Origin of the sequence: Halococcus sp. PRR34, assembly GCF_028617175.1 — an archaeon.
Lineage (GTDB): Archaea > Halobacteriota > Halobacteria > Halobacteriales > Halococcaceae > Halococcus > Halococcus salifodinae.
In genome coordinates this window covers 1-57,671 of record NZ_JAQJDA010000011.1, presented here as the reverse complement: position 1 = coordinate 57,671, position 57,671 = coordinate 1, and the positions used below count along the sequence as shown (strand labels likewise).

The window sequence follows — 57,671 nt, the reverse complement described above, 5'->3', positions numbered from 1 at the left end:
TCCGTCATCGCGTCGTCGCTCACCGGAACGTCCTCACCGCGCAACAACCGAAAGTAATCGAGTGAGGAGAGATAGGGTAGCACCTCACGAATCGAGCGGCGTAATTCCTCGTCCCACTCATGTTTGTAGACCGGTGGCATCTGGCGATGGTCGCCTGAGATGAGGAGCTGGCCGTCATCCCGGACGAATGCTCCTGCCGCGGCGAGACCGGGCACCCGCAACATCGATGCTTCGTCAGCGCCGAAGAAATCGAAGTAGCGTTCTCCGGCCCGGAGACGCGACTCCGCCGTGTCCTCCGCTTCGCCTGCATATTGCGTCTCAACGCGGTGCGGTGCCGCTACCGCCGGTGGAAGTTTATCGAACAGCGTCCACAGACGGTAGGGTGTCCCGAAGATGATGAGGTTGGTCGGTACGCCGTCGGTGAATTCGGCGAGGCCCGCCTCACGCGTCTCGGTTATTGCATCCACCGTAAGACGCGTGACGAGGTCGCCGAAGCCGTCATCGTCGGCACTGTTGGCGGCTTTGAGGTCGACATAATCCACGCGGTCGTGCGGTCGCTCGTGATTCCCACCAGTTAATCGGACGAGACGTAGATTCTCGGGTTCGAATCTCGCTCCGATAGCACCCTCTTCGGCGTTCGAGGCGACCGTATTGGCGAGCGAAGCCACATCGGCGGCCAGCTCATCGACGGCAGTATTCGAGGCCGCCGAGACAGCGATACGAGTCGGCGTGGGGGTGTTGCCGTCGGTCTCGCGAGCCTCGTCCGCATCGCATGCGGTGGTGCGAGCGAGGAGGCCGGGTGCGAGTGCGCCGCTCGTTTTGCCGGTGCCAGGCGGTCCCTGTAAGAGACTCACCCGACTGTCCGTCTCCGTGACGAACGAGCGTTGCTCGTCGTTGAGCGGGAACACGTCCTTGTTCTCGGGGTTGGCACCGAGTGCATCGAGTCTGTCGCAGAAGCGTTCGACGCTCTCATTTGCCGCATCGGTGGCAACGCGAGGTGCTGACACCGGTCGTCCTTCCCGGTAGTCATCGAGCAGCGAACATACTGGGTTCGTATCACCGGTGGCGAGAGCTTCGTCGCGCTTGCTTGCAGGGTAGTCATCGGCGAGCGGGTCAATGATGAAGCAAGCACCCTCCTGGAAGAACTGCTTGTACTCATCATTGGCCTCGCTGGCGTCGGCCGTCGCGCCAAGGTGACGTGTCGTGAACCGGCCGCTTGGCGTGTACGTCTGCGCCTCCAGTTCGATCGTCCGTGTCCCGGGTGGATCGGTTGTGTCGATAGCCGTGACGGTCACTGCCGTCCCTCGCTCGACTTCATCGGGGCGCGAGACGGCGGAGTGAGTAACGTCATCCGTCCCCCACCGAATCTGGTTCGCTACCATTCGGTCACTGGACTTGATCTTGCACTCGCTCGCCACGCGTTCGGCCCCCGAATCGCCTATCCCCGGATCGCGGTCGTACAGCAGGTCTCCTTCGACTCGGAGGAAGCCGCTTCGATCCTCAACATCGGTCACAAGGAAGTAGGTGGACTCACCGCTTCGCACCCGTTCGCGGACTGGACGGGTGTAGCCATCGCGCGCTTCCTCGACCCCCGCCTCGTATTCGAGTCGCAACACCTCGCGGCCCGCCTCGGCGATGCGTGAACCGTTATGACCGCCATCCAACGAAAAGGATTCGAGCATATCGAGCGGCAGATCTCGTTTTTCGATTGTGATGTTGCGTCTCTCAATGCCGCGCTCGACATGTGCGAGGGCGTGAGCAAGCGTTTCCCCGAGTGCGAGGATATCTTCCTCAGAGATCCGGAGGCCGTCTTCGCCGCTGTGATACATGTACGAGCGAAGCAACTGTCGCGCTCGACCATCCTCAATCTCATCGAACCAACTCTCGTTGATTTGATCGAGTGCCGCCCACACGTACGCTGTGGGGATCTGAATACGGTGACGGGCACGCGTTGGTCGCCATTCGTCGACCTCATCGGACGGTGTCTCCGGTGGGAGTTTGACAAGCGAATCGTTCGCCTCTCGCTGGAATTTTCCCGAATAGCCGGTGAATCGCTCCCGGAATGCGTCCCGTAGGTTGACGTCGGTGCCGTCGGATCGGGTGTAGTGACCGTCGGTCCCCCAGAAGAAATCCGAACCGTCATTGGCGAAGTTCCCGACTTGATCGATGACCGCCAGCAGCCCAGTGTTCGACGTACGAGCTGCGAACCGGTTGTCGATCTCCGGTTCGATGGCCGAAATCATCGACTGTTCGGTGGTGACGGCTTGACTCCCCTGTTCGAAACGGCGGTCTGTCGGAATGTCCTCATCGTCATTATGACGTTCACCCAACGCACTCCGAAGCCCGAGCAGGTCGCGCACCGCGGGTAGGGGGGAGGCGTCATGGCGCGCGAGCGCCTCGGCGAGTGAGTTGATGCCGTAGGTGGAGTAAGTGTAGAAGTGCATCGCTGCCCGGTCGGGATGTCCGGTTTCGGCGGCCACCTCACGAATCCCGTCGAAGATGTCTTCGAAGAACTCTACCAACATCTCCCCTTCGAGTCGGTCGGCTTCGCCGTGTGCATCGCCGATGCGAGGTACCATATGCGAGATGCGAATTGGGTCGTTACCCACCTCACCGTATTGCGTCGAGGTGATGAACGCACTCGCTACCGTCATCCGATCGCGACGGTGGTCGATATGTGTATGGAGATAGACGCGAATGAGTGAATCCGGCTCGATCTCGGGTGTATACCCCGAAAACGAAGCGTCCTCCGGAAGACTCCCGGAACCAGTGCCGACGAGCCACGACATCCCGCGGCTGTCATCAAGGTGGAACGCATCGGAGTTCGCGGCGAGATCACCCGCGATGGTCTGGGCGCGCTGGATGACCTCCGAAAGATCGGAACCGATGGCCTGATCCTTGATAAGCGCACGAAGCGTGTCCTCGGACTCGCGGGCGAACGAGAGCAACTGATACTCGTGCGGCGTGCGGTCCTCAGGTACATCCGCGAGAGCGGCTACCTGCTCAACCGTCGTGATGCCCTGTTCGGCGAAGGCGCGCTGTGCGCCCGTGCTGATGCCGAGCAGAGCCGTACTTTCGTTCTCAACCGCTTCGGTACGGCATGCTTCCTGATTCTTACATCCCTGGCATCGAGACCGGAATTCGCGGCGTGTATTCTCATCTGCGGTATCTGAAAGGCGGTTCAATGCGCCATCCTCGGCAGTGAGACGGCGAATGTCTCCCTCGCGCGGGGAGAGAGCAAACGACGGGTAGGCGTCCGGGCTGCGGCCATCGATCTCCGACTCGTGGTGGAGCACGCCGCCCGTCACGGTGATACTTTCCAGGTCAAGGGCGGTGTCGGGATGGTCGGCGTGCGCCGCTGCGAGCATCTGCTTCAACAGGAGTGCATACTGGGCCACCTGCAATTGCTGGTGGGTTTTTTCTTCGAATGCCGCCTTGATATCGACGATGTGGATGCGAAGACCGTCATCAGTGGGGAAACACAACAGTACGTCCGCATCCCCCGCGATGTTCCACGTGCCGATGCGCCCGGCGAGGCGCAGTTGCTCGATGGAGGTGATCGAGCCGTCGTCGTCCCATGCGGGCCGCTGCGCCATCTCAGGGAGCGTTTTGAGCACCCACTGGCGTGTCTCGGCCAGGCGAGCCGAGTCCTCGCCCCCGGCACGATCCATGTGTTCGTCCGTCAGCCGCTCAAGTTCGGCAGTTACCTCATCCTCAAACTTGTCACCGTCGTGCGAAAGCAACGGACTCAGTGGATCGAACGCCTCAGCGAAGTCACGGTCACGTCGCCACTCCTCTCGGTAGTCGTTGAATTCGTAGGCGAACGCACGCTCGCACATCCCCAGCTTGACCGTATTGGCGATCGCCGTCGGGCTAATGTAGCCTTCCTCGGCGGGTTCGCTGTCACCCGTGGAATCCGTCGTGACGCCCGCTTCCGCCCTGACGGTTTCATGGTCCTCGCCGTCGGCGGCCTCGAATGAAGAGAGCGTTCCTTGCTCGGACGGATCGCTACCCATTTGGCCTCCATCGACACGACAGGGCTATATACATTTGCGTTGGGAGCTGGGAACGGTACTCAGTGTTCGCGGGCTATCGGGCGACTAACTGAGGACCGTGATACTCTTAGTGCACGAATCATTTTCTGGTGGCCCTACCCAATTGATGAAGTTCGGGGGTTCTGGACCGGGGGTCAGAAAGGAGTACCTTCTGGATGCCAAAGGATTGGATCGGGGAACCAATGGGATTTGCCAAGGCTATAAATGAGGATGGGTCGAAGAACGATCAAGCAAAGATGTCTGTTCACAATCCTATTGAAAGTCTCGCTTCTATTGAAACCGGTAGCGATCTAATCAATTACCTGCTTGACTCAGACGGGTTGAACTATAGCTCCTTTGTGGAAGTACCGAGCGGCATTAATCGGAACCAGGGTCGAAACGACTGGTATGAAGCACACCTCATTGATGCGGATAGCAAAGGCATCATTCGATACATCGAGTTAGGAGCATCTGGAGACAGTCCTTCGTTTAGCGAACTGAAACGACAGCTGAAACGCCATGGTAGCCCTATTGACGAACTCTTTACCGTTATCGCATATCGGAACTCCGACGAAGGGCCGCTAACAAGTCCATTACACGACGAGCTCACGTTCCTCTATATTGAAGAACAGTTCTCTTCGGAAGACGTAGAGGTCACATTCGATCTCAAATACTTTACTATCGAAGGGTTTGATGTCGAGCCAGCCTATATCGACTTTGTTGAGGATATTGCTGTAGGATCCGGACAAGGCAGAACAAGTCTTGAACGGCGTATCGAGGATGTCTTCTCAATCCGGGAAATCGCTCGAAGTTTCTATGAGGAGTTCGGCCAGCTCTTTCGAGAAACACTACAGGACGCTATCCATGGGTTAGAAGCGCCAGAAGAAAATCTCAATGCGTACACACGAACGGTTGTTAACCGGGTTCTTTTCCTTTTGTTCATTGAGGAGAAAAAATGGCTTAACGATGACACTGATTATATCGAGAACAAGTACGAGGCCGCAAAGGAAGACGAGACTATGCATGTCTACGACGATTTTTTCGAACCACTATTTTTCGAAGCACTCTCGGATACAGCGGCGACTGATTACGGATTCTTGGGGCAGATTCCGTTCTTGAATGGTGGGCTATTCGAGCGACGCGGTATAGAAACGAATGTTCGTATCAGCGAGGAGTTTTTCGATGAGCTTCTGAGTCCTGAAGAGGACGAATCAGGCGATCCGAAGGGGTTCCTTCGCCGGTACAAGATCTCGCTTCGTGAGTCGAACCCCAGCGAACAGGAACTCGTCGTCGACCCGGAATTCATCGGGCGTATCTTCGAGATGTTCATGCAGGAGGACGAGCGTTCAGAGGTGGGCGCGTTCTACACCCCGAAGCCTATCACCGCCTACATGACGAAGAACGCGCTCAAACAGCACCTGCTGGGACAAACCGGCATCTCCCACGAAGAGGCTGTGTCACTGGTTAGTGACCACACCGCCCCCGACTCGCTCAGCGAGGACCTGATCGAGGACGTCGACAACGCTCTTCGGTCTGCGACCGTACTGGATCCGGCAGTGGGCAGTGGCGCGTTCATCATCGCCATGTTGGAGGAGCTCGTCGCGGTCTCGGAAGCACTTGATGATAGTACTGACGACGACCGAAGCCGATTCCAGTTGAAAGAAGAATTCATCGCGGACACGCTCTACGGTGTCGACATCGACGCTGGCGGTATCGAACTGTGTAAGTTCCGTGTCTGGCTCCACCTAATGCAGGATCTCGACGTGGACCACGACGAGTTCCTTGATTCTAACGAAGAGTTCGCACTGCCCAATCTCGGATTCAAGTTCTTTGTCGGAAACAGCCTTGTCGGAGAGCATGACCCAACAAACGTCGACGCCCAGCAAGCCACCCTAACGGGGGGTCTCGACGGCACACTCGAAGAGATTCACGAGGTTAGGACCCAATACCAGACCGCACACGGTGGTGAAAAGGATCGACTTGCCGAGCGCCTCGAAGAACTCACAGACGAGTTGAATACCCAATTAGCTGTCGAGCAGAGTAGCTGGATGGCCGATGTTGCCGAAGAGACGGACGAAACCTTTGCGTGGACGTTAAACATTCCAGAGGTCATTCTTGACGGTGGGTTCGATATCGTAATCGGCAATCCACCGTACGAGGGGCAATCTCAGCAGGACTATATTGGAGAGCTGGCACGCTTCTACGACGAGAAGTATGACTTCTACAAGACCATTCCACGGATGCGGCATGACCTGTATCAGAAGTTCAATATCCGGGGGTGGGAACTGACACGGGAAGGTGGAGTACTGTCATACATCACCAGTAATACGTTTTACACCATCGGGTCCAAGCAGACGACGCGGCAATTGCTCCAGCGGAACCAATTACTCGATTTACTAAGAGCGAATCCTGACACATTCGATGCAACGGTCGAACCTGCGATTTTCGCATTGCAAAAACGGGACCCAGAATTATCACATAAATTCAATTATATCGACGCCTCAGAAACAGAGATTCAGGAGTATCGGTCGTTTGTTCGGGAATTAGACGCCTTCGAGTCAGACACTGAGAGAGTCAAACCGCTCGACCTCCGCGATTCATCTCGCGGGTACCGTGTCCGACTCCAGATCTACAAAGACACGCTTCGGAGCGCATTCTTCGAGCCGACAGAAATGAACCTGAGACTCCATGATCAATTTATGTCCAGGATTAAGGGCCTTGCTGAGGAGTGGGAGTCTGAGTTACAGGACGTGACGACATTGAAAAATAATGCGGGGAAAATAACTCGAAATCATATCTCAGAATTAGACGAAGGTGATGTCTCTATAATTGGGCTACTAACTCTCGGAGGACAAGGGCTGACAACTGATAAAAATGCCAAGTACATGTCATTTTTAGAAGGGACTGAGGAGGCCGAAGAGTTAGCCAATCGAAATCCCGATTTCGAACTAAACGAACGGAATGAAAATGAGTATAAATACCTCGACAGGGTTATCACCAAAGACCGGGTTGCGGATCCCAGTAACCTTACTTCGCATGAACAATTAAACGGAATCGATAGTTCGGAGAAAGCTACGTGGGTTCCCCTTGAAAAGGGATTCCGTCAGTCAGATCTATACTACAAGTCCAAAGTCCAATACATAAACTGGTCAAAAGAGTCACTTCAGGAGATTCAAAGTCACAGGAACGGAATTCTGAAAAATATTGACTACTACTTCGAACCCGGTGTCTTCATTTCTAGAGGTGGGTTTGCGAACCTCCGGGCACGATACACGGATAATCGGGCTATAGACGCTACTGGAAGTATTTTAGCACCAACTGACCGACAAAAGCTGTCCGAAAAGTATCTTACTGGAATCCTCAACTCAGAGGTACCCATCCACATCACCGAGAATTTCATCAATTCGACCGGAATGGAGACCGCCGACCTCCGTCTAATTCCCATCCTCATCCCGACTGAGGAACAACGGGAGAGCGTCGAGACGCTGGTCGATAGAGCGATTGAGTCCCAGCGAGGGAACCGATCGGAGTCCCTTGAATCAATTCAGACAGAGGTTGAAGAGATTGTAGAGCAAATTTATCAGGTGGACCTGGATGAGTGACCTAGACTGGTCCAGCTATTCAGACGTCCTCGACAACCGCGAATATGACGTCGCCGCGCGAGCGAACGCCATTGCGCCTGAAGCCGAGACCGTCCGAATCGCCGTTGGCTACTTCTATCTCGGCGGTTTCGATCTTCTGAAGGAGAATCTACGAAGGGCCGAACGCGTTGAGATCCTCATCGGAACCGATACCGATCAGCGTACCATCGATGAACTGGAACGTGGGTTCGCTGACGACCTAGATGAGTACGACCGCACTGAGGCCCAAGAGGGAATCAATCGACTTTATGAACTCATTCAGCAGGACAAGGTGGATGTACGGGTGTACGACGACAGTCGTTTCCACCCTAAGCTCTATCTCTTCGAACACCCGGCGGGTTCTCCGGACCTCGGACGGGCGATTATCGGCTCTTCAAACCTCTCTGCTAGCGGCCTCCGAGGTAACGTTGAGCTGAACGTCGAAAAGAAGGACAACAACACCATCCGGTATCTCGGCGAATGGTTCGGGGAGATTTGGGAGGAGGCCAGCGAATTCGACAAGGACCTGATGACTGCCGCGATAGAGAAGTCGCAGTTCGAAGACGACCTGCCGGACATCTCTATAGGAGAAGGCGAAACATCGGTCGCCGAGGTGGAGACTATCTCTCCGTACGAAGCAACGAAACGGTTTATCGTTGAGCAATTCTCCCGAGACGTCCGAGAGGGAACCCTACTCCAAGACATTACTGGCGATTACGAAGAACAGCTCGCGGCGTTCCAGCAGGACGCGTTCAGAGCAGCTCGTCGCCCGCTCGAAAAATACAATGGCGTCGTTTTAGCAGACAGCGTCGGACTCGGCAAGTCATATATTGGAGCTCCTCTTGTACAGGAATACACGAGTTCCCGTGACGACGTTCTCATCATCGCGCCCAAACGGCTGGAGCAGATGTGGATGCGGGAGCTCCTTGATGCGGACACAGGAGAGTTCCCGACAACTGCCGAGAAAACGTTCATCAGCTTTAACAAACTCTCCCGACTGTCTGAGAAGGAAATCCAGCGGCTCCGTGGAGTTGATCTAATTCTCGTCGACGAAGCTCACAACCTTCGAAATACTGGAACACAGCGCTACGACAAGCTCCAGTCAATCGGTCGAAAGGGCAAGAAGTTCGTGATGCTCACTGCGACGCCGATCCACAACTCCGTCCGAGATGTAGACAATTTGATCAAGGTGTTTGCCGACGATGACGACTTCGATATTGAACTGAAGGGTCTGTCACCGAGCGAGATTTTCAAACAGTACGACCGGATCTCCAGCGAAGAAGACAGATCTTCAAGCACTCAGAATCGGATTTCGAAGCTTGAAGAGCTCATCGAGTCGATGATGAGGGAGGTGATTATTTCGAGGGATCGCAAGTATATCCTCGACAACTACGAAGATATCACCATCGGAGACCGGGCCATTAGTGTTCCTAAGCGAGAGCCCCGTCTCGTCACACCCGATGACCCTCGCCTTGACGAACTCTATAGCGACATCGTCGATACAGTTATCGGGCCAGATGACTCCGAGAACTCCGGACTGAACATTCCTTACGTTAGCGCTGATCGGTATGACGCTGACGGAGACGAAGAAGAGGAGCTAATCATTGAGTACCAGAATGCGAGCATTCTGATGCTCATCAATCTCCTCAAACGTCTTGAGAGCAGCCTTGCCGCATTCGAGAGCTCTGTTGAACGACTTATGAAACGAGAGCGCATCACACGCCACATCGCTACTGGTGACTTGGATGATGCGCAAAACCGGAGTGACGCCGTCGAGCAGATACGAGATACATTCGAGGACGATTTCGCCAAAGATGTTGATTTTGAGGATGTCGCAGAAGCCCTCAATAGGGTCAGCCCATCGAAAAGGGACGAAATTGTAGCAGACATTGACGAAGACCTTCGAGAATTGGATCGTATAAGACGACAAGCACAGAATGCACTTCAGACCAAGGAAGACGGGCGCACTAAAGACGCTAAGGCGGAACGCCTGCGTGGATTAATAGACCGAGAGCTCTCGGAAGAGAAGGTTCTCATATTCAGCCAGTACGTACCCACAATTACGCATCTCTTCGAGCAACTGACCGGCGAGAATCCAGCGTACACCAACGTTGCTACGCTCGGTCAAGATCCGAGTAATCCAACCGTCGGATACGTCCACGGGGGCGGTGGGTTCGATGAGCGAGTGGTTGAACGGTTTGCTCCAGAGGCTCAAGAGACCGATGTTTCTCCTAATGAAGAGATTGACATCCTGTTCGCTACCGACGTACTTGGGGTCGGACAGAATCTCCAGGATGCACGAGTCATCGTGAACTACGACCTCCACTGGAACCCGATGAAGATGGAGCAGAGAATTGGGCGTATAGACCGCATCACAACGCGGCATGACGAACTGTGGATATACAACTTTGCTCCGACGGGCGATCTACGGAAGCAGCTCGGACTTGTCGAGCAGATTCAAAAGAAAATCGAACGTATCGCTAATACGTTCGGAAAAACTGCTCCCATCTTGGATACTGCTGAAGAGCAGGTACACAAGACGCTCTTCACCCTTGAGCGACTTGATGAAGGCGGTGCAGAGTTTGGAGATGAGGGGTTAGAGGGTATTGGGTCGAAGTACGACGACCTCAGAAACGTCGTTCGGGAATTCTGTGAGGAGAATAACGTCGATATCGAGGAGCTCCGGGAAACCTACGATGCCGTCGAAGATAGGTCGAAGCCGCAGTATTTTGTCCCCCCTGGTGAAGAAGGATATGTCTCACTCGCACACCTAGAACACAGCAGTGGGCGCACGGAATGGCGAACCACTATCTTCGATTCGGATCGAGTACAAAGCACCACAATCGGGGAACAAACGGTCTTCACCCAATTCCCACGGCTGGAGACAGATGAAGTTCGAGTGTTCAAGACGATTTCTTCTCCCGATACTACTCGCCACACGATCCCCGAAGATGACTTTGAGGAGTTGAAATCCTTCGTAAGTGAGCTGGGTACGCCGAGTACATGGCAAAACGACATTCTGAGCCGCCAGAGCGGAGATAGGGATGTCGTTACCGATATCAAACAGCTATGTCGGCAGATTGCGGACACCGATGAGGACGTAAGTAGAGAAGCAGGTGAAATTCTCAAACTGCTGGATGATCACGAGATGACTGACTGGGCAGAGGGTCAGTTGCGCACAATACATCGGAGGCGTTGTAGATATGGGACCAACGGTACGGTTCGAAGGATACACCACAAACTCACAGAGGAGATTGAGCTAGTTGAGCCAGAAACCGTTACGGAAGCAGATGTCGCGCTTGCGGGACAATTGGACGACAGCGCATCTGAAACTTGATTGGATACAGTACAGTTCATACTATCAAGGTAGGGGTCCGTGGTCCCTCACAGCTAGATATCTGGCAAGACCAGTAGTTGCGGGGTCAATCCGCGGGAGCACCGACATACTCACACGACGGTCTGAATCCTCTCGGTGAGGTCATCGATTGCCTTGGAAACAGCTTCCAAGTCTGTGAGTCCGGTACGGCTCTATTGAATCCGCAGAGGGCAGCGAGATTCACGGTTTGACCGCCAGTTCGATCCTCATGGCGCTGCTCGGCATCAGTATCTCCCTCGAATTTACGTCTCAGAAGCAATTGCTGTGTTTTCGAAGAGGCATAGAACAGTTCACATGCCCGGCGCATAGCGATCTTGAGCAAGATGAGTGCTATTTTTCGAGATGATGGTCTGTTCTCGAATCTCGGTTTCCCCCATCACGCCGTCCATGCGAATCGTTCTATGACATCCTGTGTATACAGAGAGGCAACTCCACAACTAAGCCCCAACCCGAGGAGTTTCATGGGGATCGAACCTCGACGGTATTCTTTTCATCGTCCGCTACGGTTTGGCCTCTAATGCAGATTAGCAAGCTTCTGGATCAGGTGGAAGCGAACGCGATCGTTCTCCCAGAATTCCAGCGTGAGTATGTTTGGAAAGAATCGCAAGCAAAGGAGTTGATGAACTCGCTATTCAAACAGTACCCCATCGGTGGGCTACTGACTTGGTCTACAGAGAACCCGCCAGAGATAAAGAACGACGCTATCGATGAAGAAAAGCACGGTCTCTTCGAAGTTCTACTTGATGGACAACAACGGTTGACGGTGCTCTATATGTTGATTACTGATGACATCCCGCCCTACTACCAGCCAGAAGACATCAACACTGACCCCCGAGATTTGTATTTCAACGTTGATTCTGGCGAATTCCATTTTGAGAATAAGATGACCCGTGATGGAACTGAATGGGTTCCAGTCCCGGATGTTTTTGCGGGCGATATTAGCCCAATCACGATCGCTCAAGAGAAACTCGGCACTGATCACGATGGTTTCGTCGAGCTATCGCAACATTATGAAGAACAGCTGAACCAGCTCAAGAAAATCACGAATTTCGATGTCCCGGTTGAGACACTGCCCAAGTCAGCCGATGTTCATCAGGCAATCGACCTCTTTGATAAGATCAACTCTCAGGGGACGCATCTGAGCGATGCAGAACTCGCGCTAGCTCATATGAGTGCTCAGTGGCCTCATATACGGCGAGAAATGAAAGCGAAACAAGCACAACTCGCGGAGGAAGGCTTCGACTTCAACCTGAATTTCTATGTGAAGACGATGATTGGTACTTTGACCGAGACTATGACTTATGAGAATGTGTACGACCTCCCGAGAGAGCGGTTGGAGAGTCAATGGGAGAAACTTGCTGAAGAAGATGGGATCTTCGATTACGTGATTAATGTGCTCAAAAATGAAGGCCATATCCCTAGCTCGAATTATATTAATACCCGAGATGTTCTCATTCCGTTTATTGTCTTTCTGAACAAGAAAGACAAGCAAATCACCTGGGAAGAAAAGCGGGAGTTTCTCCGCTGGATGTACGCCGCAATGATGTGGACTCGCTACAGTGGGTCCTCTGATAGTACCGTTGAGCACGATCTATCGCTGCTCGATACCGAGTCGCCAACAGATCACCTTATGCAGGGGATTCGAGATGATCGTGGTCGAATTGAGGTGCAACCTTCCGACTTGGAGGGAAGGGGAAAGCGGACTCGACGATTCTACAATATGGTTCACATTGTAACTCGTGCGCATGATCCGGTCGATTGGAAGACTGGCGCTCCACTTACTGGCAGTTTTAATCTCGAGTCTCACCACATCTTCCCGAAAAGCAAACTCTACGACGTGTACGACTCGGGCAAATCTGAGGATAGGAAGATTGTCAACGAAATTACCAATCGTGCGTTCCTCACACCAGAAACCAATCAAAACCTCATCAAAGACAGACTACCAGAGGACTACCTCCCGGAAGTTATTGAGGAACACCCGGACGCTCTTCAATCCCAGTTCATTCCGAACAAACCTGAGCTATGGCGTATTGAAAACTACGAAGAATTCCTCGCTAAACGGCGACAAAACCTTGCAGACGCGATTAATGACTATATGGACGACCTCCAAATCGGGACAGCAGAAGATGGACGAGAGAATGTCAGTGATCTGATTGAGAAGGGAGAAAATGCCCGGATTGAGTTTAAAGAAACCTTCCTCTACGACGTCTATCAAGAGCAACCCAACAAAGCGTTGAAAGCGGGAGTCGCCAAGGAAATCGCATCACTCGCCAATACTGAAGGAGGAGTCGTGATTATCGGGGTGGAAGACGGAACAAAGGAAGCCAAAGGTTTGGAGCGCGATCTGAATTTGATGTCCGATGGTAAGGATGACTTTGAACTCCAACTCAACCGTGAAATCAACAACCGTCTCGGTCACATGATGGCGAGCGCGTATACGGAAGTCGGATTTGAGCCCGTTGATGGCGAAGAAGTCTGCGTGGTCTGGGTAGATGCGACTCCAGAGCCCATGTATTTCGACGGTGAAGATGGAGAAGAGTTCTATGTACGGTCCGGGAGTTCAGCCGAACCACGAACCATACAGGAAGCTCAAGAATATATCGCACGTCATTTCAGTTAGGCAACACCTCGGCAGATTTCGACAGATCTCGACTTGTCATCGGGTATCGTATGTGCCGTCGGCGGTCATCGAGACTCCTCCAAAATGTAACGAGTGAGTACCGTGGTGCTATAGAACTCGACCAGCAAGCGGTGACGAGTAGATGTGTGCTACTGTTTCAGATGAGTTTGGTGCTCTGTATATAGAATTCCAAACTCGCTGCATTTCCGTCTACCTTCGCTATCTGCACACCCTGCTGCTGGCCCTCGATTCAGCAGAGGGCATAGTATCGATCCCTTCCTACCGACAGTTTTAGATTTAGACCGGGTGACCGTTGCGTCAATGACGCTTCAGCGTGCCCGCTCAGTAGACGAACTCTATGCTGAAACACAGGACTACGATCTCGTCCTCACCACCGATGGACCGCTGAGTCTCGCCCTGAACCGACGCCTCGACCACCCCCGATTAGGCCGCTTTGCCGCCACACCACGAATGCTCGCTTCGGGCGAGTTCACCGCACAGGACCAACGCTCGCTATTTCTCGATCTCGTCACCGAAACCGCCCTGAGCTGGAAGCACGCCTCGTATCTCGTCGACAACATCCTCCAGAGCTGGGAGGAGACCGGCGATATCGATGCTATCCTCGATTACGACCGCTACGACACCAAACCAACCCGCGAAGCCATCGACGTCATTCAACAGGCCGAAAGCTCTCACGCCGACCTCGCCGAGTACACCATCGACGACGATCTTGATGTGGCGGTGATCGGCGAAGCACAGTTCACGACGCTCGACTGTACGATCCTCCCCGATGACTACGATACCATCAACCCATTTGCGGCGGATGCATTCGATCTTCCCGAATTCTCACTGTTCGACTCGACGACTGCTATCGTCGAGACAGTCACCGACGCTACCTCCACAGACAACGCCGAAGACGTCGCCGTAGTCATGGATCGCGGAAGTGAGTACCCGTCACTCATCGAATCAGCGTTCGAATCCACCGACATCCCTTACTACGGCGGACCGGGCTTCGTGGACAATACCCGCATTCGCACGTTCCTCAGACTCCTCCGCAGGGCACTCTCAAGCAACAGCCTCCGGCTGAGCGACGTTCGCCCCATCCTCACAACGATCGACATCGATCCGCCAGTCAAACACGATCAGAAGCGGCTTCGAAGCCTCGATCGGCCCGAGCTGGATCAGTTACAGACCTTCTGCAGCACTATCAACGACCACACCGTCACTGAGGCACTTTCGACCTACGAGACGTGGTGCGACGAATCGTTCACCGACCTCCGCAACGAACTCCGCCGACTCGGCCTCTTGGAGCAACCAGTCACCGACACAATCCTCGACGATCTCGATTACTACTTCCAATCGTTCGATGTCCCCACCGACGAAGAACAGGAGGGTGTCCTCCTCGCTTCGGCCACCTCCGCAGCGTACGTCGACCGACCAGTGGTCTTCTACCTCGGATTGGACGCCGGATGGACGCACTCAGTCCCCGACAAACCGTGGGTCGATGCCGATCAGAAGGATCGCGAGTACCTCCAACAGTTCCAGGTGCTCCTCCAGAACGGTGTCGAACAGTACTATCTCGTCAAGGACACAGAAGCCGGCGAGTCGATCACGCCCTGCCTCTACTTCCACGACCTCCTCGATCAAGAGTTTGACCGCTTCAGCGATCTTCCACACGTGCCCTACAGCCGACGCTCACCCAGCCAAACCACGACTGGCTTCGAGAAACAGTCCATCACCACTTCATCTGATACCGTCGAAACGATCAGCCAGTCCTCGCTGAGCACGCTCGTAAACTGCCCGCGGGACTACTACTTCGACGACCTCGTTGAGGGCCCGGATCGCGACTACCTCCAGAAAGGGAACCTTTTCCACGACTTCGCGGAGTTCTACGTCAACCATCCCGACGTGGTCGACACAGCAGGTACCGATACCATCGTTGGCATCATGCGCGATGGAATGGAGCCGTACGTCGACGACCACGATCTCGCGACGCTCGAAAGCGAACTTCGCGTCGGCATCGACGCCATCACCAGATATCTCGACGAGAACCCTCCCAAAGTATCGACGTATGATGCCTACACGAACCCCGGCTGGGGCAATCGCTTCGCCGAACACTTCGGGCAGACAATCGACTCGCCGATCACCGAACGATGGTTCGAGAACAGCGCACTCGGCGCTAAGGGTATCATCGACCTGATTCACACCCCGAGCCAGCTCCTCGATTACAAGAGCGGGGGTCACAACTCCGCCTCGACGGTCGTGAAGAACGCCCGGATCGATGATATCAGCGACACACCGAACTTCCAGGCGCTGCTCTACCTCGCCCAGCACCGCGATGAGCGCCCGGACGAACGACTCAGGTTCCGGTTGTTCCACTTCCTTGAGACGCTTGATGATGCGATCACCGCCGATGAACCACCGTCCCTTGACGAGGGAATCACGACCCTGACCTACTATCCAACACCCTTCGAGGAGCACATCCAACAGGAGGCCGCGTTCGAGGCACTCCGCGAGGACGGCTCCAACAAGTGCCAGAAAACCTTCAAGCAGGTCGAGTGCGACACGTATCAATCGTTCCTCGATTCTCACGAAATCCCGGACACCTACGAGAAGGACGAACTCCTCTCCTCGGCGTTCGCAGACGCCCTCACCGAACTGATGAAAACCGTTGTTGGCGACTACAAGTACGTCGAGACCGGATGCAACCAAGCGCTCCGTCAACTCCTCTCCATCCGCACCCAGAACTACTTCGCACCCGAGGTTGACGCCTTCGAAGAGTTCCTCGACGAGCGTCTCGATACACTAAACGACTGGCGGGAGTCGCGCTTTCCGATCGCGACCGAGCTCGCCGGCGAACCGAATTTCGATCGTGTCGACCACCGCGACCTCCTGCTGACTGACGAATCCGCTCAGTCGCCCAGTAACACCCCTTCACTGGCCACTGGTCTCGACACACGGGAGGGCGATCAATGACAGATACAGCGATCTCGCCGAACGACCAACAACAAGAGCTGATCGACGCGACCGAAGGCACGTACCTCGTCGACGCAGGTGCTGGCACGGGCAAGACGTTCACCGTTACCCGACGCTACGCAAACATCCTCGATCAGGACGACATCGAACCGGAGGAACTCCTCTTGCTGACGTTCACGAACAACGCTGCCGAGGAGATGAAAGACCGGATCGTCGCCCACTGTGATTATGGTATGGCGGCGCTGCGCGACGCTCCGATCAGCACGTTCCATAGCCTGGCCCACGATATCCTCCTTCGGTACGGGTTCGAAGCGCCACAGATCCTCGGGATTGACGACCGCATCACCTCCTCTACGCAACTGCTCAAAAACGAGGTCATCGAGAACGAGCGCTTCCGAGAGTTCGTTGCGCGGTTCGTGCGCGAGCATCCCGAGTACGAGGACTACTTCCGAATCCTCTCGGACGAGTCGTCGCTGTTGGGGCTGATCAAACAGCTCGCCTCGAAAGGCGTCTTCCCGACCCGCGAGGGCTGGTTCCGTCACGGCGAGCGGTATCTGGAGGGCGACCTCAAGGAGTTTCAAGAGTGTTTCGCCGAGGCCAACGCTCCAAACGAGGGCGCAAACGGGCCAACGCAGTCCGATCTCCGCAGCAAGCTCGGGCGCTACGGTCGGAACAAGTGCTACCTGCCCGAGGCCCCCGGAAAGACCGAACTCCGTGGTGGCCGAGGGACGAAACAGATCGACGCCGAATGGGCCGACCGGGTCTTCGAGGAGGATCGCTCGGAGCTGAAGCAGTTCGTCCACGACATCTACTTCGAGTACATCGAGTTCGCTCTCGGGCGCAACTACCTCAACTTCAGCTTCCTCTTGCTATTCGCGTTCGCGCTACTCTGTGAGGACCACGACCTCCGCGAGGGGCTGGCGTTCGAGTACACGATGATCGACGAGTTTCAGGACACCAGCGAGATTCAGTTCAAGCTCGCCCTCCTGCTCGCTGGGACCGATGATATCTGCGTGGTCGGCGACTGGAAGCAGAGCATCTACTCCTTCCAGTACGCCTCAGTGGATAACATCCGTCACTTCGAGGAGCGGCTCCAGACGTACAAGAGCGAGCTCAACGACGACGCCGAGCGTGTCGGCTACGCTGTCGACAACGTAACCGAAATTCCACTCGTTGACAACTACCGCTCGACACAAGCGATCCTTGACTTCTCGGAACACAGTCTGTCGCTGCCGGCGACGGACAGCGATGAACCTGCTGTCGAGGATATCGACTCGCTTGTGGCTGATTCGAACCGCGAACACTCCCGCATCGAAGCCATGACCGGCGAGGACGAGCACGAAGCGCTTCTGGATCGGATCCAGGATGTCGTGGGCAACGCCGAGTACGAGGTTACGGACGAGGATGCCGACGACGGGCTGCGTCCCCCAACCTACGAGGATATCGCGATCCTCACCCGGACGCGGCGGTTCGGTCGCGAGTTCCAGAAATGTGCTGACGACTATGGGTTCCCGGTCGCCTACGAAGGGGGTGTCGAGTTGTTCACCACCGACCAGGCGTTGCTGTTGCTCGCGTGGTTGCGGATTCTCGAAAACGATGCCGACCGAGGGTGGGCGGTCGTCCTCGAACGCGCCGGCTACACGCTCGAAGAGGCCAGAAAGGCCCTCGATACCGAGGACTATCCGTCGAACATGCTGGCGTTTCGTGACGAGCTGGCGGCCATCGAAACCGTCGGTGGGATCGCTCGCCGAGTGTTCGATCGGTACGGCTTCGAGGACGCCTTTGCCGACACGCTCGTCACCACGCTCGAAGGGGTGTTTTCGAGCACGCACATGAATCGTGGCGAGGTCATCCAGTTCATCGAGCGGAGTCTCGATGCCGGCAGCACCCACGAGGTGGACGACAGCCCCGGCGCGGACTCCATCACTGTCCAGACCATCCACGCCGCGAAGGGTCTCGAACACCCCATTGTGATCCTCGCAAACGTCAACCAGCACAATTTCCCGCCCTCTGGAGGTGGCGGCGACGCGATCCACTACGGCGATATCAAGGGCCTTCGCCAGACAAAGCAATACTCGACCGTTCACGACCTCCCGCACGTGTACCACAGCTGGCGACACGACGTCCGCTCTGCGTGCCTCTCACGCGAGTACGACGAGGAGCGCCGGCTCATGTACGTCGCCATGACGCGCGCGAAGGACCACCTGCTCTTCTCCGCCGGCAGTTCGCCGAGTGCGCTCTTCGAAAACCTACCGCTCGAACCCGAAGAGAGCACGCCGGACGTACAGCCGGCTGACGGTGGCGGCACAGTACAAAGTCACCTCCAGATCGCCATCCCGGAGCGAGAGGGGCCCGTGAGCCAATCACCGCACACGCTGATCGACGACAGCGTGTTCGAAGACGTCACCGACGGGAAGGGGTCCGAATTCGGCCGGCGAGTCCATGAGTTCGCCGAACGCTATGCTGAAGGCGAATCCGTCGAACCGGAGAGCGGTGAAGTCGAAGACGACGAGCGTCACATCAAGGCGTTTCTCGACTCGTGTGAGGGCGACCTGCGCGTCGAGGAGCCCGCCTACTTGCCGCTGACCGTCGATGACGAGGGGGTGTCGATCTCGGGAGTGATCGACCTGCTCTGCGTGAGGCCGGACGAAGTGGATATCGTCGACTACAAGACCGATCGCGGTCGGCACGCCGAATCCGAATACCGCAAGCAGGTCAGTGTCTACTATCACGTCGTTGCTCAGTGCTTCCCGAATCGAGACGTCTCGGCCAGTATCTTCTACACCGAGGACGGAATTCGGATTCCAGTCGATCCGCTGACTGAGGACGAACTCGTCGCGCTCGTGCGAGCGGAAATGGCCGCTTCGAGTGCCGCAACAGCCGGGTGAGTACGATCCGAAGTCCCTGAGAATCGCTTGGTTCGACGGCACAGGAGCGTGGCACTACATCTGCTCGTGAGCCTCAATGATGGCGATGTCGCGTTCGATCAGCGGCTCGACCTTCGGGCTGCGACAGTCGAGTTTGAGCGCTTCATCGTGCCAGTCCATCCCTTCTTTGCCCTTCCAGACGCCGTAGAGCGTCACTTTCGGGAGTGAGAGCACGCCGAACAGGACGGACAGTACGTAGAGGGTATCCTGAATCGCGTCCCACGAGGTCGTCACCTTGCGCGGCAGTGCCGAGGGGAACTCGACACGCTGGGCGAGAATCCGGTTGGCGTGGGCTCGTTCGATGAAATCGCGGTCGTTGCTGAACAGCATGACGTCCTTGCGGCCCTCGTTCTGGAATGAGGCGTAGCCATCGACGATGGATTCGTCGCCTTCGTCGGTCGGGACCTCCTCGGCGTACCGGCTGTCACGCAGCCGCCGGTAGTAGTTCTCGCCGAGTCGTCCCTCGCGACTGGAGCCGGCAGGCTGGTTCCAGAGCTCTTCGAAATCCGCACTGAATGCCTCGGTGACTGACTGCGTATCGCTTCGCTTGTGGCCCCATTCGAGTTCGTCGAGCACACCCGTAGCGAGCGCGAACCCGTTCACAGCCGACTGCTCGTCGGACTGGAGACCGAGTACGTCCGCGATGCGCCATGGAACGAGATTGGTGTCAAAACCAGCGACGAGCGGCCTGTGGCCCGCATTCAGATCCCGACCGCCGTTGGTGGTGAGAAAACCGTGGATCTCATCTTGGTTGGCTGGTTCGAGCAGGCCGCCAGCGACGAACGCACTGAGATATGATCGCCGGTCAGGGAGTTCGCTAATCGCGGGTTCGCCGTACTGGCTATTGACCTTGCTTCGTGCGTTAGCGTATTCTTTGAGATCCGTCGTCAGTCGGACGGTCGTCTCGCCCGAATCGTCGAACCCGATCCGGAACAACTCCCCGACCTCGTCGCTCGGATGTTCGACTGGAATCGTCGTCGTCCCGGTGTCGTAGAGCGCATTCAGAAGAACGGTCAGATGGGGACGGGTGAGCTGCATTAGAGCACCTCCGTAAAGTCGTAGAGACGCGACTTCGTTCGTGGGATGGAGGGATAGAGCCGACCGCGAGGCGTATCTTCTAAGTAGAAGTAGTAGACGTGATCGGCATCGTAGCGCATCCCGGTCGCGAACGCGAGCGCGGACATGAACTTCCGACCAGGTGTGAAATCCACGGCGACCTCACCGTCGTCTTCGTGGACTTCTTCGATCGCCTCCCTCGTATGGGCGTAGAGCCGATCGAAGTCGAGTTCGCTGTCGATCGAGGTTATCCGGATGTCCAGTTCATCACCTTCGTACGCATCGACGATCTCCGTCGCCAGATCGACTGCCCGGGCGACCTCGTCGGTGACCTTTGGATTCTCAATAATGTACAGTCGATCGGGAACGAACCCCTTGTGACAGGCAGCGTTGATCGGGTTGACTATCGCTTCGAGCGTCGTCGTCCCGTTAGTGACCCATCCTGTTACCATACGACCGACTCTCGGTCGAGGTACTTGATACCGTGGGGCAGTCGCCTCCTTCGTGTTGGTCGGTTACGTCGGGGATAGCGTAGCCTCCATAATCTTATTGAGGTAGGAAGATGAGAATTCCCAGATGAGCGAGTCAAAGCCCGCTATCGAGTTCGGGGATATCAGCGATCTCCTTGATCGGTTTGTTGAGATTTGGCGGGCTGGTGGATACGAGAAGGGTGCTGATTCGCCGGTTGGATGGGAAACCTGGAAGTGGGAGTATCGTGAGCACCTCGAAAAGGAGTTTCTCAGAGAACATGATATCAGTGACCTCGGTCCAGAGGACATCGAACCGTTGATCGAAGCCATAGACGAAAGCACAGGCATCGACGATCGAGTGCCCGTCTATATGCTCGGCGGGGGTGCCAACGGCGGAATCGCGATGCGGGATTTCAAAGATATCTCGCTGGCGGATCCAGAGTCGACGGCACAAACACTATCGTTTTTCTTCGATCCAGACGGTGATCTCGGGGAACGACTTGAAGCGTTCCGAGATTACTATTCCTCAGTCGATACGTCCCCCGGATCTCTTCTCGCGTTCGCTGCATTCCTACTCATGTTTGTATATCCAAACCAGTATGTTCATTACAAATATACTCAGATGAAGGCATTTTTCGCGGAATTTGCGGGGTACAAAGTTGGACAGGGCTACGATATCGAGCAGTATCAGGACCTGAACCAAGCCTGTCTTGACCTTCAGAACCAGCTTCAAGACCGGCTCGATGAAGCCTCGATGCTTCATGTGCAGTCTATGATTTGGAGTTGGGACGGCCTGCTCGCAGAACCAGAACCGACGGGCGACGATCTGAGTGAAGTTCCACCTGATGTAGACTTCTACTGGGTGAACCAGACCCATCAAGAAGAACTAACAGGTGAATATCTTCGCTCACAAGATCAAAAGTGGCAGCGAGACATCACAGTCTTAGAGCCTGGTGATGTCCTTTTCCACTATAGCGACCAGGCGCTTCGAGCATGTTCTACTGTCACCGATCAACCGTATCAGAAAGAATACGACGGGGAAACCCACGATTTTGCCGACCTCACTACTGAGCGGTTTGATGAACCACTTCCATTAGAAGACATCAGAGAGAGTCTTCAAGACCCAGCACGAAAGCAAGGACAAAAGAGATACCCCCTAAACGAGAACGGAGCGGTTATTCAGGCCTACCTCTGTCATTTGACGCCCGAAGCAGGCCAGTATCTGCTCGCAGTAGGAAATATGAAGATCCCTGAATACGAGGATACTCAGAGCAGGAACTACTTCTGGATCTCCGCTGATCCAGACATTTGGAGTGTCGAGAGCATCGAAGACGGCAGTGATGTTTTCTACACGGCGTACAATCGCAAAGGGAACAAGCGCCGGATTTTCGATGCATTCGAGAAAGCCGCTCCCGGCGACAAGGTGCTGTTCTACGAGTCCAATCCCACCGGGGCAATCGTCGCAGACGGAACCATCATGGAAGGTCTCCACAAAGACGAACATGAGGAGTACGAAGAGCAAGTCGAGGGGGTCACTATCGAATACAATCGTTCAATCGACGACATCACCTGGGATCAACTCACCGCAGTCCCCGAGATTGAGGATTCCTCCCCACTCAAAAACCGGGCACAAGGAAGTCTCTTCCTCCTCACTGAAGACGAATTTGAAACCATCCTTGCCTTAGAGGACCCGATCAGAGACGGCGTTTCTCAAGACGAGATTGATCGGCTCGCAACGAAACTCACCGCTCCCGAGATCGAGATCTCTATTCCTAACAGGCTCTACTTCGAGGATGACGACCGGCTGCAGCGCGAAATCGAAGCCTCGCTACGGTCCGGGAAACACATCATTTTCACTGGCCCGCCAGGCACCGGGAAAACCAAGCTCGCCAAGGCGATCGCCGAGTCCGCGACGACGTACGAACAGGTCGATGATTATCGATTCACCACCGCGACCTCCGAATGGACCGCGTTCGATACGATCGGCGGGTACGTTCCATCCACAAGTGATGGCGGACAAGAACTCCTCTTCGAACCGCGGCTCTTCCTCAAGTGCTTCCGACAAGACCGCGTCGTCAACGAGTGGCTCATCATCGACGAAATCAATCGCTCGGACATCGACAAGGCATTCGGACAACTTTTCTCAGTCCTGTCCGGCGATTCGACTGAACTCCCCTACGAACGTGATCGCACCGTCGAACTCCGCTCACTCTCTGACGCAACGACCGAGGAAGACCTCGCAGACATCATTGGGAACCCCGACGCCTTCCCAGTCACGCCGTCATGGCGGTTACTCGCCACGATGAACACCTACGACAAAACCTCGCTGTACGAAATGTCGTACGCCTTCATGCGCCGTTTCAACTTCGTGCACGTCGGCGTTCCTCCGCTCACCAATGATAGCGGTGTCCGAACCTCACTCCTTGATCCGGACGGATCCGACAATTATGCGACCGCCTGGCTCACCGACGACGAGTCACTCCGCCCTGTTCTCCAAGACGTCTATCCGGTCGTTGCGGTCCTCTGGCAACGTATCAACGAACATCGTGTTATCGGGCCCTCCATCGTGTACGATATCATTCGATATCTCGTCTCGTACGATGACACTGATGGAGCGCACACCGAGGCGCTCACGTCTGCTGTCGTCTCACTCGTGTATCCACAATTGGAGGGGATGCGGCCGGATCAGCAGAAGCAACTCATCCGGTCTCTCACCGATCAGAACGTCGATACCGAGGACGGCTCCGTTACACTTGATCTCGACGGGGGGCTACTCCAACAGAAAGCGACCGATTTCTTCGGTATTACGTTCGACAATGACGCGTAGTCTCACGGCTGACGAACTCGTCAACGCTACCACCGAAGAGCTAAGCACGTATCTCCGGAGCGGCACACTCAACACGCACGCACTTGCCCAGTCTCTCGATTACGAAGGCCTCGATATCAATGACTGGGAACGAATCAAGCGCATCCACTTCTGCCTCACTGAGCGCGTCCGCGACTTCGTTACCGCACTCCCCGACCGTGTCCGCCGAATCAAGACCGAACACCAGCGCGAACACATCGACACTCAAGGCGAAGTCCGCGGGTCGATCAACTGGAGCGCCACGCTCCGAACCCGCTCCGAAACCGGCTACGCAGACCGCAGCCGCTTCGTCTGCAATACTCCATACACCGAATATGACATTCCCGAAAACCGTGTTCTCAAACGCCTTCTCTGGGAAATCTACCGGACAGTCACAAATGAGCTCGAAGCTGTCGAGTATGACTGGCGACGCGAGTACTGGACTGACGATCAGATGGCACAGTTCAACCGGCTCTACAATCAGAACGTCCACCTGAATCGGATCAGAGACGGGCAAACAATCTCCGTCTCCGGACAGGACATGAATACCGCCCGACGCTCCCGCCTCGGCATCTATACCGATGCATACGCCCTCTACGACACGTACCAGCGGCTTCAGGCTGATACGTTCGACTCGGACATTACCGATCTCCTTGCCGAGACGCTCATTGTCCCGAACACGACGCCAACCCTCTTCGAACTCTTCTGCTGCTTTCGGGTCATCCGACTCCTCAATCGCTACACATCCGGTTTCTCGCTGCAGCCAATCGACGGGCAAAACAACGCCTTAGCCCACCTCGAATCATCCGATGCGCGAATCGAGATTCACCACGACAGCACCGGCAAACTCAGCATCCACGAGCCACTCGATCCCACGGATCGACCAACCCACCCCCTATTCGCACGCTACGCCGATGCTCTCACCGACTACAGCAATTCCCTCGAAACACTCACTGGTGACTCCAACGATCTCGTCCTCTACAGTGGTCGCCCTGATCTCGTTATCGAAGTGTATGACACCACATCCAACGACCAACTCGTTGCCCTCCTCCTCGGCGAAGTCAAGTACTCCGGAGCGGAACAGACATTCAAACAAGGCCTCGAAGAACTCCTCATGTACCGGCGATTCGCCGATCACGATGGCTACCTCATAGATGACCCAGCCGTCACAGTCACCAACCTCCTCATCACGAACGGCTTCACTACTGGAGGCACAAGCGACACCGTCACCCACCTCAACGGGACGGACCTCCTGACGCCGAGTTCAGACCACCAGCACCTTCCTGATTGGATTCGTCCGCTGGTCGGTCCCATCTGGAACCGTCCAGTTACAAGCGAAAGCTGATGTTCGCCTCGGCAAGCGGTGTTACGCCCTGCTCGACCGCCTGCTCGGCTGACAGCCGGTCCTGCATCACGAACACGGTGTTGCTCCCTCGGCTCGTGTGATACACCGAGTTTCGGAGAATATCCGCGTGGTCGGTGTACTTCTCTTTCACTACGCAGAACGGCTCAATCGCATCGGGAGGCACGCGGTTGAGGTCATAAAAATACCCGTCCAAGAACGACTCTACCCGGTCGATATCGTCGGTGGGCACTTCGAAGCGATACTGCTCGCTGTCATACCACTCGCGCAACTCGTCGAAGACCTCCTCCTGATCGAAATACTGGCTAAAGATGTACAAGTCCGCACCTTCAACTTCGAACGCGTTGATCTCCGTGGTGTCGGCGTCGAACGTGGGCATGGGCTGAACATCACTCTGGTTCCGGGCGCTCTCGTCGTCCTGTACTGGATGAATAGCGTACTCATCCTGAGCCTAAATCGTTTTGCCACCGATTACCACAGTCGCAGCAATCCATTTCTCCCTGCCCCGCCGTCGTGGGGTATGAACGTCTCCCGCGAGCAGTACGATGCAATCGTCATTGGTGTTGGTGGCATGGGCAGCGCTGCTATCTATCGACTCGCCGAACGTGGCCTCGACGTTCTCGGCATCGAGCGTTTCGATGTCCCGCACGCCCGCGGGTCGAGCCACGGGAGTACGCGGATCGTCCGGCTCACACAGCCCGAAGACCCCTCCTACGTGCCGCTCGCACGAGCGACCTTCGAGAACTGGCGTGAGCTTGAAGCGGAGACTGGCCGCGACCTCCTCACCACCACTGGCTCGATTCACGCTAGTTCCGCCGACGCCGATCTGTTCGCCGATGCCCGCCGTTCGGTGGAAGCACACAACGTCGACCACGAGGTGCTCACTGGAACAGAGGTGAACGATCGCTTTCCGGGGTACGACCTGCCATCTGACCATCGGGCGATCTACCAGCCCGACGGTGGCTTCGTTGACTGCGAACAGGCCGTGATCGCCCACATTGAAGCGGCCCATGCCGCGGGAGCCACCATCAGAGCCCGCGAGCGCGTCCTCGACTGGCACGAAACCGGTGACGGCGTCCGAGTGAAAACTGACAAGGGTCGCTACGAGGCCGACGACGTGGTGGTGACCGCGGGCGCGTGGGCCGCCGAGTTCTTTCCTGAGATCGCGGCGGAACTCACCCCGTGCCGCCGGATCATGGCGTGGCTCCAGCCCGAGAAACCCGAGCAGTTTCGTCCGGAGTCGTTTCCGGTGTTCAGCCTCGCCGGCGAACACGGAGACGGGTACGGCTTCCCGATCCACGACGTGCCGGGCTTCAAGTTCGGCCGCGAGCCGACGCTTCCGAACGCGGTCGATCCCGACGAAATGCCACAGAAGCCAACCACCATCGAGGAGGAACGCCACCGCGCGTTTGCCGAGGCGTACTTTCCGGATGGAGCGGGACCGACGATGCAGCTGCGGACCTGCGTGATCACCGAGTCATCCGATGGCCACTTCGTGCTCGGCAGCCATCCCGACTACGATAGCATCCACGTCGCTGCTGGCTTCACCGGCCACGGGTTCAAGTTCACTGCTGTCGTCGGCGAGATTCTCGCAGACTTCGTCATTGATGGCGATACCGACCACGCCGTCGATCTTCACCGGATCGATCGGTTCTTCGACTCGTAAAACCCTCAGCCGAGGGTTTCCCGAGCGCTCTGCACTACCCACAGGACCCTCACCAAACCTTGTATATGAGCGAGCGCTTCTGACAACCAATGGCTACGAGAGGATCCTCATCGGTAACCGCATCTGCTCCTGGAAGCGTGACGCCGATCTTCGTCCCACCGCAATCTCCACAAGATGGGTCGCTTGGGGTGAGTTTCGCCATCGAGGACGGCGTCGACGCTACGGTCAGGCCCAGCCCCGATACATCGATCAGCCTCGATGAGGAGCCTACTACCTTCGAGCCCGTTGAGAACGTCCTTCAGCAACTCGATGTCTCGGCAGCGGTGTCGCTGACCGCGTCGGTTCCGGTCGGGTATGGATTCGGGGCCAGCGGTGCCGCAACCCTCGCCACTGCGCTTGCTGCCAACGAAGCGTTCGACCTCGAACGGAGCCGCGATGAACTCCTCGAAGCGGCCCACCGAGCAGAGGTCGAAGCCGGGACCGGCCTCGGCGATGTCTTCATCCAAGATCGTGGCGGCCTCGTCTGGAACACTGGTGAGGGTCTCCAGCGCTCGGAGTTGTCGGCCGATCTCGAGTACACCGCGCTCGATGGGATCGCAACCAGTACCGTCCTTGACGACGAGCAGACAGTTGAGCGAGTGCGTGAGTGCGGCCAGGAGAGTCTGTCGCGCTTCTCTCCCAAGACATCGCTCCGAGAGCTCCTCGGCCTGTCCTGGGAGTTCGTGCAACGAAGCGGTCTCGCGACCGATCGCGTCGTTGAGCAAGTACAGCGCGTCGAACGAGACGGTGGTGCCGCCAGTATGGCGATGCTTGGCGAGACCGTCATCGCCACCGGCGGGCAGAACGTCCTCGAACGAACAACCCGAATCTCGAATGAGGGGGCGATACTGGCTGCTGGGAAGTGAAAGATGCGTCTGTGTAGAATTCTATTCCGCGCAAAACTCGGCGGACCTCTCTCGTATCTTTACCTTGTCGCCAGAACTACTTAAAGAACCAACGACCAGCCGATACCGACGCGTACTTCCAGTGCTTGATCGCCTATGGCCGGCCCACCCTGGTTGCTGGTTCCAGCAGTTTCCGGAAGTTCTGGAAGAAGTGGAAACCCGACACCTCCGTTTATACTCCTTCGCTTGGGACACCTCGGGTATGATTCAGGATGCTCGCGTGCTTCAGGACGAGTTCATTCCGAAGGAGGTGGAGCATCGCGACCAGGAGATGAACACCTTGGCAGGTGCACTCGACCCCGTAACCCGGAATGAGCCTGCCGAGACCGTCTTTCTGTTCGGGCCGTCCGGGTCGGGCAAGACCTGTCTCGCCCGATTCGCGCTCGACAGACTTCGCGAGGCGGTGATCGACCTGAACCATCAGTACGTGAATTGCTGGCAGGATTACACCCGGTTTCGCGCGCTCTACCGAATCCTCGAAGCCATCGGTCCGACCACGGATATCCACCGTCAGTCAACGCCGACCGACGCACTTCTTGAGCGCCTGCACAACTACGACGGCCCGGAGTTCGTGGTGATTCTCGATGAGGTTGACCAGCTCCACGACGACGACCTTCTCTACGACCTCTACCGGACGGCAGGGATTTCGATGATCCTGATTGCGAACCGCGAGGAAGAGCTATTTGCCCAACTCGACAACCGACTCGTCTCGCGCCTCCACGCCTCACGCCGCATCCGATTCGAGAAGTACGAGCTCGACGAGCTCGTGGCGATTCTGGAGGATCGGGTACGGTGGGGACTCGCTGAGGATGCGCTCACCCGCGACCAGTTGGCGTGTATCGCCGACGCCGCCGCGGGGGATGCACGCGTGGCGATCGGCATCCTCCGGAGTGCCGCGCGTCAGGCCGAGGAGGCCGACGTCGAGGAGATCGATTTCGACACACTCCACGACGCGATCCCCGAAGGGAAACGCGAAGTCCAACAGAAGAACATCAAGCAGCTCACGCCCCACCAGCGCGAGCTCTACGAGATCGTTCGCAAGCACGAGGCGATCAGTCCGGGCGAGCTGTACGACCACTACCGCGAGCGGGTTGAGGACCCGAAAACCGATCGAACAGTTCGAAACCACCTTTCGAAGCTCGCTCACTACAATCTCCTCGAGAAAACGGGCGACGGACGTGGACGCACGTATAAGCTTCCGGCGTAGTGTTCCGGCAGTTCTGGAAACCTGCCACTCTCGTTCATAACGCTCTGCATCGACAATCTGAATAGATGGACTCAATCGACAGCATCCGCCGCGTAAGAAGCTACATCGCTACGGAAAGCTCCGACAGTAAAGCAAGTCCACGAGAGGCTGGCGATGAAGACGAGGACGAAATATCGCGGGCTTACCGCCATCTCAGACTTGTCAGGGTGATCGTGGTGATCGTCGCGACGGTACTCACGATCACACGGATGCTCGGCTGGCTGTAGCCACCGACTGAATCGGGTTCTGGAAGTTCCGGAAGGCTGGCCCGCTTTCTTACGGGAGTACACCGGCTTCGGATGATTCGAGGAGGATGGGAATGATCGGCACAACTGCGTTCTGTCCGAAGACCGGGGCACAACTTTCCGAACAACGCCACTACGACGAACGTGGAAGACCACTCCGCGCGCCTGTTCCAGATGCGTTCGTCGACGAGACGGAACTCGATGGAGAATTGACCACGGGTGCGATCAGGTCGTCACGCAAGGCGCTGCTCGTCCACTTTCGGCGGACGCACCAGTTCTATCGGCCGGAAAATGCCGAACTCTATCGCAACGTTGCTCTCTGGCTGCGACGACTCAAACAGGCCGCGAACGGACAGCAGTCGCCGGATATGATCGTCTGGCTCGCGCTTACTGCGCGGGTCCGCCAGGAACAGTACGAAGCCGAGTGGATGGTAGGTCACGTTCCGCTCCGGTGTCCGCGGTGTCACGGGCGACTCGCATACGATCAATTCGACTCGAACACGCTCTACGCCCAGTGTGCGACCAACTGCTCCGTCGATCATGCCGACCGACTGAGCGAGATCGAGGATCTTGCGAGCGATCTCTATGAACAGGCGTTCGATCACGAGAGGAAGGAAGTGGAAGTTCCGGAAAGCTGCCCCGCGAAACTATATTAGTGCGATGGAGTCGATTCATCCATGTCGCACAGACCGATTCAGGACGTGCCAGAGCTCCCGTCGCTCGACGCGGGAATTCACCTCTTGGACGTCGACGACCGTACCGCAGGTGCGCTCCAGTCGCTCGTTGTCGACCATCTGTTGACCGACAGCCACGGTGAGACCGCAGTCTGGGTCGACAGTCGAGGCAATGGAAGCACACAGCCGATCGCTCGCCTCGCACCCGGCAAGCGGGTGCTCGAACGGATCGAGATTGCGAGAGGGTTCACCGCTCACCAGCACTATTCCCTGTTGGAATCGCTCGCCGAACAGGTCGGAACCGAGACGGCGCTCGTTGTGTTACCGGACCTCGATTGGTTCTACCGGAGTGACGATCTCTACAGCAGCGAAGGCGAGCGGATGCTGGCCGAGGGTATCGCGCTCATTGAGGATCTCTGCCAGCAGCGAGAGATCACGATCTTACTCACTCGCACAGCAGCCGATGGGTTCAGCCAACCCATTCGGAACGTCGCGGGCGGCGTGATCGAGTGCGAGCTCACGTCACAGGGGCCGCGTTTCGTCGGTGAGGGATTCGAGACGCTCGTCTATTCCGGCAGCGGATTCATGCAGACGACATTCGCCTACTGGAATCGGGTGCTCTCGCAGCGCCATCCCGAGGCGATCGCGCCGACGAGTCAACCGGAGGTGGCCGCCGTTGGGGCGAACTAACCCCACCTACCGCGACGTCATCCGCTCGCTGGAGGACCGGTGGCAGCAGTACCGTCGGGCGCTTCGTCGCGACGACAAGCACCATTTCGACCGTCTCTTTGAGCACGGTCGCACCCATGCCGATGCTGCCGGGTATCTCAATCACCAGGAACCGGAATTGACGCTTCTGGTATCGGTCGCGCTTGAGCAAGAGAAGGAGCTACAGGACCTCCACGAACGGATCGAAGCTCTCGAACGCGATCTAAACGACGACCACCCTGAAGCGACATCGATCGCCACCAACGAGGGGAGATCGTAGCTGCGTGGCGTTCGCATTCGATCACATCGATGGCGGGGTGTGGCGGTGGTCACGAACCAAGCACGGCGTCGAGTGCGAACGGGACGAGGACTATACGCCGAGCTTCTACGCCTCCACCGAATCGAGCGGAATCGGGGACCTTCGCGGCCACCTCTCGATGTGGCCCGACGTCGACGGGACAGCGATCGAGGAGTGGCGACGAGGCTTTCGCCACGAGCCGGAGCAGGTGCTTCGCGTCGACGTCGACGAGATCGAGGTCGTCCGGAAGGTGGCTTCGGAGGTCCGAGGGTGGGATTCACCCGGCGAGTATCGGCTCTATAACGTGGATTTCTCGCGTGAGTTCCGGTATTGTCTTGAGACAGATACCGATCCGACACCAGCGGCCGGGCTCACCACGATGGAGATTGTGATCGATCCGCAACGCCTCGCGAACGGGAACGTCGACGAGATTCAGATCGACGGCAAGCGGTTCGGCGGGAAGTCGACGCTAAATCTCGAGTGCGTTCGTGAGGCCACTCGGTCGATCGACCCGGACGTGGTGATCGTGAACGCGAGCGAAGTGCTCCCGACACTGTATGAGGCCGCCGAGCGGTACGAGGTCGAGGACTTTCAGTTAGGCCGCCGACCGCGATTCGAGCAGTTAGCAGGCCGATCGACCTACGAGAGTTACGGGCAGGTCGGCCATTCGCCAGCCCGGTATAATCTGCCGGGGAGAGTCATCATCGACCGCTCAAACACGTTTTTTCTCTCGGAGACGAATCTCGATGGGTGTCTCGATCTCGTCGGGCGGTCGCGCAAGCCGCTTCAGGAACTAGCGTGGGCGTCAATCGGGAACATTCTGACCGCGATCCAGATACGAGAGGCGCGCGATCGCGGGGTTCTGGTGCCGTGGAACTCGTGGCGACACGAGGATTTCAAGACGATGAACCAGTTGCACGAGGCCGATCGGGGTGGATTCACGTTTGCGCCCGACGTCGGTGTTCATCAGGCCGTCCACGAGCTCGACTTTTCGAGTCTCTACCCCAACATCATCTGTCAGCACAACGTGAGCCCCGAGATGGTTCGGTGCGAGTGTCACAGTGATCGCGAAGATGTGCCTGAGATCGGCTACTCGATCTGCGACGAGCGAGGCTACCTGCCAGACGTGCTACAGCCGTTGATCGACGACAGAGACGCGATCAAAGCCGAAATTCGGGAGATGGACGACCCCGATCGTCGTGAGGGGTTAGAGGGGCGATCGAGCGCGATCAAATGGATTCTTGTCTCCTGCTTTGGCTATCAAGGGTTCAGCAACGCGAAGTTCGGACGGATCGAGTGCCACGAGGCGATCAATGCGTTCGCTCGCGAGATCCTGCTCGACGCGAAAGAAGCACTGGAAGCAGGCGGATGGCGGGTGGTTCACGGGATCGTCGATAGCATCTGGGTGCAGGCCGTCGACCACGAGAAGCAGACACCGCTCGACGAACTCGCTGAACAGATCACCGAGGAGTCGGGGATACGATTAGAGCACGAAGCGCAGTACGAGTGGGTGGCGTTCGTACCGATGCGCGACTCGGAGGCCGGGGCGCTCACGAAGTATTTCGGCAAGAAAGCCGACTCACCGGAGGGGGATGCTCCCTACAAATATCGGGGAATCGAGTGCCGCCAGCGGTCGACACCCGCGTTTATCGAGGGGGTGCAGAAAGAACTCATCGACGCGATCGACGATCACCAGGAGCCCGAACTGGTGTGTGACGTGCTCGCGACGAAGGTCGCGACGGTCGAGCGCGGTGAGGTGGACCCGAGTGAATTGGCGATCAAAAACCGCGTATCAAAGCCACGAGAGGAGTACAGTCATGAAACTCGCAACGTCGCAGCGCTCGAACGCGCCGCTGACCTCGGGATGAAGAAGCACCCCGGTGAGAACGTGTCCTACGTGGTCGTCGACGACAGCAAGCCGTCGCGCGAGCGTGTATGTCTCGCGAGCGAGGACCCCAGTCGGTACGACAGTCAATTCTACCGCGATCAACTCGTGCGAGCCGCCGAAAGCGTGCTCTCACCGTTCGGATGGAGACGGTCGGAGATCGAGGCTCATCTCTCCGACCGGGAAGATACGGCGATCAGTGCGTTCTGATTCCATTTCCCTTGCTCCTGTGCGCTCGTAACGCCGGCCTCGATGCGCTTGATGAGTCGTCGTCGCTCTTCTTCGGCGACCGCAGCGGAGATGTCGGCGATGAGCTTCCCGGTGCCGTCGAGACGCACTTCGGACACCCACCCGTCGGTGATCGCCACGGTGGTCCCGGTATCTTCGCAGCGCTCGAAAAACCGCTGGTAGATGCTGCCGAGTCGTGCCAACCGCGAGATCTCCCACACTACGACGTACTCGTATTCGCCGGTTTCGATCGCGTCGATCAGCTTGGAGAACTGTTCGCGACCAGGATCGGACCCGGAATGGCCGAGGTCGGCGTAGCGGTCAACGTCGTTCGGCTCGACATCGTGTTCGTCGAGCCGCCGTTGATCGCATCGCGTTGATGGACAGTCTCTTGGGTGTCGGTCGAGGCACGAATGTAGGTGGCGTAGTGGGCCATTTTGGAGTCGTCTTTGTTGCCGGGTGTCATCTTTATAAATGCAGGTGGGTTTGTTGCAGGCTGCAATAAAGGACCTCCTTCATTGCAGGGGGAGCACATCGCCAACAACCGCGAGCGGGATGTGGGCGAGCCACCGATGGGCGTCATCTCGTAGGCGCTCGTATCGATCACGTACAGCTCTCGCGTATAGCTGTCGAATCGGACGTCCCCCTTGACGCGCGCTTCGAGCGCCTCGATGAGTTGGGTCGGTGGTCTTCACCTCCGCGGTGGTCGTAGGTGGCGTCGGGATCAGCCGACCAGTCCCCCTCAGATGAGACGTATATATCGTGTGACATGGTGTCGATGTGGGCTCGGAGAGTGTGAACAACCGGCCCCTCAAAACGCCCCCGGAGCGACGATGTAACTGAACAATAGCGTCAGCAACCCTGCAGCCGTCGCGTAGTAGGCCAACGGGATCAACTCTAAGCGGATGACCCGTCCCTCTTCGCCGACGAGGCCGACGACTGCCAGCGCGGCGACGACGTTGTGGATCGCAATGAGGTTCCCGATCGCACCGCCGACCGCCTGTGCGCCGACGGCGATCTGGGTCGGTACGCCGATGTTTTGGGCGGCGTTGAACTGGAACGTCCCGAAGAGGATGTCACTGACCGTGTTCGACCCCGCGATGAACGCACCGAATGCGCCCACAAGCGCGGCGAAGAATGGATAAATCGCGCCTGCGGCGTTCGCCGTCAGGTCCGAGAGGATCACGAGCATACTGTCGAGTTCCCCAGCCTGCCCGGAGTTGATCATGATCTGGACCGTCGCAACCGCGAACCACAGCGCAATCACCGCCGGCAGGATCTTCTGGACCGTCTCCTTCCAGGAGGCAGTGATCTCTCCGGTGTCCATTCCGTGGAGCCCGTAGGTCAGGATGCTCACAAGGACGAAGATCGCACCCGGCAGGTACAGCGTCCGGAACGATCCGCCAAGCCCCGTCCCGAAGATATCGTTCCACGCGATGATCAGGTTCGACGTCAGGAATGTCTGCAGCGGGTCCCAGACCCGTGTCACGACGAGTAACGCGGCAGTCAGGACGTACGGAAGCCACGCCATCCCGAGCGACATCCGCCGATCCGGGCTGGCTTCGACGGTTCCGCCATCGGCCGCGACCGTCTGCCCGCCCCTGGTGCTCTCACCGGGCTCGATATCGCCTACCCAGTGGCCCGGCCAGCTCTCCCGGGGACCGAAGTCCCACTCGTCGTCCGGAAGCAGGTAACCGGCCCGAAGCGTCGTTGCTGTGACGAGCAATCCGACCATCGCGCCTAACAACGCGGGGAAGGTCGGCCCTAAGAAGTATGCAGTCGCCCAGTACGGGATAGCAAAGGAGGCCCACGCGAACAGTGTCAGCGGCAGCACCTCCAGCGCCGGCCTGATCGAGCGTTCTTCGCCAAAAAAGCGCGTCATCATCGCCACGCCAATAAAGGGGAGTACGATGCCGACGACCGCGTGGATGGACGCCGCCCAGATGGCGACATCTGCGACGTACTCGGTAACGGTTAATCCCTGATCCTGTATCGTGGACTGGATCGCGGTGTTCTGGCTGAAGACCTCTTCGAGACCAATGATGAGCGGCGTCCCGACCGCGCCGAAGGTGATCGCCATCAGGTTGCCCGTGAGCGCGACGACCACGGCCGCCAACGGCGGGAAGCCGAGGCCTACCAGCAGCGGGCCGACGATGGCTGCAGGCGTGCCGAAGCCAGCCGCGCCCTCGATGAACGAGCCCATGAGGAAAACGAGCAATACGACCTGAACACGCCGGTCGTCGCTGATTGAGGAGAAGCCGTCGTTGATGACGTCGAACGCGCCGGACTGCTTCAGTGTATACAACAGCAGTATCGCGCCGAAGACGATCCACAGAATCTCGGTAGCTGTGAAGACGCCGGCGATCGATGCGGCCGCGATCAGTTCCGGCGACATATTCCAGCCGACGTACCCGACGGCGATGGCGATCGCCCACGCGATCGGCATAGTGCGCGTCGCCGGCTGGTAGAGAATCACCATGAGCACGGTGATCGCCACCAGTGGCAGTAGCGCTAACGAGACGAGTGCCAAGTCAGCCATGGCGAGTCTTCTCCCCTAGTCGTTTTCCTGTAGCGTAGTGGAACACATCGAATGAATGACTGTTCAATTCCGGAATCATCCGATTTCTCGCCATACTGGCCATCTTTCTACGCCGATTGACCATTGTTAACATGATATTCCTACAGTCTATACAGGAGCGTCGCCGTGAGACTCCCGCCTCCAATGTACGTACACCTGTCGATGCCGTTCTGGCTGCCATCCCGGTTAAGTCTGGCATGAAAATAGAACAGAAACGACATCACTTATACTTTTGGTAGAAATCAGTCATCGGTCCCACAGATATTGTTCCCCGCAGGAGTCGGACCCGTCGGTACGCCTTAGTTTCCGCCGTGTTCTCACTCGTATCGCCTCGATTTGCCGGCTATCGGATCCGATTCGGGGCCGCTCGCTTCGGTGTTCTCCCTCGCGCATCCGCGGTTCTCGGCGGCGGACCAGCGGAATAGGAACGATCGGGACATTGGCTCGAACAGCGTCTCAGTGGGCGGATTATCGGCGCACACACGTATGCACGACTAATGCATACGTGTGCAAGAGCTGGTACACTCGTGTGAAGCGCCGGTGCACACGTATTGAGGCGATTCCGGGGTTCACGGAAGCGCGACGCCGGTAGCTCGGTCAACAGCCCTTTGACGGTTCGTCCACATGAGAGTATATGGCCCAAGGGCGCGAAGCGAAGGGGAACGCCCGCCACGCTGATCACATCCCGCTTGACGCCGTGCTTTCGGTCTTCGAGGGCCGCGACGATCACGCACGGCCGGTGACGGCAAGCGACGTCATTCAGACTGTCGGATGCTCCCGCCGCACGGCCCACAACAAGCTCAACGAGCTCGTCGATCGGGGGACCCTCAAGACGCGGAAGGTCGGTTCCCGTAGCCGGGTGTGGTGGATTCCCATCACGGACCCCCTCGACGGGGTGCTGGCCGAGCCGTCCGCCGGACCGCCGGTTGAGGACGTTGACCTCCCCGGCACCGGCAAGACGCTGGAATCGCGTCAGGCCGCCCTCCGTGCCGCCTACGAGTACCTGCAGGAGCACCCGGAAGCTAAGAAATCGGACTTCCTTCAAGAGGTGTTCTCGGAGTACCCTGCCGAGTACGAGACCGCCGAGGGCTGGTGGAACGCTATCCAGCCGGCGCTGGCCCAACTTCCGGGCGTCGACCCGCCGGAGGAACGCGCCCACGTCTGGCACTTCCTCGGGGGATAAACGCTTTACGCTCATCTGTGGGAGATCGTTGATAGAGTCCCCCGACCAAAGTGCGTGTAGCAATCAGGGCACAGAGTGGTTCTCAGGGCAGACCACAATTCATCGGAGAGCCGATGGAATCGCAGGAGGAAATTGCATCGATAATGTACTACACATGAACGAACGCTTTATTGCCGGTGTCCTGTGATACGGGCCACGTGAGAACCACGAGCCGGCGTCTCGGCTGTGAACAACACTCATGAGCGACGACCAACGGATGGTGAGCGACGGCGATGTCTACGCCTCGGAAGACGAGGGACACGTCTACCGTGCGAGCTCCTACGTCCCGACGGCCTACGATAACCTTGACGTCGCGCCGGAGGCCGAGGCGTATCCGGTCCGTGGGCGCGACGAGGGCGGCTACCGGGTACTCGACCTCCCCCGCGTCCCGAAGCTATCGCACGTCCTCGGCCCGAGCGCGATCATGCTCGGCGCGTCGCTCGGGAGCGGCGAGACCCTGTTCTGGCCAGTGTTGATCGCCCAGCACGGCTGGGTGCTCTACTGGGCGTTCTTCGTCGGCGTCCTCACGCAGTTTTTCGTGAACACGGAGATCCAGCGCTGGACGCTTGCCACGGGCGAGTCGATCTTCCGGGGATTCGAACGGCTCCACCGCCTCTGGCCGCTCTCCTTCCTCGTGTTGGGATTCATCAGCCTCGGCTGGCCGGGCTGGGCCGCAAGCGCCGCCAACATCGGGGCGATCGGCCTCGGAATCGAATCGCTGATGCTCGACTTAGGGGCGGTGCAACTCGACGCCTGGCGGCTGCTCGGGATCGTCCTAATGGTGCTCATCTGGCTGACCTACCAGCTCACGCCGCTGATGTACAACGTCGTCGAACGGCTCCAGATCGTGCTCGTCTCGCTCTCGGTCGTGTTCGCCGTCGTCTTGTTCGTGGCGCTCGGGTCGGTCAACGAGCTCGCAAAGGTCCCCGGGGGCGTCGCCAGCGTGGGCGCGATCCCGCCCGGCAGCGACATCGCCGTCTTCCTCGGTGGGCTCGCCTACGCTGGGGCCGGCGGCTATCTGAACCTCTCACAGAGCCTCTGGGCCCGCGAGAAGGGCTACGGCATGGGCCGCTACCAAGGCCGCATCAAGAATCCCATCGTCGGGGACGACCCGGAACCGGTCCAGCGGGACGGCTTCACATTCCCGCCGACGGTGACGAACCTGCGCCGGTGGCGGGGGTGGTGGCGGCTCGTACAGCTCGAACACTTCCTGACGTTCGTGGTCGGCCTGCTTGTCGCGGCGACGATGCTGATGGCCACCGCGGCGGAGTACGCACAGGGGACGACCGACGATGGCGTCGCCATGTGGACCGAAGTAGTCGCCCCGCAGGTCGGCGCGTTCGGCAGCGCGCTCCTCTTCACGACGCTGTTTCTGGCGCTTTTGACCACCGAGTACGCGATCATTGAGTCGTTCGTCCGCAACAGCGCCGACGTCATCTACGAACTGTACGGCCGGGGTGCTGGCTGGAGCCTCCCGCGGATCTTCTGGGGGCTGCTGACAGTGTTCACCCTCTGGGGAATCGTCATCCTCTCGCTCCCGATCGCCATCGAGCAGCCGTTCGGGCTGTTGGTGATCTCCGCGGCAATGTCCGGGGTGATGATGTGGCCGTACACCGTCCTCCTGCTTGTCGTCAACACCTGTCGACTCCCCGAACACACCCAGCCCGGCTGGTTTCGGGTGGTCACACAGTGGTGGGCGAGCGGCTTTTTCGGCTACTTCAGCGTCCTGCTGATCGGCAACGTGCTCACCGATACTTTCGGGCTGGCGGTATTCGACACTGACCCCGCCATGATCGGCAGCGGCGTCGGGGGGTATGCGCTGTTCGCTGCATTCGTCATCGTAGAGCTAGCGGTCATCGCCACGTCCGTCCGCGGGAAGCGAACGAAACGCGACACTGTCGACCGGGCCGACGAATCGGCGTGGTATCTCCCCTGATGGCGACGCCTGCGATCCGGCGGGTCGTCGACCGCCGCCTGTGGATCTACGCCGGCGGCGTCGCGGCCACCCTGTTCGTGCGTTCGGCACCGCTCTCCCGATCGGTGCGGATGCTCGTCGTCGCGGCCGTGCTTGCGGGGATGGTCCTGACCTATGCCGCCGAACTGTGGTTGCGCGCCGGGGACGGCGTCCGCCGACCGCTGTCGCTATCTTTCGGTGTGGTCGGCGTCGCCGCCGGCCTCTGGCTTGTCCTCACCGGCACGCTTGCCGGCGTGCTGTTCGTCGGCGGTGGCCTCCTCTTTTTCCGGCGAGGGATCGCAGGCGGTGAGTCGGCGTGAGCGACGGCCCGCCTGCGGTCCATGTCCACGTCCACCGCGTCATGGCCGGGGCCTTCCCCCTCCGGGTAGCGGACCTACTGTTCACCGACGACACGCTCGTCGTGCCGGAGTATCGCTACCTGACACCGCTTTCCGGCATCCTCCGCGACCGCCACGCGGTCGGGGCGGCGGCCGCGGAGCGGTACCGCGAGGCCGGCATCGGGGGGCTTGTCGAGATGGCCGAGCGAACCCACCGGATCGCGTACGCCGACATCGAACTCCTCAGGATCTACGACGGCCGGTTCGTCGGTCGTCCGAAGGTGGCCATCGACGTCTTGGCGGGTCCGCCCTACGCCTACCGGGTCCACGCGCCTGTCGACGTGACTGCGCTGACCGACGCGCTGGCCAGCCTCGGCCGTCGCCGGGGGTATGCGGTCGAACGCCACGGCGCACTCGGGTTCGATCCCTACACCAGTCTCCGGCGATTCCTCGCCGACCGGTAGTCCGGTCACAGCCCGGCAGGCCAACCGGGGTGGGTGAGTCAGTCCGGTTGGGACAGCGCCGCGGCGAGTTTCTCCACGGGATGGGGTGGCTCACCCTTTATGCCTGGCCTGTCGTCGATTTGAGTACGCTGGAACAGCAACACCCGCCGATCGTTTCCAGCCGTGGGAACCCGCGAATCGCCCCGCTGCTCAAACCACTCCGCAAACCTGCGCCGGTGAAACATCGATAGCGATCGTTCGCACGCGATGCCGCCCGTCCGCTCCATCACGACCCAAGCGCCCGGAATCGTCGTGACGAGGTTCGAGAACGGCATGAACGCCGATCCGAGCTTCGATAGCGCCTCGATCCGGGTGAATGCGTGATCCCGGGGCTCGCCCCGTTGGGTTGGTAGTGTTCGTGTTCCTGAAGTCCGGTAGGTAAATCGCTCATACACGATTGTATTCGAATTTATGATATTTGCCTAGCTTTCGTAGGCAGTCATACAGGACGAATCGGGCTGGCTGACTTCAGATATTTCAGTGCGTGGTTCGATACCAGCCGCGAGCAGCCACCTAACCCCCATCGTGTGGGCCGCTGACCACCGGAGCCCAGTGGACAATACAATGCGACGCCGATCGGAACGACACCGACGAGCGCCAGTGTAAGCACATCAGGCATGGTTACAGATTTCGACTATGTTTCGCCATCGAACAACAGGCATATGTGGCCATATTTTCATTTGGTATCTTCCATCAAATTCCGCCGTGGGTGGTGAGGGTGTATAATCAAATACCTGGAATGTTCTGTCGTAAAAATGCGTGGAGGGAAACACCCATTAGGCTGTTTCATAAACGTCCGCCACATGTCCGCCGAACCAATCACGACCTTCGAGTCATCCCTCGGCGAGGTCGGGGTCGAACTCGTTCAGACGACTTCTGACCAGTTCGAGTCGGCGCTTATTCCGCTTCTCAACGCTCCCGCGGTCGGCACTCAGCTTCCGTTCGAGAACGTCTCCCTGCCGGATACCGTAGAGACTGATCCGACGGTGCAGGAACTCGAAACTGCGGAAACCGGCGTCACCGCTGCCGGATACGCCATTGCCGACTACGGCTCCGTGGTCATCCAGGGCGGCCCTGACGGCGAGGAACCGGTTAGCCTCTACGCCGACGAACACGTCGCCGTCATCGCCGGCAGCGATGTCCTCCCAGATATGGACACGACGTTCGATCGGCTCGCCGAGGACATCCGTAGCGGCACCGGACAGGCCATCATCGCGACCGGGCCGAGCGCTACGGCAGACATGGGCGCGCTCGTGAAGGGAGCTCACGGCCCGATGGACGTCACCGTCGTTCTCTTGGAGGACAGGTAGATGAGCGTCGATGACCGCCAGCGAAAAGCCGAACACATCCGCCACCTCCTCGACACAGAGGGCAACAACGTCCACGAGAACACTCAGGTCTTCAACGATGGTCGTTACGAGTCCACTACGGATCTCGACGACTACGACGGCCTCAAAGACGAGGCCCGCGCGATCAAGGAGGACACCATCGAACGCCTGCCCGAACTCCTCGATCAGGTTACCGAGGCGGTTGAAACCAACGGCGGGACAGTCTATCTCGCAGACGACGCCGCCGACGCGAACCGATATATAACGGAGGTCGCCGGCGGCCGCGACGTCGTGAAGTCGAAGTCGATGACCAGCGAGGAGATCGAGGTGAACGAGTCTCTCGAAGCCAGCGGCGCGGACGTCTGGGAGACCGACCTCGCCGAGTTCGTCCTGCAGGTTGCCGACGAAGCGCCGTCACACATCGTCGCACCGGCCATCCACAAGTCCCGCGAGGAGATTGCGGACCTGTTCAATGCGCACTTCGACCCGGAAGAGCCCCTCGAAACCGCCGAGGAGCTGACACAGTTCGCCCGCGAGTATCTCGGCGAGAAGATCATGGACGCCGAGGTCGGAATGACGGGCGCGAACTTCATCACGGCGGACACCGGCACACTCGCGCTAGTCACAAGCGAAGGCAACGCCCGCAAGTGCGTGCAGGCGACGGACACTCATGTTGCGGTCGCGGGCGTAGAGAAACTCGTCCCGACCGTCGAGGACCTCCAGCCGTTCGTCGAACTCGTCGGCCGATCGGGGACCGGACAGGACATCACCTCCTACATATCGCTTTTCACGCCGCCCGGCGACTCACCGACTTTCGACGAGGGAGGCGAACTCGGTCCCGGTGACGACCGTGAGTTCCACCTCGTGCTCATCGACAACGGCCGCATGGAGATGCGCGAGGACGACCAACTCCGGGAAACACTGTATTGTATCCGGTGTTCGGCGTGCGCGAACTCGTGTGCGAACTTCCAGCACGTCGGCGGCCATGCCTTCGGCGGCGAGACGTACTCCGGCGGCATCGCCACCGGCTGGGAGGCCGGCGTCCACAGTCAGGAAAGCGCCGCCGAGTTCAACGACCTCTGTACGGGCTGTTCGCGCTGCGTGAATGCATGTCCCGTGAAAATCGATATCCCATGGATAAACACGGTCGTCAGGGACCGTATCAACCATGAGGATGCAACGGAATTCGATTTCCTGGTGGAGGGGTTGACGCCCGATGAGGAACCCGGTAGAATGGACCTCCAGAAACGGTTTTTCGGTAACTACGCGACCCTCGCCAAACTGGGCAGCGCCACCGCGCCGATGTCGAACTGGCTGGCTGAGACCAAACCTGCGCAGATGCTCATGGAGCGATTCGTGGGAATCGACCGCCGGCGCGACCTCCCGAAATTTCGGCGCGAAACGCTCAGGAAGTGGTTCGAGGCGCGCGGTGGCTCGCGCATTTCACCGACTGATGCAAGTCGAGAAGCCGTACTCTATCCCGACGCCTACACCAATCACGTCCAAGTCGAGCGCGGGAAGGCCGCCGTCCGCGTTCTGGAAGCGCTCGGCGTCTCAGTACAAATTCCCGAGGTGGCGTCCAGCGGGCGTGCTCCGCTCTCGCAGGGAATGATTGGGACTGCTGAACGCCACGCTCACGACGCCTACGCCGACCTCGCAGAGCACATCGACGCCGGACGGGACGTAGTGGTCATCGAACCCTCCGATCTCGCCATGTTCGCCGGCGAGTACGAAAAGTTCCTGCCCGAACAATCCGCAGAACGTCTCGATAGCAACAGCTACGAAATCATGGAGTACGTTTACGGACTGCTCGAAAACGGGGCGAGCGGTCGAGAACTGCGAGCAGGTGACGGCGAACGGGTGGCCTACCACAGTCACTGCCAGCAGCGAACGCTCGGACTCGAAGCCCACACCGTGGCCGTCCTCAATGAACTCGGCTACGACGTATTGACCTCCGAGACCGAGTGCTGTGGAATGGCCGGTTCCTTTGGCTACAAGCGCGAATACTATGAATTGAGCATGGATGTCGGCAACGAACTCGAATCGCAGTTCCAAGCCGAGAATGCACGCGACCGCACTGTCGTAGCGAGTGGAACGTCCTGTCTCGAACAGTTGGAGTCGTTGCTAGAGCGGTCGAGCCAGCACCCGGTTCAGTTGGTTGACCCCGGCAGGTAGTCGTCGGCTCAATACTATCGCTAGTTGTCCACTCTATTAGCCGCGAACAAGTAGACGCGTAGAAATAGGCCCGCTCTTATCTGTGCTTATTCGGTTGACGATTAGCTATCGTATGCTTGCGAATGTGAGTACAGAAAACAGTAGTTTCCCAAACCAACAGGAAAATACACGCGCTTTATACACTAAATCGCAATGCGATTAGGGTGTCCAAACACACTATGCAGGATCAATAGTGTGGTCGATCACCCTGCTTCCTAAGCGGAGTTCTTCGATCAATCGTCTTTGACAAGATCGTCGATAAAGCTGAAGCCGTTGACGAACGTCACGGAGTCGCCATACCCCTCGCTCCCGAGCACCGTCTCTGCACCCTCACCGGCAGCGATATCGGTCGTGTAGATGTAGACGTGGGTTGCCTCACCCGAGCCAAGCACTTGTGCAGCAAGCCCTCCGAGCGCCGGGTCAGCCCGCTCGATCTCGTCGGCCGGCCGCTCGTCGACGTTTGCGATGTAGCGCTGGATGCCGTCCATCGTCTCCGAGACGAGTGAGTTCGTGTACTCCAATGGGTCAGCAACGCGAACCCAGCCATCGTCTAGTATCTCCAAGTTTGGTTCTATACCAATCCTCCTAGACTGAATTTTTCTTGAAGCCTGATGTTGAGCATGTGGATTCCCCATGCCCAGTAGGCAGCTAGACCAGAGATAATCGCTTTGACTACCAGTCATCCCCGTTCAGATCGCGATAAGAACAAGCCGATTACGCAGGACGGCGCAAATATTACATCATATCCCGCTATATAACTCAGTCAGCTGCTATTCTGGTTCCCCGAAATTTGTACATGAGAAGGCCGTTAACCAGCGAATTGCTACTATCGTCATTCATAGTACCTGAAGTCGGCTAGGTGGGATTCGTCATTCATGACCACCTATGAAATTTAGACTGCCGATATAGATTTCTAGACTGGACGTGCATTAGGAAACCACCTGCCCGACTTCAGGTACATGAATATCACAACATTTCATTACTACAATCAGTCCTATCTCACTTATTGGTTTATGAGAATTATAACACACCCCAGGCACTACTAGCGTGATACCATGAAGTTAGTCCAGCAATCCATCGTGCTGCAACAAATTTTTTCAGAAATTGTGCCGGATAAGAACCGAATGTTGGAAATGGGATATTCGAGACATTATGAGCAATGGCTTTATCTCCAATTGAAATGAGTGTTCCCTTATCCTCATACGTCCAGTGTCTCAATGGTTTGTTTTGGAGAGAACGCTCAATATTATTAGCAGCAACATCGGCGGCTTGCCATGCAGCTTGGGCAGTAGGTGGTACCGGATTTTCACCATTTTCGACTAGGGCAGCGTCACCAACAGTGAATATGCGATCGTCACTGGTTTTGAATGTTGTATCCGTTTTAATTCGGTTGTGGTCCTTCTCAACATTAATGGACTCCATGATATCATGACCGGTAATCCCTCCTGTCCAGATTAGGATGTCATAAAGTAATTTCTCATCACTTTCTAGATGTACATATTCATTTCCTGCCTTGGAAAGTGGATTCCCGGTTTGAATGTCTATATCGGCTTTGATGAGTTGCTTCCGCACTGATTTCTGAAGATCGGAACTGTGCCCTGGCAAGATTTCATCAAGAGCTTCCAGAAGCGTAATCTCGATAGAGATTCCTGCCTCATCTCGTAGTTTTGCAACTTCACCCGCAACTTGAATACCCGAGAGTCCAGCTCCACCAATAAGGACTTGCGTTGGTTTTTCGCTAGATTCGAGGTTTGTTTCGGTAAAGATTCGTTTATGGATTGTTAACGCATCCTCTAATGATTTCAACGCGATTGAATGATTATTCAAACCAGGAATCCCGTAGTGCGCGGTTTGGCTCCCTATTGCAACCAGTACGTAGTCGTATGGTATAGTGTTTCCATTACTGAGCTCGACTGATCGAGCCCCAGTATCAATATTAGTAACTTCACCTTCAATGAAATCGGTATCTGTTGATTTTATATTCTTCACCGGAATTGTGATTTTCTGTTGGATAGTGGGATCTCGAATGATCCGATGTGATTCATGGAGTACTAAATGATATTGATTCTCGCCAATCCACGTAATGTTGACATCAGAGGTATTCTGTTCCAGTTGTTGCACCGCCTTTGTACCTGCATAACCTGTTCCAATCACCACGAGACTGTCGGCCATGATTGGCTAATATATTAGAATATACTCTAATCTATCGCTTATAGCAAAATTTGTAATCTGACAATCATCCATCATATATTCCAAACCCAGCTGGGCTGAATCAGCGAATCGCAGGTGGCCGGATCTTCTGGTCAGTTTCGAAAACTGTGTTTTCGTGTTGATTCGCAATGGATGACATTTAGTTGTCAGCTGGGTTCTCCTCGCCGAAATTATGATCGTGACTAATAGTGCCGTGGCGCGTTAGTCGGTTTTCTCTTCCCAGGGAGAAATTGTTTGGGGAGAGTTGTCTTCGTGTTCAATTAAAGCAGAGTCACTGTTCTCGCCTTTGTCGCGGGAATTCTGGAGGTATTCACGACCTTCTTCGGTTTCCCACAGTCGCTCGTTGAGAACATCAGCGGAGGTATAGAATTTGTGTATTGAGGGCAGTTTGGTGTTATCAAACTGCGCAATTAGATCGCCGTGATTCTTGAAGAAGTGGTGCATCCATTGCTCGGCTCCGCGGTCGTCGTGAAACTGGGTAATAAGGATCCAGTGGTAGTAGTCGTCAGCATTAGTGAACAACACCACATGTGGGTCTTCGCTCAATTCCCAATAGCATTCTTCCCACTGTTCCTCGAAATTTGGGTAATGGAACGCAATACGGAAGAGATAATAGTCAAAAAGCTCTACATTAGGCACTACTTGCGTCTGTAATACCTCGTCCGTCTCCATCTCATGGAGTAATTCATTTACACGATTGTGTGATAGCGAGATTCCGTATTCATCCTCAAGTATATCGCGAATTTTTCGGACTGATGCAGTTGGATTTCCAACTCTTGCTTTGAGGAGGATGATATCTCTGGGTGTGAGATCATCATCAAATGAATCCTCTGAAACACCCATCGGTTATCATCCTCATATTGTAAGACCGTACTTAAAAACCTTTCTCAAGATTCGAAGCATAGCGTCTGGCACCTGATAGATGTGTAGTTGATTTAGATAATCAATACTAGAAGATGGCATATCAATCGACTTTGAAATTTAGCGTCTTTGTCTGTGTGTATGCCTTGATTGTCTCTTTGCCTATTTCCCGACCGATACCGGATTGTTTGTACCCACCGAATGGCTGGCCAGCTGGGAATTCGTTATATTGATTTACCCAGATGTTCCCAGCCTCAATATCGCGAGCAGCACGCCGAGTAGTGGAAATATTTTCAGAAACGATGCCAGCAGCGAGACCAAAGCTGACATCGTTGACTCGATCTATTAGATTACCATAGTCGCTCCATTCGAACACAAGCTCTACTGGGCCGAAAATTTCTTCTTGGGCAACGCGCGTTCTGTGCGGTGCACCCTCAACAACCGTTGGAACAACAAAGTATCCGCCAGCGAGTCGCCCATCCTCAAGTTGTTTGCCACCAGTGACAATTCGACCACCAACCTCTTCAGCAAGACGAATATATCGTTCAGTTCTTTGAACCTGTCTTGGCGATATTTTCGGACCCATCTCAGTTTTTTCAAGCAAAGGATCGCCAAGGACGATATCATCCGCAGCGTCGGCGAATTTTTGAGTAAATTCATCACATAGTGATTCATGGACAAACAACCGTGTCCCCGCACAGCAACACTCCCCAGCGTTGTAGAACATCGCGTCGATGGCGACCTCAACCGCTCGATCGAGAGCCGCATCTGGGAAAATGATAAGTGGACTTTTGCCACCCAATTCCAAGGATATGTCTTTGAGAGTATTCGCTGCTCCCTTCATTACGCCGCGACCGACCTCCGTTGATCCGGTGAACGCAATCTTGCGCACGCGCGGGTGTTCAACGAGCGATGTACCAGCCTCGGGACCGTAGCCAGTGACAATATTCAGTAGTCCATCTGGAATGAGATCGTCGATTTCGTGGATGAATTCAACTAATGATAATGGGGTTTCTTCGGCAGGTTTCAACACTACAGCGTTTCCTGCTGCCAGAGCTGGCGCAAGCTTCCATGCGGCCATCAATAATGGGAAGTTCCAGGGAATTATTTGGCCGACGACGCCATACGGCTCCCGAACCGTCTCTATGTGTTGGTCATTTTCTGCGGGGATAGTTGTTCCTTCCAACGTCCGGGCCGCACCTGCAAAATACCGAAAATGATCTACAACAAGATCAATGTCATCTCGGGCTTCTACTAATGGTTTGCCGTTATCAAGTGCATCAAGCCTTGCGAACTCTTCCTGTCGGGCTTCGATTCGCTTCGCTATCTCTGAAAGAATAACTTGTCGTTGGGCTACCGATTTATCATCCCAAGTCTCGAAGCCACGCCACGCAGCTGTAACAGCTCGTTCGATGTCAGCATCATTTCCGGCCTGAGCTGTCGCCAGTTTTCTCCCAGTGGTCGGGTCGTAAATGTCTAATAGTTCGCTACCGGTACTGTCTACCCACTCACCTTCGATATATAGTTGAAGCTCTCGGTCTTGAATCAGCTCTTGTGCAGCTTGCTCATGTCTCTCAATGACCTCTTGTGAACTCTCGGCCGACGGCTGAGAGTTGGGTGCCACGTATTATCATCTCATACCCACCCTGACGCATAAGATTTTCTGATTCTATATTGACAAAACCGTCTTTCCTGCGTAAACCTCTCCTCCCTGCTCACTTGCCTGACGGCTCGCTCCCGAAGGGAGGGGCTTTCATGTGGACTCTCGGCAATCAATCTCCGGCGGAAGGCCGGGGACCGTCGTCGGTCATCGTCCCACGATTTATACGCACGTCTACTGGTGCGTCTCCGCTCCCGGCAAAAGTCCGGGAGCGGAGGCTATGGTACCGTTTGCGGGCGTACCGAAGCCCGACGTTCTTCGCCGCGTTGTAGTCCGCGTTCAGTGCATACCCACACGAACGGCACCAAAACTCGGTGCCGTCGCGGTTGTCTTTGTGCGTGAATCCACACTTCGAACGCCGTCGGCTGGTGTGATTCGGTTCGACAGTTTCGACCGAGACACCACGTTCCGGTGCTTTGTACTTGACGTACTCGAACAACCACCGGAAGGCCCAGATGTGGTGCCAGTCCGCGAACGACGAGCGTTTGCGGATGTCGTCGAGTTCTTCGAACACGATAACGTCGCAGTCGGTCTCTACAGCTTCGGTCACGATTTCGTTCGCCGTGGTGTGGAGATACTGCTTGCGCCACGCTCGTTCCCGCTTTCCGAGACGAGCCATCGCGCGGTGGGCGTGCTCTCTCGTCATCATGAGACGGCGAGCCGTCTCGAACGATTCCTTAAGGAAGGAGGCTCCGCGCTGTGCTTTAGCTGATCTCCGACTAGACCCAGAAGTAGTGTTAGATAGTGTAGGTTCCACACACACACACGACAAACTTATGATATTCAGATCATATTTCCTCATAAGCGGCCCTTCTGTGAAGATATTATAATCTCAAAATGGGTTTCAACATTTCAAAATAATCTTACTGTCCGAACTCATACGTATTTTTCCAAAACTTTTATTATGTGATCGGATATGGGTGTAACTGCCATGCAGGCAGTAGTACTGGAGGAGTTTCAGGAGCCGTTGACCGTCCAGGACGTTGACCGTCCTGAACCAGAACCCGATGGGGCTGTCGCCAAACTCATTGGGTGTGGTGTCTGCCGATCAGATTGGCATTGTTGGCAGGGAGATTGGGACTGGTTCGGATACCGGCCTGATCCGCCACACGTTCTTGGCCATGAACCCACTGCCCGAATCGTTTCCGTCGGTGAGGATGTTGAAACCGTCGAAGAGGGTCAAGAAATCGCAATTCCGTTCAACCTCGCGTGTGGTACTTGTGACCTGTGCCGGAACGGTCGCGAGAACATCTGTGAGAACCACGTTGGGCTTGGGTTCATGAACCAAGCCCCCGGTGCATTCGCTGAGGAAGTTCACATCCCACACGCCGATGTCAACGCCGTGCCGCTCCCAGACAGTATCGACGCCGAAACGGCTGCGGGGTGTGGTTGCCGGTTCATGACCTCGTTTCACGCGATGGCGCATCGCGCACCCGTGAGCGCCGGTGATGACGTGGTAATTCACGGGTGTGGTGGCATCGGTCTTTCAGCCGTCCACATCGCTGATGCGCTTGGTGGTAATGTAATCGGGGTGGATCTCAAAGACGAGAACCTCGACAAGGCCGAAGAACTTGGTGCGGTCGCTACGGTTAACGCTTCCGAAGTCGACGATCCCGCTGGCGAAGTCCAAGATATCACTAACGGTGGAGCAGATGTTTCTGCCGACGGACTTGGTATCAAAACGACGTGTCAGAACGCAGTCAATAGCCTCCGCAAGGGAGGAACGCACGTTCAGATCGGGTTGACCACTTCCGAAGAAGAGGGAATGGTTCCACTGCCGGTCGATGACTTCGTCTCCAAGGAGATCGATTTCCACGGCTCGCTCGGTCTCCAGCCCTCGCGTTACAGTGAGATGCTGGACATGATCGAGTCAAGCAAGCTTGACCCGGCAACGCTCGTCAACAAGACGATCGATATCCACGAAGTTCCAGATGAACTGGCTGCGATGACTGACTTCAACACACTCGGAATCCCAGTCTGTACCGACTTCACTAGCTAACCAATAGAACAATCACGAAACAAACCATTTTAAATGGAATGGTTGATCGGTGATTGATAGCTTGTAATTACGGACCAAGGACAGTGAGACACTATGAAATTCAGTGGAACATTCAAACTTAACGATACGACAACGGAGGAGGTATGGCTCGCGCTCTCGGATCCGGTAATGATCGAGAACGCGCTACCTGGCTGCCAGTTTCTCGTCGAAGTTGAGGACACGGATGTCGACTTCGACGCGTTGCGCGAGGAACACGGGGACCGCGATGTCGAACCGACCTCTGACCCAGAGACCATCGCCGAGCGCGCGTTCGAGCAGGGGAATCACTACGCCGGCGTCATCGGTATTAGCATCGGCCCGGTAAATCCGACCTTCGAGACGGTTGTCACAATCGAGGAGCGCGACCAGCCCTACATGGAGGCCGGCGGCGAAGGCTCAGCGGGCGATAGCTCCTTCGAGATGACCGCGTGGATGGACCTCGACGCGACCGACGACGGGGTGGAAGTCGATTGGACGGCCGAAGCCGAGGTGTTCGGCCGCATCGCGCAGATGGGCCAGCGCGTCATCAACCCCGCGGCGAACCAAGTCGTGAAGCGGTTTTTCTCGTCGGTGCAGGACGAAATCCGCGAGCGCGAAATCGCCGAAGGCGGCGAGGTTGAGCAAGCAGAGTCGGCCGAATCGAATGACGACGACCGCGGCATCGTCGACCGCATCCTCGGTCGGTCGGAAGGAAACTGACACATGACAGAACACGACATCGAACTATCGGTCAACGGTACGGAACACGAACTCACTGTCGAGTCACGAACACTGCTCGTCCACGCCCTGCGCGAAGAGTTGGGCTATACTGGCACAAACGTCGGCTGTGAAAGCTCGACTTGTGGAGCCTGTACTGTGCATTTAGATGGTGATGCAGTAAAATCCTGTACGGTGCTCGCGGCACAGGCCGACGGCAGCGAGATCGGTACCGTCGAAGGACTCGCCGAGGATGGCACCTACGCTCCGATTCAGGAGGGATTTCAGAAAGAACACGGGCTTCAGTGTGGTTACTGTACGCCGGGGATGATGCTCGCGGCGAACGACCTCCTCGAACGGAACCCGAACCCGGACGAAGAGGAGATTCGGGAAGCCATCGAGGGCAACCTCTGTCGGTGTACCGGCTATCAGAACATCGTTAACGCCGTCGAGTTCGCCGCCGACGAGATGGACGGTGGTGCCGAAGCGGCAGCTGATGGCGGTGAGCCCGTTGAAGGCACGCGAACGTCAGAAGACGAGCGAAGCGAGTCTTCTGGAAGGACAAAGCAGGTAGAGGGGGACGACTGAATGTCAAGCGAAACAATCGAATCTGACGAACTCGACATCGAATCGGTGCTCGGCTCGTCGGTCGAGCGCCGCGAGGACCCCTCGCTGATCACGGGCGAGGCCGAATACACCGACGACATCCAGCGCCCGGAGATGACCCACATGGCCGTCCTTCGAAGTCAGCACGGCCACGCCGAAATCAACGATATCAACACGAGCACGGCCGAAGCAATGGATGGAGTGGTCGGTGTCTATACCGCAGACGACCTCGACGTTCCCGGTGAAGTGCCGACCGGATGGTTGCTCCCGGACCTGAAGACGCCCTCGCACACGATTCTCGCAAAAGACCGGGTGCGCTATCAGGGCGACGGTATCGCGGTCGTGGTCGCCGAGGAAAACGCCATTGCACACGACGCGGTCGCGGCAATCGACGTCGATTACAATCGGCTCGATGCGGTTACCGACCCCAAAGAAGCCGTCGAGGATGACGCTCCGGTGCTTCACGAACCGACCGAGGACCCCACCGACACCGAAGACGACGAAGAAATCGGCACCGTGCCCGGTAATCAAGCATTCGACTGGGAAATCGGGGATGCGGACGCCACCGATGAGGCGTTCGCAAGTGCGGCTCACACAGCCGAGGTGGACTTGGAAAACCAGCGGTTGATTCCGAATCCGATGGAGCCGCGGGCAGCGATGGCCGAGTACAAGCCGGGGACTGAGGAGTTGGAACTCCACATGACCTCTCAGAACCCGCATCTCCACCGCCAGTTGATGTCTGGCGTGTTGGACGTGCCAGAGCACAAAATCCACGTCGTCGCTCCCGATGTGGGTGGCGGATTCGGAAACAAAATCGCCCACTACCCCGACGAAGCACTCGTCTCGTGGTGTGCGAAAGAGACCGAACGACCGGTGAAGTGGACCGCAACCCGTTCCGAGAGTTATTTGACTGGGACGCACGGCCGCGACCACGACACGCACGCCGAGTTAGCGATGGACGAGGACGGCGTGATTACCGGGATGCGCGTCGAAACCTACGCGAGCATGGGTGCGTACCTCTCGACGTTCGCGCCGGCTATTCCGACTTACCTCTACGGGACACTGCTGTCGGGTCAGTACGATATTCCAGCGATTCACTGTCACGTCATTGGCGCGTTTACGAACAATGCGCCGACCGACGCCTATCGCGGGGCCGGCCGCCCGGAAGCGCTGTACGTCGTTGAGCGCATGATAACGCTCGGCGCGCGCGAGATGGAGATGGACCCGGCAGAGTTCAGACGGAAGAACTTCATTCCCGAGGACGACTTCCCACATCAGACCCCGGTGGCGGTTTCCTACGACAGCGGCGACTACGAACCGGCACTCGACAAGGCTCTCGATATGGTCGGCTACGACGACCTGCGCGAGCGACAGGAAGAACTCCGCGAGGAGGGCCGGTATCTCGGTATCGGCTTTTCGAACTATATCGAGGCGTGCGGACTCGCACCCTCCGAACTTGCGGGCCAACTCGGCGCGCAGGCAGGACTGTGGGAAAGCGGTCTTGTCCGCGTCCACCCTACTGGGAAAGTCACGGCCTTCTGTGGCACGTCGGGTCACGGACAGGGCCACGAGACGACCTACGCCCAAATCGTCTCTGATGAGTTGGGAATCCCCTACGACGACATCGAAATCGTCGAAGGTGACACTGATGAGATACCCCAAGGAATGGGGACCTATGGCTCGCGTTCGGCGGCCGTCGGCGGAAGCGCGCTAGCGACGAGCTCGCAGAAAGTGGTCGAAAAGGCGAAGAAAATCGCTGCCCACCTCATGGAAGCAGGTGAAGGGGACATCGAGTTCGAGAACGGCGAGTTCTCGGTCGCCGGTGCGCCAGAGCGTTCGATGGGTATCCAAGAGATCGCCGGACAGGCCTATCTGGCACACGATATGCCGGAAGGCATCGAGCCAGGGCTTGAGGAGACTTCCTTCTACGACCCCGACAACTTCGTGTTCCCGTTCGGGACGCATGTTGCAGTCGTGGAAGTCGACCCGGAGACTGGCGAAATCGAGTTCGAAAACTACGTCGCGGTCGATGACGTCGGCCCGCAAATTAACCCCAAAATCGTGGAGGGGCAGGTTCACGGTGGGGTTGCACAGGGCATCGGACAGGCGATGTACGAGGGCGCGGTTTACGACGACAACGGCCAACTCACTACCGGCTCGATGCAGGACTACACGGTGCCGAAAGCCGAACACATCCCCAGAATGGAAACCGATAGCACGGTGACACCTTCCCCACACAACCCGCTCGGCGTCAAAGGTGTGGGTGAAGCAGGTACCATCGCGGCTCCACAGGCGGTCGTCAATGCGGTCACGGACGCGCTCCAGCCGTTCGGCGTCGACCACATCGATATGCCGCTCTCTAATGAATCGGTTTGGCAGGCGGTAAACGAGAATGCTGCTGCGGACGGTGGTGAGCCGAGTGAAACGAGGCGAGCCTCGTCAGACCGAAGGTCTGATGGTGGAAAAGGAGGTGATGAGTGATGTATCCAGACGAGTTCGATTACTACACGGCAGAAAGCGTCGGGGAAGCGCTCGACCTGCTCGATGAACACTCGGATGCGGAGACAGAACTGCTCGCGGGTGGGCACAGTCTTCTGCCGGCGATGAAAACTGGATTATCGAGTCCCGAGGTGCTCATCGACATCAGCGGTGTTGATGCGATGCATGGCATTGAGGTAGACGATGACACCCTCTCAATCGGCGCAATGGAGCGTTATAGTGCCCTCACCGACTCCGACGAAGTGGCCGAGCACGCGCCCGCGCTCGCAGCAGCGGCCCAGCAAGTCGGTGACGTACAGGTCCGCAATCGCGGAACACTCGGTGGTAATCTCGCCCATGCAGACCCTGCTGCCGACCTCCCAGCGGCGGCACTCGCTTCGAATGTGACGCTCGTTGCCGAAGGGCCAGATGGTGAGCGCTCGATTCCGGCCGATGATTTCTTCTTCGGGATGTACGCGACCGACCTCACGCCGGACGAACTCCTCACACGCGTGGAGATTCCGTCGGCGGATGGCGCGGTCGGGACCTATGCGAAAAAACCGAGTCCATCCTCGGGCTACGCGATGGTCGGCGTCGCCGCACTGCTCGATACCGACGACGATACTGTCGAATCCGCGAGCGTCGGCGCGAACGGCGTGATGGACCACGGAGTGCGACTTGAATCCGTCGAGGATGCGCTCGCGGGTGGCTCACTCGATGACGATAGTATCGAAGCGGCCGCTGGACACGCTGGCGACGACCTCGACGTAGCGATGATGATGGACGACTTGCAAGCTTCGAACGAATTCCGGGCCCAGCTACTGGAGGTGTATACTGAGCGAGCGCTGACGTCGGCGATGGACGCCGATTCCGCGTCCGCTGCAGCCGACTGAACCACGTGTTCCATCAGATTCGACGCCGATTCGCCGTGTCTGCATCCCGGTGATGCGGTGCAAACGAGAGGGCTACGTGTATGAATGACGAAGAACACACCATGAGCGAACGAACGCCCTCGGCGTTCAATGACGTAACCGAGACCGATGTTCGGCAGGCCTTCGAGAGTGAGGACTACGTTGCCGGCGATAATATCGTTACCACAGTTGAGTTGGTGCTTCGTCTCGGTAAACCCCTGCTCGTGGAAGGCGAACCCGGAGCCGGCAAGACCGAACTCGCCAAAGTCCTCGCGGGTGGGCTCGACGCCGAACTGGTTCGCCTCCAGTGTTACGAGGGACTCACCACAGAAAGTGCGCTGTACGAGTGGAACTACACGAAGCAACTGCTCTCGATGCAGACAGCGGAGGGGACCGCCGACGCGGACGAGTCGATGTTTAGCGAGGAGTACCTCTTAGAGCGGCCTCTGCTGCGCTCGTTGCGGGGCGACAGCCCACGGGTACTCCTCATCGACGAGGTGGATAGGGCTGACGAGGAGTTCGAGGCGCTGTTGCTCGAAATTCTCTCGGATTTTCAGGTGAGCGTGCCCGAACTCGGCACGGTGAGCGCGACAACACCGCCAGTCGTCGTCATCACCTCGAACCGCACGAGAGGACTGAGTGACGCGCTGAAGCGCCGGTGTCTGTTTTTGCACGTCGCGCCACCGTCGTTCGAGAAAGAGCGGGCGATTCTCGAACGCAAAGTCCCCGAACTCGATGGAGCAGTCGCCGCTGAATTGTGTGCGATAGCCGGACGGCTCCGCGAAGAACCACTGCTCAAACCACCGGGAGCAGCAGAAACCATCGACTGGGCGCGGGCGGTCGCCGCCCTCCGTCACGAAAGCGAGAACGGAACCCTGAGCCACGAGGAAATCCAGAACACGTTGGGTTGTCTGCTGAAGGAAATCAAAGACGTAGAGCGCGTCGATGACGACCTGCTCGCAACACTCTGCGACGCCGCAGAAACCGCCCGCGCGGAGGCAGACTGATGGTTAGCAAAGCAAACATCGAAGAATCCGTTCCGGATTTCGTCGCCGCACGCGACCACGTGCACGACGAACTGTGGAACATCCGATTCGTGCGCACACTCCGATGGGCCGGCGTAAACGTTCCTGCAAACGCCGGCACGAACACGAGCGCGCACGCGTCGCGCTCCGGGCATGTCTCATCACCGAACAGCCCGACAAATCGTCGTTCGACGACCTGTTCGCCGAGTTCTGGTGACGACTCACTGCCGGTCTCGATGCGAGCGGACCCGCAAAGCTACCCGAGGACGGGCCGGGCGGTGGACTCGCACCGCTCGGAGCCGAGGCGGCCTACGAGCCGACTGCCCGTGGGATGGCTGCCGCACTGTCGTATCTCGATGGGTAATTCACATTCGGCGGTTCATCGGACTTTAGCGAAATCGCCCGTCAACTCCGCCGACAGGGACTCAACGGCCCGTATCGGCTACAAACACAACGCTCGACGGGAGAAAGCCTGATTGAGTACTGACCCCAAATCACATCCAACGAAACGATGACAAACACGAGCTGGAAAATGACCGAAACCGAGGTACTGTCCGCCATCGGCGAGACACTCGACCGAGACGTCGACGCCGTGCTGGCGACGATCATTGATGTCGAAGGGAGCGCCTACCGTCGTCCCGGCGCGAAAATGCTCATCGAGGGCGACGACAGTGCTGGCAGCCTCACTGCCGGCTGTCTCGAAGACGAGGTCAGGGGACTCGCTGGCGACGTCCTTGACGCTGGCCAGCCCCGTATCGAAACCTACGACCTCACCGGCGATGATGACATCTGGGGTCTCGGCATGGGCTGTAACGGGATTATTACCGTCCTCCTCGAACCGCTCGATGAGAGCTATCGGCCGGTTGTAGAGCGCGTGACGAACGGCGGCGACTGCGGTGTCGTGACCGTCACTGATGGCGACCGCCCGCTCGGAGAGCGTGGTTTTTACGACCCGGAGACGGAATTTTCAGACAACCTGCCCGGCTGGCTGTGTGAAGAACTTCGGGAGCCGACGGCGACCCTCCTCGAACGGGGGAAGACGGACACAGTGGGCGTCGAAACCGACGACGGGACCGTTGAGGTGTTCGTCGAGGGCATCGAAGCACCGTCGAATCTCGTCGTGGTCGGATCGGGACCCGATGTCAATCCGGTGGTGGAACTCGCAAAACAGGTCGATTTTCAGGTCACAGTCGTCACCTTCCGCGGTGCACTTTCAAGCGGTGAGAACTTCCCCGCGGCCGACGCCGTTCGCGCGACCTCGCCGACGGACATCGGGGACAACATCGAGTTCGATGACGACACCTATGTGATCGTGATGACCCACAACTTTATCGATGACCGCCTCGCGGTCGAAGATCTCATCGACACACCCGTTCAGTATATCGGTCTGATGGGTCCACAGGAGCGCTTCGAGGAGATGCTTGAGGACTTCGCCGATGAAAGTGTCGAGATTACCGAAGACGATACGAGTCGCATCTATACGCCCATCGGTCTCGACCTCGGTGGCGATTCACCTCACCAGATAGCCTATAGTATCGTTGCCGAGGCGCTTGCCATTGCAAACAATCGGAGCCCACAGCATCTCACAGATCGTGAAGGACCTATCCACGACCGAATCGAAGTGCCTCTGGCCGAGTGAGGGATAGCAAACAGAACCGCTCTTGTGTAGCGTAGCGGAACCGAGTCACGGAGATTACGGCATCCTGCCGACAGCAGTCGTACATGACCAATGAACGCGCTGCTCTCGGCGGAATGCTTGAGCAACTCGTTGACCTTGGAGCAATAGAGTTTCAGTACCTCACAAAGCACGCCAGTTGACTACTTCTGAGACGTGAATTCGGTGGAGAAATCGGTACCGAGCAACTGC

At 57.2% G+C, this 57,671-nt stretch carries 41 protein-coding genes (1 of these 41 running past the window's edge); 29 read left to right on the top strand and 12 right to left on the bottom strand.

The genetic code is table 11. The features are described 5' to 3' along the window. Positions 1-4,016: the 5' portion of an AAA domain-containing protein gene (locus PHA81_RS13500; RefSeq protein ID WP_273837145.1), read on the bottom strand. Its footprint begins 796 nt before the window's first position; the window shows 4,016 of its 4,812 coding nt (coding positions 1-4,016); its start codon is at positions 4,014-4,016; its stop codon lies beyond the left edge, outside the window. A 194-nt stretch (positions 4,017-4,210) separates the two neighbouring features. On the opposite strand from PHA81_RS13500, the gene PHA81_RS13495 reads away from it, so the two are divergent. The 5 genes from PHA81_RS13495 (at position 4,211) to PHA81_RS13475 (ending at position 19,514) form a co-directional block, all read left to right on the top strand. Continuing rightward, the gene (locus tag PHA81_RS13495) at positions 4,211-7,636 is read left to right on the top strand and encodes an Eco57I restriction-modification methylase domain-containing protein (protein WP_273837143.1); all 3,426 of its coding nucleotides are present in this window, start codon (positions 4,211-4,213) and stop codon (positions 7,634-7,636) included. Then, the gene (locus PHA81_RS13490) at positions 7,629-10,991 is read left to right on the top strand and encodes a helicase-related protein (RefSeq protein WP_273837142.1); all 3,363 of its coding nucleotides are present in this window, start codon (positions 7,629-7,631) and stop codon (positions 10,989-10,991) included. The genes PHA81_RS13495 and PHA81_RS13490 overlap by 8 nt, the downstream gene beginning before the upstream one ends. A 556-nt stretch (positions 10,992-11,547) precedes the next feature. Further along, the gene (locus PHA81_RS13485; protein WP_273837139.1) at positions 11,548-13,650 is read left to right on the top strand and encodes a DUF262 domain-containing protein; all 2,103 of its coding nucleotides are present in this window, start codon (positions 11,548-11,550) and stop codon (positions 13,648-13,650) included. Between the two features lie 321 nt (positions 13,651-13,971). Next, positions 13,972-16,626 (top strand): PD-(D/E)XK nuclease family protein, encoded by a 2,655-nt coding sequence (locus PHA81_RS13480; RefSeq protein WP_273837137.1) that lies wholly within the window; start codon positions 13,972-13,974, stop codon positions 16,624-16,626. Beyond that, the gene (locus PHA81_RS13475; protein WP_273837135.1) at positions 16,623-19,514 is read left to right on the top strand and encodes an ATP-dependent DNA helicase; all 2,892 of its coding nucleotides are present in this window, start codon (positions 16,623-16,625) and stop codon (positions 19,512-19,514) included. The genes PHA81_RS13480 and PHA81_RS13475 overlap by 4 nt, the downstream gene beginning before the upstream one ends. A gap of 54 nt (positions 19,515-19,568) precedes the next feature. Here PHA81_RS13475 and PHA81_RS13470 read toward each other — a convergent pair whose 3' ends face one another. Both PHA81_RS13470 and PHA81_RS13465 read right to left on the bottom strand, forming a co-directional pair. Further along, on the bottom strand, positions 19,569-20,591 hold the full coding sequence (locus tag PHA81_RS13470) for a PIN domain-containing protein (RefSeq protein ID WP_273837134.1): 1,023 nt from the start codon (positions 20,589-20,591) through the stop codon (positions 19,569-19,571). Further along, the gene (locus tag PHA81_RS13465) at positions 20,591-21,061 is read right to left on the bottom strand and encodes a CRISPR-associated ring nuclease (RefSeq protein ID WP_273837132.1); all 471 of its coding nucleotides are present in this window, start codon (positions 21,059-21,061) and stop codon (positions 20,591-20,593) included. Before PHA81_RS13465 ends, PHA81_RS13470 begins: the two co-directional genes overlap by 1 nt. 124 nt (positions 21,062-21,185) lie before the next feature. Here PHA81_RS13465 and PHA81_RS13460 point away from each other — a divergent pair, with 124 nt between their 5' ends. Next, on the top strand, positions 21,186-23,906 hold the full coding sequence (locus tag PHA81_RS13460; protein WP_273837131.1) for an AAA family ATPase: 2,721 nt from the start codon (positions 21,186-21,188) through the stop codon (positions 23,904-23,906). Continuing rightward, on the top strand, positions 23,896-25,269 hold the full coding sequence (locus PHA81_RS13455) for a hypothetical protein (RefSeq protein ID WP_273837128.1): 1,374 nt from the start codon (positions 23,896-23,898) through the stop codon (positions 25,267-25,269). The genes PHA81_RS13460 and PHA81_RS13455 overlap by 11 nt, the downstream gene beginning before the upstream one ends. Here the strand turns inward: PHA81_RS13455 and PHA81_RS13450 are convergent. Continuing rightward, positions 25,253-25,666 carry a hypothetical protein gene (locus PHA81_RS13450; RefSeq protein ID WP_273837126.1) on the bottom strand — a complete coding sequence of 138 codons (414 nt, stop codon included), beginning with the start codon at positions 25,664-25,666 and terminating at the stop codon, positions 25,253-25,255. The two genes, PHA81_RS13455 and PHA81_RS13450, sit on opposite strands and share 17 nt — an antisense overlap. Positions 25,667-25,807: 141 nt before the next feature. On the opposite strand from PHA81_RS13450, the gene solA reads away from it, so the two are divergent. The 8 genes from solA to PHA81_RS13410 all read left to right on the top strand — a co-directional run bounded on the left by solA (position 25,808) and on the right by PHA81_RS13410 (position 33,163). Continuing rightward, positions 25,808-26,953 carry an N-methyl-L-tryptophan oxidase gene (gene solA, locus PHA81_RS13445; protein ID WP_273837125.1) on the top strand — a complete coding sequence of 382 codons (1,146 nt, stop codon included), beginning with the start codon at positions 25,808-25,810 and terminating at the stop codon, positions 26,951-26,953. A gap of 188 nt (positions 26,954-27,141) precedes the next feature. After that, positions 27,142-27,858 (top strand): GHMP kinase, encoded by a 717-nt coding sequence (locus PHA81_RS13440; protein WP_273837123.1) that lies wholly within the window; start codon positions 27,142-27,144, stop codon positions 27,856-27,858. Between the two features lie 241 nt (positions 27,859-28,099). Then, positions 28,100-29,104, top strand: a complete 1,005-nt coding sequence (locus PHA81_RS13435; RefSeq protein ID WP_273837121.1) for a Cdc6/Cdc18 family protein — start codon at positions 28,100-28,102, stop codon at positions 29,102-29,104. A gap of 65 nt (positions 29,105-29,169) precedes the next feature. Next, a complete protein-coding gene (locus PHA81_RS13430; RefSeq protein WP_273837119.1) occupies positions 29,170-29,370 on the top strand; it encodes a hypothetical protein in 201 nt (66 codons plus the stop codon). Between the two features lie 92 nt (positions 29,371-29,462). Continuing rightward, the gene (locus tag PHA81_RS13425) at positions 29,463-30,044 is read left to right on the top strand and encodes a hypothetical protein (RefSeq protein ID WP_273837117.1); all 582 of its coding nucleotides are present in this window, start codon (positions 29,463-29,465) and stop codon (positions 30,042-30,044) included. A 21-nt stretch (positions 30,045-30,065) separates the two neighbouring features. After that, positions 30,066-30,752, top strand: a complete 687-nt coding sequence (locus PHA81_RS13420) for a hypothetical protein (RefSeq protein WP_273837116.1) — start codon at positions 30,066-30,068, stop codon at positions 30,750-30,752. Next, positions 30,739-31,050 (top strand): hypothetical protein, encoded by a 312-nt coding sequence (locus PHA81_RS13415; RefSeq protein ID WP_273837115.1) that lies wholly within the window; start codon positions 30,739-30,741, stop codon positions 31,048-31,050. Before PHA81_RS13420 ends, PHA81_RS13415 begins: the two co-directional genes overlap by 14 nt. Positions 31,051-31,054: 4 nt before the next feature. After that, entirely contained in the window at positions 31,055-33,163 is a 2,109-nt protein-coding gene (locus PHA81_RS13410; RefSeq protein WP_273837113.1) for a type B DNA-directed DNA polymerase, read from the top strand. Here the strand turns inward: PHA81_RS13410 and PHA81_RS13405 are convergent. Beyond that, positions 33,121-33,657, bottom strand: coding sequence for a recombinase family protein (locus PHA81_RS13405; RefSeq protein WP_273837261.1), 537 nt, complete (start codon positions 33,655-33,657; stop codon positions 33,121-33,123). The genes PHA81_RS13410 and PHA81_RS13405 overlap by 43 nt on opposite strands. 335 nt (positions 33,658-33,992) lie before the next feature. Next, positions 33,993-35,720, bottom strand: coding sequence for an L-lactate permease (locus PHA81_RS13400; protein WP_273837112.1), 1,728 nt, complete (start codon positions 35,718-35,720; stop codon positions 33,993-33,995). 673 nt (positions 35,721-36,393) lie between these two features. On the opposite strand from PHA81_RS13400, the gene PHA81_RS13395 reads away from it, so the two are divergent. The 4 genes from PHA81_RS13395 to PHA81_RS13380 all read left to right on the top strand — a co-directional run bounded on the left by PHA81_RS13395 (position 36,394) and on the right by PHA81_RS13380 (position 39,737). Next, positions 36,394-36,942 carry an ArsR family transcriptional regulator gene (locus PHA81_RS13395; protein ID WP_273837110.1) on the top strand — a complete coding sequence of 183 codons (549 nt, stop codon included), beginning with the start codon at positions 36,394-36,396 and terminating at the stop codon, positions 36,940-36,942. A gap of 238 nt (positions 36,943-37,180) precedes the next feature. After that, positions 37,181-38,917, top strand: coding sequence for an Nramp family divalent metal transporter (locus tag PHA81_RS13390; protein WP_273837109.1), 1,737 nt, complete (start codon positions 37,181-37,183; stop codon positions 38,915-38,917). Then, positions 38,917-39,255: a hypothetical protein gene (locus PHA81_RS13385; protein WP_273837106.1), complete on the top strand. Its 339-nt coding sequence runs from the start codon at positions 38,917-38,919 to the stop codon at positions 39,253-39,255. The genes PHA81_RS13390 and PHA81_RS13385 overlap by 1 nt, the downstream gene beginning before the upstream one ends. Next, entirely contained in the window at positions 39,252-39,737 is a 486-nt protein-coding gene (locus PHA81_RS13380; RefSeq protein ID WP_273837104.1) for a hypothetical protein, read from the top strand. The genes PHA81_RS13385 and PHA81_RS13380 overlap by 4 nt, the downstream gene beginning before the upstream one ends. A 38-nt stretch (positions 39,738-39,775) precedes the next feature. On the opposite strand, the gene PHA81_RS13375 is transcribed toward PHA81_RS13380, so the two are convergent. After that, positions 39,776-40,171, bottom strand: a complete 396-nt coding sequence (locus PHA81_RS13375; protein ID WP_273837101.1) for a hypothetical protein — start codon at positions 40,169-40,171, stop codon at positions 39,776-39,778. A 408-nt stretch (positions 40,172-40,579) separates the two neighbouring features. Here PHA81_RS13375 and PHA81_RS13370 point away from each other — a divergent pair, with 408 nt between their 5' ends. Continuing rightward, positions 40,580-41,086, top strand: a complete 507-nt coding sequence (locus tag PHA81_RS13370) for a lactate utilization protein C (RefSeq protein WP_273837099.1) — start codon at positions 40,580-40,582, stop codon at positions 41,084-41,086. Then, entirely contained in the window at positions 41,087-43,279 is a 2,193-nt protein-coding gene (locus PHA81_RS13365) for an LUD domain-containing protein (protein ID WP_273837097.1), read from the top strand. It begins immediately after the preceding gene. Between the two features lie 272 nt (positions 43,280-43,551). On the opposite strand, the gene PHA81_RS13360 is transcribed toward PHA81_RS13365, so the two are convergent. From PHA81_RS13360 to PHA81_RS13340, 5 genes are all read right to left on the bottom strand, one after another. Continuing rightward, a complete protein-coding gene (locus tag PHA81_RS13360; RefSeq protein ID WP_273837095.1) occupies positions 43,552-44,001 on the bottom strand; it encodes a hypothetical protein in 450 nt (149 codons plus the stop codon). Positions 44,002-44,338: 337 nt separating this feature from the next. Further along, a complete protein-coding gene (locus tag PHA81_RS13355) occupies positions 44,339-45,490 on the bottom strand; it encodes an FAD-dependent oxidoreductase (RefSeq protein WP_005046766.1) in 1,152 nt (383 codons plus the stop codon). A 240-nt stretch (positions 45,491-45,730) separates the two neighbouring features. Continuing rightward, positions 45,731-46,372 (bottom strand): transposase, encoded by a 642-nt coding sequence (locus tag PHA81_RS13350; RefSeq protein WP_241430443.1) that lies wholly within the window; start codon positions 46,370-46,372, stop codon positions 45,731-45,733. A gap of 121 nt (positions 46,373-46,493) precedes the next feature. Beyond that, entirely contained in the window at positions 46,494-48,014 is a 1,521-nt protein-coding gene (locus PHA81_RS13345) for an aldehyde dehydrogenase family protein (RefSeq protein WP_005046771.1), read from the bottom strand. A gap of 148 nt (positions 48,015-48,162) precedes the next feature. Then, complete coding sequence (locus PHA81_RS13340) at positions 48,163-48,852, bottom strand: transposase (protein WP_273837090.1); 690 nt, start codon at positions 48,850-48,852, stop codon at positions 48,163-48,165. Between the two features lie 129 nt (positions 48,853-48,981). Here PHA81_RS13340 and PHA81_RS13335 point away from each other — a divergent pair, with 129 nt between their 5' ends. From PHA81_RS13335 to PHA81_RS13300, 8 genes are all read left to right on the top strand, one after another. Beyond that, the gene (locus PHA81_RS13335) at positions 48,982-50,049 is read left to right on the top strand and encodes a zinc-dependent alcohol dehydrogenase family protein (RefSeq protein ID WP_049910537.1); all 1,068 of its coding nucleotides are present in this window, start codon (positions 48,982-48,984) and stop codon (positions 50,047-50,049) included. 93 nt (positions 50,050-50,142) lie between these two features. Continuing rightward, the gene (locus PHA81_RS13330; protein ID WP_005046776.1) at positions 50,143-50,787 is read left to right on the top strand and encodes an SRPBCC domain-containing protein; all 645 of its coding nucleotides are present in this window, start codon (positions 50,143-50,145) and stop codon (positions 50,785-50,787) included. Between the two features lie 3 nt (positions 50,788-50,790). Next, the gene (locus tag PHA81_RS13325) at positions 50,791-51,372 is read left to right on the top strand and encodes a (2Fe-2S)-binding protein (RefSeq protein ID WP_005046778.1); all 582 of its coding nucleotides are present in this window, start codon (positions 50,791-50,793) and stop codon (positions 51,370-51,372) included. Beyond that, positions 51,373-53,871 (top strand): molybdopterin cofactor-binding domain-containing protein, encoded by a 2,499-nt coding sequence (locus PHA81_RS13320; RefSeq protein WP_005046780.1) that lies wholly within the window; start codon positions 51,373-51,375, stop codon positions 53,869-53,871. Continuing rightward, positions 53,871-54,761 (top strand): xanthine dehydrogenase family protein subunit M, encoded by an 891-nt coding sequence (locus PHA81_RS13315; protein WP_005046781.1) that lies wholly within the window; start codon positions 53,871-53,873, stop codon positions 54,759-54,761. The genes PHA81_RS13320 and PHA81_RS13315 overlap by 1 nt, the downstream gene beginning before the upstream one ends. A gap of 101 nt (positions 54,762-54,862) precedes the next feature. After that, positions 54,863-55,786 (top strand): MoxR family ATPase, encoded by a 924-nt coding sequence (locus tag PHA81_RS13310; protein ID WP_049910538.1) that lies wholly within the window; start codon positions 54,863-54,865, stop codon positions 55,784-55,786. Positions 55,787-55,889: 103 nt separating this feature from the next. Continuing rightward, the gene (locus PHA81_RS13305; RefSeq protein WP_273837087.1) at positions 55,890-56,021 is read left to right on the top strand and encodes a hypothetical protein; all 132 of its coding nucleotides are present in this window, start codon (positions 55,890-55,892) and stop codon (positions 56,019-56,021) included. A gap of 315 nt (positions 56,022-56,336) precedes the next feature. After that, complete coding sequence (locus tag PHA81_RS13300) at positions 56,337-57,443, top strand: XdhC/CoxI family protein (protein WP_005046785.1); 1,107 nt, start codon at positions 56,337-56,339, stop codon at positions 57,441-57,443. Positions 57,444-57,671: the final 228 nt, after the last annotated feature.

What these genes read in the sequence shown, in the direction of transcription:
- PHA81_RS13495 (WP_273837143.1), top strand. Translation starts at nt 4,211, where the DNA reads ATGCCAAAGGATTGGATCGGGGAACCAATGGGATTTGCCAAGGCTATA.
- PHA81_RS13490 (WP_273837142.1), top strand. Translation starts at nt 7,629, where the DNA reads ATGAGTGACCTAGACTGGTCCAGCTATTCAGACGTCCTCGACAACCGC.
- PHA81_RS13485 (WP_273837139.1), top strand. Translation starts at nt 11,548, where the DNA reads ATGCAGATTAGCAAGCTTCTGGATCAGGTGGAAGCGAACGCGATCGTT.
- PHA81_RS13480 (WP_273837137.1), top strand. Translation starts at nt 13,972, where the DNA reads ATGACGCTTCAGCGTGCCCGCTCAGTAGACGAACTCTATGCTGAAACA.
- PHA81_RS13475 (WP_273837135.1), top strand. Translation starts at nt 16,623, where the DNA reads ATGACAGATACAGCGATCTCGCCGAACGACCAACAACAAGAGCTGATC.
- PHA81_RS13470 (WP_273837134.1), bottom strand. Translation starts at nt 20,591, where the DNA reads ATGCAGCTCACCCGTCCCCATCTGACCGTTCTTCTGAATGCGCTCTAC.
- PHA81_RS13465 (WP_273837132.1), bottom strand. Translation starts at nt 21,061, where the DNA reads ATGGTAACAGGATGGGTCACTAACGGGACGACGACGCTCGAAGCGATA.
- PHA81_RS13460 (WP_273837131.1), top strand. Translation starts at nt 21,186, where the DNA reads ATGAGCGAGTCAAAGCCCGCTATCGAGTTCGGGGATATCAGCGATCTC.
- PHA81_RS13455 (WP_273837128.1), top strand. Translation starts at nt 23,896, where the DNA reads ATGACGCGTAGTCTCACGGCTGACGAACTCGTCAACGCTACCACCGAA.
- PHA81_RS13450 (WP_273837126.1), bottom strand. Translation starts at nt 25,666, where the DNA reads ATGCCCACGTTCGACGCCGACACCACGGAGATCAACGCGTTCGAAGTT.
- solA (WP_273837125.1), top strand. Translation starts at nt 25,808, where the DNA reads ATGAACGTCTCCCGCGAGCAGTACGATGCAATCGTCATTGGTGTTGGT.
- PHA81_RS13435 (WP_273837121.1), top strand. Translation starts at nt 28,100, where the DNA reads ATGATTCAGGATGCTCGCGTGCTTCAGGACGAGTTCATTCCGAAGGAG.
- PHA81_RS13430 (WP_273837119.1), top strand. Translation starts at nt 29,170, where the DNA reads ATGGACTCAATCGACAGCATCCGCCGCGTAAGAAGCTACATCGCTACG.
- PHA81_RS13425 (WP_273837117.1), top strand. Translation starts at nt 29,463, where the DNA reads ATGATCGGCACAACTGCGTTCTGTCCGAAGACCGGGGCACAACTTTCC.
- PHA81_RS13420 (WP_273837116.1), top strand. Translation starts at nt 30,066, where the DNA reads ATGTCGCACAGACCGATTCAGGACGTGCCAGAGCTCCCGTCGCTCGAC.
- PHA81_RS13400 (WP_273837112.1), bottom strand. Translation starts at nt 35,720, where the DNA reads ATGGCTGACTTGGCACTCGTCTCGTTAGCGCTACTGCCACTGGTGGCG.
- PHA81_RS13395 (WP_273837110.1), top strand. Translation starts at nt 36,394, where the DNA reads ATGGCCCAAGGGCGCGAAGCGAAGGGGAACGCCCGCCACGCTGATCAC.
- PHA81_RS13390 (WP_273837109.1), top strand. Translation starts at nt 37,181, where the DNA reads ATGAGCGACGACCAACGGATGGTGAGCGACGGCGATGTCTACGCCTCG.
- PHA81_RS13385 (WP_273837106.1), top strand. Translation starts at nt 38,917, where the DNA reads ATGGCGACGCCTGCGATCCGGCGGGTCGTCGACCGCCGCCTGTGGATC.
- PHA81_RS13370 (WP_273837099.1), top strand. Translation starts at nt 40,580, where the DNA reads ATGTCCGCCGAACCAATCACGACCTTCGAGTCATCCCTCGGCGAGGTC.
- PHA81_RS13365 (WP_273837097.1), top strand. Translation starts at nt 41,087, where the DNA reads ATGAGCGTCGATGACCGCCAGCGAAAAGCCGAACACATCCGCCACCTC.
- PHA81_RS13360 (WP_273837095.1), bottom strand. Translation starts at nt 44,001, where the DNA reads ATGACTGGTAGTCAAAGCGATTATCTCTGGTCTAGCTGCCTACTGGGC.
- PHA81_RS13355 (WP_005046766.1), bottom strand. Translation starts at nt 45,490, where the DNA reads ATGGCCGACAGTCTCGTGGTGATTGGAACAGGTTATGCAGGTACAAAG.
- PHA81_RS13350 (WP_241430443.1), bottom strand. Translation starts at nt 46,372, where the DNA reads ATGGGTGTTTCAGAGGATTCATTTGATGATGATCTCACACCCAGAGAT.
- PHA81_RS13340 (WP_273837090.1), bottom strand. Translation starts at nt 48,852, where the DNA reads ATGAGGAAATATGATCTGAATATCATAAGTTTGTCGTGTGTGTGTGTG.
- PHA81_RS13335 (WP_049910537.1), top strand. Translation starts at nt 48,982, where the DNA reads ATGCAGGCAGTAGTACTGGAGGAGTTTCAGGAGCCGTTGACCGTCCAG.
- PHA81_RS13330 (WP_005046776.1), top strand. Translation starts at nt 50,143, where the DNA reads ATGAAATTCAGTGGAACATTCAAACTTAACGATACGACAACGGAGGAG.
- PHA81_RS13325 (WP_005046778.1), top strand. Translation starts at nt 50,791, where the DNA reads ATGACAGAACACGACATCGAACTATCGGTCAACGGTACGGAACACGAA.
- PHA81_RS13320 (WP_005046780.1), top strand. Translation starts at nt 51,373, where the DNA reads ATGTCAAGCGAAACAATCGAATCTGACGAACTCGACATCGAATCGGTG.
- PHA81_RS13315 (WP_005046781.1), top strand. Translation starts at nt 53,871, where the DNA reads ATGTATCCAGACGAGTTCGATTACTACACGGCAGAAAGCGTCGGGGAA.
- PHA81_RS13310 (WP_049910538.1), top strand. Translation starts at nt 54,863, where the DNA reads ATGAGCGAACGAACGCCCTCGGCGTTCAATGACGTAACCGAGACCGAT.
- PHA81_RS13305 (WP_273837087.1), top strand. Translation starts at nt 55,890, where the DNA reads ATGGGCCGGCGTAAACGTTCCTGCAAACGCCGGCACGAACACGAGCGC.
- PHA81_RS13300 (WP_005046785.1), top strand. Translation starts at nt 56,337, where the DNA reads ATGACCGAAACCGAGGTACTGTCCGCCATCGGCGAGACACTCGACCGA.